The organism is Sedimenticola selenatireducens DSM 17993, from assembly GCF_000428045.1.
Taxonomy (GTDB): domain Bacteria; phylum Pseudomonadota; class Gammaproteobacteria; order Chromatiales; family Chromatiaceae; genus Sedimenticola; species Sedimenticola selenatireducens.
In genome coordinates, this window is sequence record NZ_ATZE01000001.1 from 230033 (window position 1) to 285957 (window position 55925).

The following is a 55925-nucleotide window of genomic DNA, read 5'->3' on the forward strand; positions in this document are numbered from 1 at the left end:
CCAGCATCAGTGTCAGAAAAAGATGTTTCATATTGAACTCCTCAGACAATCAGGGGGATCCAGTAGGGGCTTGCCACCAATACGGTAGCTATGAAAAGCACACCCCAAAATATCTGACGATAGCGCCGCCTGGTGGCGGGTAAAGCGCAGACACTGCCTTCCGGGCATCGCGCTATCGGGCGATAGAGTTGCCAGCCGGCCCAGGCGAGCATGACAGCGACAACACCAATGAAGATAGGACGGTAGGGTTCGAAGGCGGTCAATCCACTGACCCAGGATCCTCCGATGCCCAGCATAAGAAGAACCAACGGGCCGGCACAGCAGATGCTGGCGCCTATCGCTGCTGCAATCCCGCCAATGAGCGGAAGGGTGGGTGTCTCTTTTTGCATACTCGTACTCGTACTCGTACTCGATTCTCATTCGTAGTACGAGTGTAGAGTCCGTACCTTAGTACGGAGTCAAGTTTTTGAGTTATCCCCTAGCAACGTGTGGATTAGCGGGCAGGACTGATTGTCCGGTGTCGACTGGCAGCGCTGCATCCAGGCATCGAGCCCGCTGGCCAGGCGTTCCAGATCCGCCATTTTTTGCCGTATCACAGTCAGCTTGTGAGTTGCGATCTGCTGTACGTCGCGGCACTGGCCTTCATCGATTTCCAGCAGGGTCTCTATCTCATCCAGGCTAAACCCCAGTTCCTGGGCACGTTTGATGAAGCGAATCCTGTCCAGGGATTCTTCGGAGTAGCACCTGTATCCTTCATCCGGTTTTTCAGGCTGCGCCACCAGTCCACGCCGCTCGTAATAGCGGACGGTCTCAACGTTGATGCCGGCTGCTTTGGCAAGTTGTCCGATGGTTCGTTCCATACTGCCCTCATGCTGCTGGCTGTCACCCGGATTGTCTATTATTGAACATCCCGTTTCAGCGCCGTGGCACAAATTGATCAATCGCGTAAACGTGCTTCGCCGCTCACAGCCTTCGTAGATAGAGGATGATTTCCCATATCTGCTCTTCGCTCAGTACGGCCTTGAATACCGGCATGGCGGTTCCCAATGGCGCACCACCTTCCGCAATCGTCCAGTAGAGATACCCGTCGGACGCCATCGGCATTTTGCTGAATGCGGCAATGTTGGCAGGCCGTGGATTCAGGCTTTTCCCGGCTTCTCCGTCGCCGCGGCCGGAGGCGCCATGACAAGCCGCGCAATTGCCTGTGTACAAGGATTCTCCACTAGCAATCTTGCTTGGTGTGGGGGGCAGAGGATTCGTTTTGGACGCATACGCTTTGCCTACGCCATTCATCATCACATAACGATGACGAATCATGGACATGTTCATCATGCCCTGGCCACGCATCATTCCGTCTCCCCGCATCATTCCCCTGTCGCCCATCATACCCATTTGCGCCAGCGTTGCCGCCACGATGAAAAACAGGGCAAGAAAGGCAGCGATGCCGATAACTATGGTTCTCATGGCTATCTCCTATCAGGATCTATCCAGGTCTTCGATGATCGGGCAACCTGCCTCGGTGCTGCGACAGAGGTTGAGCAGCAGTGTCAGCTCTTTGCGCAGGGTTTCGAGTTCTTTCATGTGACCTTCGACTTCATCGAGCTTCCGGTGCGTCAACTCGCGAACCTCGTCGCGGGCGTGTTGAGGATCCTCCCGCATCTCCAGAAGCCGGGCGATCTCCTCCAGGGAGAAATTCATCGCCTTGGCGCGTTGGATGAACCGCAGTCGCGAAAGATCGTGGTCATCGTAGGCACGGATTCCGGACGCCGAGCGGCTGACCGGTCGCAGCAGATGGATCTTCTCGTAATACCGCAGGGTGTCGGCAGTGAGGCCGGTCAGACACGACATCTCACCTATGCGATATTGGGACTGGCCGGCATCCTGCTTGTGGTTCTGCGATTTCGAACTTCGCTCAGTCGTTGATGGTGCCGTGCTCATGCGCTGTTTGTCCCCGGTTCGGCAGTGAGGTATCGTTCGAATTCAGTGCGCAACGCGTTGATCGAAGGCAGGCCGGTAAATCTGAGTCGGCCATCTATGGCAATGGCGGGGGTAGCAAGCACGCCCAGTTCAACCGCGTAATCGAACTCGTCAACCACATTGACCTCCCGCCAATCGATCCGGTCGGCGCTCATCTCCTTGGCCAGTTGGCGCAGCAAGTCGATCACTCTGCCGCATTGGCCACAGCTAGGCGAGGCGAACACTTCAACCTTGATCGTCATATCCGTCATCTCCAACCGGTTGGAGTGGGTTTCAACTCTGGAGTTCACTCCAGGACATTGGTAGGCCGCGTGGGTCGCCATTTCTCAATGCGATTGGCATCGTAGTTGGCCACGTAGACTGTGCTGTCATTGTCCACGTCCACCGCGATGGCGCTGTGGGCCGGACCGGTGGCCGGTGTACCGAAGGCAGTGAGAAAGGTGCCGTCGGGCAGGAACTTCTGCACCCGGTCATAGTAATAATCGGCGGCGAACAGATTGCCATCCGGACCCAGAGCGATAGAGGTGACGGTGGCGAACCAACCGTTGAACGGCCCATGGATATTCATCCCGAACGGGCCGCCCCACTTGCGTAGAAATTCCCCATCCGGCCCAAACACCTGGATGCGGTCGTTGTAACCATCGGCGATGTAGATGGTTCCATCCGAAGCGACGGCGACATCCGTCGGGTAGTTGAACTCCTCCGCCCAGAGGCCAATCTTTCCGGTTTGCCCCCACTGGGAGACTAAACGCCCGTCCGGCTTCAGGTGCTGGACGCGTTGGTTGTAGAAATCCGCCACGTAGAGATCGCCGTTCTGGGCCACGGCCACACCGCCCGGAGAACTGAATTCACCGGGATCGCTGCCCGCGCGTCCGATGCTTCGTCGCGGTGTGCCGTCCAGGGCGAAGACCTCGATGCGGTCGTTCCAGTAGTCCGCCACGTAGAGCTCATCCTGGTGGACAGTGAGGTTCATCGGCCGGCCAAGTTGGTTAGTTTCGTCGTCCTTGCCGCCGAACTGGCGCTTAAAATGCCCCTCAGTATCGAATACCTGAATGCGGGCGTTGCGCGCGTCACTGACAAAGACCTCATCGTCGTGCACTGCTATCCCGGTGGGCTCGTTGAATTGCCCCGGTCCTGATCCCTGCTCGCCCCAAGTTGCGAAGAGCGAATAGGACGGCACTCTCGGCGATGGCGCCCAGATGAACCAGGCGACCGCCAGAACACCCGCAAGACTCCCCGCGACCATAACCGCCACTTTCAGAGCGCTGCTCCATTTCATGGTTACTATGCTCTCCTTGCGGTTCAGAAGTTGAAGCGGATGCTGAAGCGAGCGATGTAGTCATTCTCCAGCGCCGTGCCGTTGAGATCCTGGAGGACGGGGATCTGTACCGTGCCCTCCACAATCCAGCGTTTGCTGACGTATTGAATGCCGGGGGTCAAAAACAGTCGCGTACCGCCGGAGTTGGGATCCGTGCTTCCGTTGATACGGTCTTTCCCCTGATGTACCAGGTTGGCCTCGATTACCCCGTAGAGAAAATCGGGCAGACCAGTGGTCAGCGTTTGCGGCCACAGCCGGTACTGCATTGAGCCGTCGAGGCGTGCCACATCGCCAGCCTCGAAGCTGTTGGCCTTGTTGTTGGCCTGATAACTGAGCTGAGTATCCACCTGGTAGTCCAGCGTCTGGTACGTTGCCACCACGCCGACCAGCGGATCCCAGGAACCCGAGCCCAGCTGTACGCTGGGCGGCAGCGGGCCGAGGGCGTCGCGTTCATCGTCGTCGCCGGTGGGTGCTTTGACGCCGGCGAACGGCGCCACCCGGAAGTTACGCCCCGGCCAGTCCCGCTGAACCAGCGTGTAGCGGCCGAACAGGGTGAGGTCGCCAAAGCCGCTGGCGCTTCGCGTCACACGCCGGCCGCCAACCACGACATCCAGTTCATTATCGAAGTAGGGCAACACGCCGAACAGCGCCAGCCTGCCGGTGGCACCGTAACCCAAGACGGTCACGGCGGCCTGGGAGCGTCGGTCCCGGTCCAAACCGCTCGGGTCGTCGCCGGACTGATTGACGACGACCTGTTCGCGGGCGATGAATTCGCCCTTGGCTACAGGCAGCGCCGTGTTGAAGGTGATAGGAGCGCCCCGGGCCCGGTCGATCCACCCTCCGGTGCCGATCAACAGGACGGCCAGAGTGGCCGACCAGCCCTTGTTCACACGGTCTGCGCGTGCTTCGTTCATGTCACTCCCCCTCTGCTATCCGCGAGAATGAACGTAGCGTGAAGCCGGCGTCTTTCACTTTTTCCCGGGCAGTTTGTTCCGATAGCTGTGCCTCTTTGGTCATCGTGACCAGGATACGTCCTTGTTGGATGTCAACGTGGAGCTTCACCACGCCTTCGATCGCGCCGAGCTTCTTTTCGATTCCGTAGGCACAAAAGGGGCATGCGAGCCCGTCCACCTGCAGGGCGTACTGTTTTCCCGCGGCCAGGGTGGCCAGGTTCCAGAGCAACAACACCGGTACTATCAGATGGCGTTTCATCACATCACCTCGTTAGACCAGCTCCGAATTTGCAGATGTTTCTGCCAGGGATGGGAGATTTCACTGTGGTATGTAGCTTACAAGTTGGAGTGGACTCCAAGTCAAATCTCTCTTCTACAAATTTCTGCCGTACGTGATTGCAGCCGTAGGCGGGATTGATTTGATATTTGTAAAAACAGGAAAAAAAAGAAAAGTGCGATATACGTTGCACGCGCTTACCGGGGCTGGAATAGGAGTTATGTAGTCGATCCTGAATAACTCAGTTTTCAAACCGTCTCTGAATGAAGTTTTGAGGCATTGCCGTTATCAGGCACGGGTTACACCACTCTAACCACTGAATTATTGGGTATCTACGTCGAATTAGTATTCGAGCCACGACGGGGAGTTAATAAAGTCCACGGCACTGAGTTTGCTGTGTGCGTGATTTTTACGGGGAATAGTCCTGCACAGTAATGCTTGGTTATGTGAAGTCTTGCAAAGGACGTCCGGTTCCTATCAGGGCAATCACTTGAGCTGCAAAAAGCTTGCGGAAGCTGGCATTGCGCAGCGGATTCATCTGATTCTTCAAGAAGTCGACAGCCGAAAATCTATCACTACTCATCATCATGAGAATCGGGTTCGGCTACATGTTCCAGCATATCGGCGATCACGCGGCTTACGTGTTGATCCGCCGCAGAGTAATAGATCTGTTTTCCCCGTCGTTGCCCCCGGAGGACACGAGCTGCACGCAGCAGGCGGAGATGATGACTGACGAGAGAGTTGGAGAGGCCGAGGTGTACGGCGATATCGCCCACGCTCGTCGGTGTCTCCAGGCAAGCGAGAATGATGCGGAGCCGGCTTGGGTCTCCCATCAGGCGAAACATCTCAGCGAGTTCGGTTGCGAGGTCCTCGCTGACCTCTGGTATTGGTGATGGGTTTATCGGTTGATCTGGCATATTTAAACAATAACAATTGAACATGTGTTCATGTGTGATTATAATCGGGCTTCCAATGTGTGACTACAGCACGACACAGAAAGATTCGATGCCATTATGAACCCTGTCCGATTCATTTGCCTACCATTTCCTGGGTGCCGAGATGCATTCTCATTCATCCCACCATTCTGAGCACTCTGGCCATTCCCACCATTCCCATGGGGCGGGGGCGGTCTCGTTTGACGACGAACGGCGCGTGGCACGGGCGATGTTCCTGACCATCGGCTTCATGGTCGTCGAGGTTGTTGGTGGCGTTATCGCAGGCTCGTTAGCGCTGCTTGCCGATGCCGGTCACATGCTTACCGATTCTGCTGCTCTGGCTTTGGCATGGCTTGCCTTCCGTATAGCCCGTCGTCCGCCGGACATGCAACGCTCCTACGGATACCACCGTTTTCCGGTGCTAGCCGCGTTCGTGAACGGCGTGACCCTGGTCGGCATTGTTGTCTGGATAGCGGTTGAAGCAGTTCAGCGTCTGAATAACCCGGTTGAAGTGCTTGGTGGCGTCATGATGGGAGTAGCCATTGTTGGACTGCTGGTCAATATTGTCGCTTTTCGAATTCTGCATGGCGGACATAAGGAGAACCTGAATATTCAAGGAGCATTGCTTCACGTAATCGGAGATATGCTCGGCTCCGTCGCGGCTATTGTGGCATCGGTCGTTATTTTCTATACGGGATGGACGCCGATAGACCCTATTCTGTCGTTGTTTGTCGCATTGCTTATCCTGCGCAGTGGATGGATGCTGGTGCGGCGATCGAGCCACGTTCTGATGCAGGGGACGCCGGACAATCTCGAGCCTGATGAAGTGAAGCGGGTTATCCTGCAGACCGTATCCGAGGTGGATGATGTTCACCATATGCATGTCTGGTCTCTCACATCCGGCCACCCTGTCATGACGATGCATGCGCATATAACGAACAGCGCGAATCAGGAGCAGATACTCACCGATATTCTTGCCTGTCTCAAGCAGCACTTTCATATCAGCCATGCGACTGTGCAGCTTGAGTATGGCAAATGCCTTGACGAAGATGGATGTGAAACGGGACTGAAATGTAGCTGATGAATTGCCCCGACCGCTTATGATTCAACTGAATAACCGGATTCCTAACCTAAATATTAATGACATGCCACCCTGGTGGAAGAGAGAAATAGATGTTGAGAGATTTAAGGATAATTCGCACTGTGATTATTGGTGCTGGAATAATACTGATGGGAATGGGTGTGTCTGCTTGGTCATCGGAGACCGACAACAACGCAGAGTTATCTCCAACAATATTCAAATTGGATGGAGTTGAGTACAGGGAATCTGACTTGTCGGACTCGCTGAAGCAGGTGCTCTATGATGCGAAGCTCAAATATTATAAAGAGCGAATCAATGTCATCGACTCGGCAGTGCTGGAACTCGAGATTGAAAGAAGGGCTGTGGAATCCGGCAAAACCAAGGAAGGAATTGAAAAAGAAACCCTCGCAGTTCCGGCACCTGATGATGCGGACATCGAAATGTTTTACGAAAGCAATAAGGCCCGTATCGGCTATCCACTCGATATGGTGCAAGACCAGTTACGTGAGTTGCTGGTCCAACGGGAAAAAGAGGAGAAGAGAGTAGAGATTATCTCTGAAGCAAAGCGTAGCCGCGCCTTTGTCCTGGCGCTCCAAGCTCCTGTCGCACCCGAGGTCAAGATTGCGATAGAAGGGTTCCCCATCAAGGGAGATCCCAATGCGAAAGTTACCATCATTGAGTTCGCAGATTACCAGTGCCCCCATTGTAAGACCGCAGCGAGCGCGATCAGTCAGATTGTCAAGCGCTACGGTAATGATGTGCGGGTGGTTTATATGGATTTTCCGATAAACCGCTCGGGAATTTCCAGAGCCGTTGCCGAAGGAGCAGCATGTGCGGACCGACAGGGAAAATTCTGGCCCTATCATGATCTCGCTTTCGAGCAGCAGAATAAATTGGACCGTGACTCTGGTATTGGGTTTGCAAAAGAGCTGGGGATCGATGTCGATGCGTTTAAGGACTGTTTAAACTCACGGTTTCCACAAGATCGGATCGCAAAAGCCGAAAGTGAGGCACTCCGTCTTGGATTGAAATCTACCCCAACACTCTTCTTGAACGGGCGCCAGCTTCATCTGCATGATTTGGATGCTGAGCTTTCAGAGGCTGTTGAACAGGCTATTGCGGAGGGAGGGACTTGAGAAATTTGCGCCTAAGTCGGGGAACTGTTTCATACCCACTTGTTATAGTCCTTCTTCTTACCGCAGCAGCAGCGGGATTCGTGGTTTCCCAGGCATTCAATGAAAGAAAATCGCCGGGGCCGGAGATTCTGGGTTTTCTATGGCCCGCTCCGAAACCATTGGCGCCATTTGAGCTGGTATCAACAAAGGATGAGACTTTCAGTATCGATTCGCTCAAAGGCCATTGGACCTTCATGTTCTTTGGTTATACGTCGTGCCCGGATGTGTGTCCAACAGCGCTAACGAAACTGACCGGTGTGGTAAAGAATCTGCGTTCTAAAGGGGCGGACGATGATGTACAGGTCGTATTCGTTTCCGTGGATCCGGTACGGGATACGATCGCGCGCATGCAACAATATGTCGGCTATTTCGACAAGTCATTTGTCGGGGCGACTGCTGCGCTCGAACAGCTGGATGTGCTTACCCGTCAACTCGGTATTCTGCATGAACGGACTGCTCCCGACGACAGTGGGAGCTATCTGGTCGACCATACTGCTTCAGTGATGCTGATTGACCCATCGGCTCGCCTGGTGGGCGTTTTTTCCGCGCCGCTGGAGGTGGAAAGTATCACATCGCGCTTTCAATCCATGCGAGCATTTCTGGAAAAGCAGATATGAACTTTAACATAATGGTTTTATTCGCTGGGCTCTGCTTCTCATTCGCCAGTAATGCGATTGCAGCCAGAGAGCCATCCTATCAGATAGAAAACCAATGGGTTCGGGAAGCGCCGCCCATGGCCTCGATGCTGGCCGGTTATCTCCAGATCAGGAATACCACGGATCGTGCGGCTATGCTCATCGATGTTAGCAGTCCGGAGTTCCGGAAAGTGGAGATACACCGGACGGAAGTGGAAAACGGTATTGCCCGCATGGTTCGCCAGGAAAGCGTCCAAGTTCCTGCAAACGGGGTATTGGTGTTTGAGCCCGGTAGCTACCATTTGATGCTGATGATGCCGACGGCCCCACTCAATGCCGGAGATACCGTCAGTTTTCGATTTGAATTCGAAGGAGGTCGGTCGTTTGATGTGATCGCACCCGTAAAGAGGGCGGATAGTCCGAACTGAGTACTATCTGACTATCGACCTCATTCTCATGAACCTGGACAGAGCAAGTAAATCAATGATGAGAGTTTTATTCGGAATTATTTCGGTTGCAGCGTTGTTTTCGCTGCCTGCCGCAGCTGTTACCGAGGCGCAGTTCGACAAGATAAAGAGTCTTGGCCATTTGAACGGAGTAGCCCTCCATTGCCGGTTTCTGGACGAGACCCGGCGTATGAAGGAGGTGTTGATCAAAACGCTTCCCAAGCGGAGAGAGCTGGGGCTTGCATTTGATGAGCAGACCAATTCTTCGTTCATGAAATTTATCAGCGATAATCAGAGTTGTCCCGACAGATTGAAATTTAGCCACAATGTGGATTCCGCGATCAAAGCGTTGGAAGAGGCATTCTGAGGTGGTTTTTTCTGATTCACGTTATTCAGTTTTCTGTTTCAAACAATTCAAACAATTCGGACAATTCATGTTGGTGATTAGACGCTACTCGATATGCCGTCTGATGCTGCTTGTGCTGATGATTCCAATTTCCAGTCAGGCGGAAGAGCGCACATTCAAAGTTGTGGTCAGCATCAAACCTGTGCATTCGATTTTGGCCTCGCTGATGAAAGGAGGAGATGAACCGATATTGTTGGTTTCCGGGAGCGGATCACCTTTCGAGCATCAGCTGACCGATTCGCAGAAAAAGCAGATAGTGGATGCGGATATGCTGGTCTGGACTGGACCAGAACTTGAGGCTTTCATGATTGAGGCGGTTGAAGAACTAAGCGGTAAAACCAAAGTAGTGGAACTGCTCGACCAGACTGCCCTGAAGATTCTTCCGCACTGTTGCAAGGAAAATGCACGTGATCCGTTTTTCTGGATGGACAGCCGTAATATCCTCATACTGACAGACGAGCTTGCCCGGATGCTAATGGATGCAAATCCGGCAAGGGCCCATCTCTATCAACGCAACCGGCGCGAACTGAACGCGAAGCTGGCGGAGATAGACCGCCGCTACGAATACGGCTACCGTGGCTTGAGCCAGGGGGTCGTGCTGCTCTATTACGACAGCCTGCAATATTTCTCCCAGGCTTATGCGATGCGCCTGGGGGATGTGTTGTCCCAGCTGCCGCCCGCACCGGTGCCAGCAGAGAAACTGTTGCAAGCGCGCAGTAACATCAGCAACGGCAGCGTCCAATGCGTACTCACGGAAGCAGGAATGCCGGCAAACCACCTCTCCCTTTTAACGAATGGATTGTCGGTCAATATCGGAGAATTGGACAGCTTTGGAAGGCGCTTCCAGCCGGGACCTGAGCTCTATGCACAGATGATGGATTACAATACCGGGGTGATCAACACATGCCTGGGACGAAAGGGCCAGCCGAAAAACGTCTATCTTGACAGTGGCGGGACGGCACCCGGTGAAACGATAGGTGGGCCCTTCATGCTTACCGATCATTTTGGCAGACTTGTCACCGACAAGGATCTGCTGGGCAACTACCATATTCTCTTTTTTGGCTACACATACTGTCCGGACATCTGTCCCATATCGCTTCAAGTTTTAGCTCGGGCTCTGAAAGTTCTAGGCGATGAGGGAAATCGATTTGTACCTTGGTTCATTTCCGTTGATCCTGAACGTGACAAGGCGGAAAAGCTGCGTGAGTATGTAAACTATTTTGGCCAGAACATGGTTGGTTTAACAGGTAGTATCAGTATGATTGAAAGGGTTGCCAAGCAATATAAGGTCAGGTACGAAAAGGTGATGGAAGAGGGTGGCGATCCGATGCTCTATACAATGGATCACTCCGCCAGCCTGTTTCTGATTGGACCTGACGGCCGATTCATCACCAAGTTTGCAAACGGTATTACACCCCAAGCATTGGCCGACGGTTTGCAGGAATATAGATAGTCTTCGTCCAGAAACTATAATTTCCGTCGTTCCGGAGAATGCCGGAACCCAGCAACTTGTTGAATTCCCTGGATCCCGGCCTCCGCCGGTATGACGAGTTTCAAAAAAACATGTGTTTCCGGACGGACACTACCTTAAGGCGATGAAGCTTGGGGCCATACTGTATGGTGATCGTCGATGACATAGGCATGGGCATGCCTCACCGGCCGGTGACGATGGGGGTGGCTATGGGGTTCGGGTCCTTCCCAATCCTCATGGTCATGCGCGTGATGGGAATCGTGGGTGTGTTTGTGCTGGTGGTTTTTCTCCGCGTGTGTGTGCAACAGGATCACTTCATCATGCTTCGGCCATAACCGGGCGGCCAGGGTCGCAAACACTAGAATACAGGCAGCCAGCACCAGCGCTGTCGTCTCCACACCGAAGCGTGTCCCAAACAGTCCGGCCACCAGGTAGAAGAGGAGCCAGCAGGCATGGGAGAGGGCGAACTGGGCGGAAAAATAGGCGGACCGGTCCGCCGGAGACGAAGAGCGGTTTACCACCCGGCCCGCCGGTGTCTGCACCAATGACCACCCCACTCCGATTAGAAACCAGATGGGCAGTACGCTGGAGAATGACGGTCCGGTGGAGATAAGTCCAACACCCAGCGCCATCAACACGGCTCCAAGTAACATAACGGGTCGGTCCGGAACACGATCAAGTACTTTCGGAAGAGTGATCGCAGCGATCATGGAACCAAGTCCCGATGCACCCAGCGCCATGGCAACATCGCTCTCACTGCCCCCCAGGGTCTCACGGATATAAATAACTGTATTGACGATAATCATGGCACTGGCGCTGGCGACTCCCAGGTAGAGGGCCAGCAGGCCGCGCAGCCGCGGGGTCTTCAGGTAGGAGCGGATGCCGAAACTGATTTCGTCCCACACGGATCCCTGCCTGTAGACCTCTTGGTTTGGTGGCAGCACCGTGAAGATGATCAGCACGGCAGAGATCAGGAAGGCGAACGAGTTGGCAATGAACAGGCCGGTATAGGTAATAAACAGCAACGCAAGCCCGGCCAGCGCGGGGCTCAGAAGGTTTTCCAGGTCGTAAGCCAGGCGGGACATCGAGAGGGCGCGCGTATACTGGCGTTCATCCGGGAGGATGTCGGGAATGGTGGCGGTGAATACGGGCTTGAAACCTGCCGAGAAGAGACTCAGCAGAAAAATAAGCAGATATATCTGCCAGACTTCCGTCACGAATGGGATCGCCAGAATGATGCCCGCACGCACCAGGTCCATGGCAATCAGAAAAGGTTTCCGCAGAAAGCGGTGCGCCAGACCGCCCACGATGGGGGCAAATACCACGTAGGCCACCATCTTGAATGCCAGCGCGGTGCCCAGCACCGAGGCGGCATTCCCACCGGCCATATCATACGCCAGCAGCGTCAATGCAACCGTGCTCAAGCCGGTGCCGACCAGGGCAATCACCTGGGCTGCGAACAGCTTGCGGAAAGCGGCATCGTGCAGTGGATTCATATGGTTCATCATGGCACAGATTCCTGGGAAACCGACAATGACATCTTAATTGCTGGTTACCATCCAGGTAATATTCGAGACAACAGGAGAACGGCTCTTCGATATCTGGCTGTATAAAGCTGGTAGAAAGATTTCTGATCCTATTAATATTTTCACGAAACTTTCCCGTATGCTGATGGTCACTAAAATCTATAGCAGACAAAAAGCTGATCCATTGAAGATTTAATGTCAATCTGGCTGTTTGTTGACAGTGAGACGTAAAAGCATCAACATTTAATTCGAAATGCACAATAACTCGAAAATAATTATGGTTTTGCTGATCGTCCTCGCGATCGCACTGCTACCACTCCGCTTTGGACATGCGGTTGGAGTTGATGCTCATATAACGGCGGGAGAACCAAATTCGAGTCACCACGACATGCATGATTGTAATCTTGATGAGAACAGGCATGCATCTGATAGTTGTGATGGTTATTCACCAGACGGGTCATTAGTTGATGATTGTTGTGGTGATCAATGTTCAGGTGCCCAGCTCATCCTGACAAGCGTCTTCAATCTGCACTTTACCCCTTCACATAGTTACGATATGGCTTGGTCGCAATGGCTGCCAGAACCAATAGTCTCTGCTGAATTCCGGCCACCAATAAATCTCTCCTAACCAACCCTATTCAAATTGCAGGGTCTGTTGCACCTCTGCAAATAGGTATTTTTGGGCCGCTGGCCCCGGGTTAGGAGAACCCATCCTTGAAACTCAAAATTTTTGCTATTGGGCTGTTGCCCGTCGTGCTTGTCGCCTGTTCTTCTGAGCAGTCACCACCAAAAAACACAGCATCCTCTTTGCCCGAAACGGCAGTGTCGGCTGTTGTCTCCACTTCTCCTGTTATTGAAACGCTGGCTGCTGTAGAGCCACTCAAGCGTTGGTACGCTTTCCAGCATGTGAACCAGGGAGGCAAGGTCTACCAGGAAAACTGTGCATCTTGCCATGGCAAGCTGGGGGAGGGTGGCCCCGACTGGAAAAAAGTAGGACCCGATGGGAAATACCCGGCCCCGCCTCTCAACGGCACCGGTCACGCCTGGCACCACCCGCTGAAGATGTTGCTTCACGTTGTAAAAAACGGAAGTCCGGGAGGACAGGGCAATATGCCTCCCTGGGGAGAAAAACTTTCAGACGATGAAATGATCGCCGCTATTGCCTGGTTTCAGTCTAAGTGGCCCGATCAGATCTATGGCGCCTGGATGCAGCGGGAGGCGGCTTCGCTGAGCAATAAGAAGGGATGACGCAGCCCCATCACTAAAGATGGCCATATCAATCTAACAAAGGACAATTGAAAAATGATGTTGAAAAAAAATAGAGCGACCCTTTTCGTGCTGTTTGTACTGCTGCTGTTTGGTCTTTTTCTGCTTGGCGAGGCGAGTGCGCACGGTGGAGCTACAGGCGTAGTCAAAGAGCGCATGGAGTTGATGAAATCCATGGGCGATCAGATGAAAAAGATGGGTGCCATGGTGAAGGGGAAAGAGACCTTTGATGCTGCTTCGATAGCTGTTAGTGCACAGGAAATTAAACAGGCAGCACCAGAAATTACCCATCTGTTTCCGGAGGGGAGTTCCCATAATCCATCTGAAGCGCTTCCCAGAATCTGGGAAGAGCGGGGACGATTCGATGAGCTAACCGAAAAAATGATCTTGGAAGCCGGCAAACTGAGTGACCTGGCCATAGAAGAAGATCGGCGATCGATAGTGGTCCAGTTTACCAAGTTGGGAAAAACATGTTCTGCCTGTCATACAGATTTTCGGAAGAAGCAGGAAGAGTAGCGGACGACAAGTATATGTACAGGATGATGAAAATAAACACTGGGGTAATGCTATTAGTACTGTCGGTCGTTATTGCATTCCCCGCATTGGCGAAAACTGCAGAAGCCCCGTCAGTAAAACGGGGTGAATATATTTACGCAATGGGCGGTTGTGAATCCTGTCATGTGGACAGTACAAACAAGCAATCCGGTCCGTCAGGGGGGGTGGCATTGGAGACCCCTTTCGGTACCTTCTTCACTCCAAATATTACCCCTGATAGTGAGACAGGGATCGGGGGCTGGAGTGATCAACAGTTTCTGGATGCCATGCGGGAGGGTCTGTCACCGGACGGGGAGCACTATTTCCCCAGTTTTCCATACACTTCTTATACAAAGATGACTGACCGGGATCTTCTCGATCTGAAGGCCTATCTCTATTCATTGAAACCGGTGAGTCGCGCTACAAAGACCCATGAGCTGTCGTTTCCGTTCAATCAGCGTTGGTTGATGGGAATCTGGAAGACCCTGTTTTTCGAACAAGAGCCGTTTCAGCCAATTGCAACGAATACCGAATCCTGGAACAGGGGTGCTTATATCGTCAATGGTCCCGGACATTGTGCAGAGTGTCATACGCCCAGAAATATCTTCGGTGGTTTAAAGCGTGATGAATTACTGGCGGGTACGCCGGACGGACCCGACGGAGAATCGGTGCCATCGATCAATCCGCAAAAGGGAGAGTCATTCAAACAGTGGACTGGGGATGAGATCGTCTTTGCGCTGCAGACGGGAATGCTTCCCGATGGAGATTTTATTGGCGGTTCCATGGGCCATGTCGTCGAAAATTCCACATCGAAGCTGAGCGATAAAGATCTTTTGTCCATTTCAGAATACCTGCAATCTCCAGAAACCTCAGAAAGCAGTGGATTCTTTTCCGCAGTCGCTGGATCGGCCGATGATGCCGGCCAGAAGGTGAGTATTACTACAAACTGGCTGAGAGGGATGTTGGGTGATGTGATCAGGTGGGTGATCTGGCTGTTTCTCATTGGTGGGCTTATCTGGTTGGTTTCGGTGATGCTGCGAAGCAAGCGGCCGGATCTGAAGAAAAATAATATAAATGAGTTTGTAAGAAGTGCGAACCGCGTTAGAGAAGAGGTCGAACAGAATGAATCAGTGCAACAGAAAAAAGAGTTGGAATAGCATTAATTTTGAGTTCAGGAGATTGTAAGACAACCAGGTGTTTCTCGATCTATTTACAAATAAAACACCTTTGTTCTATTTGACCGATTGGAAAGTAAAGGAAAAACATCATGCTGGAAAAAACTATTTCACGCGGCTGGGATTCATCATTATGTTGGCTCTCTTTAGTCATATTGATGTCAGTAACATCAGTCGTAAACGCTGATACACAGGAGATAGACAAAGAACTGATTAAACAGGAAGTACGGAAAGAGCTGCAGCGCCTGATAGATAAAGAGGGTGCACTCGACGCAGCTATCGAGCGGAGCATAATTTCTTTCGTGGAGAAGCAACGTGCGCTGGCGCGTTCCAATCAACAGCGCAGCAGCGCGGAACAAGCCAAAAATGTACGCCCCGTATCGAATGAGGATCATATCTACGGGAATCCAAAAGCAGAGATCACATTAGTCGAATACTCGGATTTCGAATGTCCGTTCTGCAAGCGTTTCCATCCGACCGCAAAACAGCTTGTGGACCAGAGTGATGGGGCGGTTAACTGGGTATACCGTCATTTCCCCCTCGCATTCCACAATCCTGGCGCACAAAAGCAGGCGGAGGCTTCGGAGTGTGCAGGCAAGCTGGGAGGAGATGAAGCTTTTTGGCGATATTCGGAACTCATCTATGACCGCACGACATCCAACGGCAATGGTTTTCCGATTTCCAAACTTGTCCCATTAGCCGAGGAGATCGGTTTGGAGAGTGATCCATTTAAACAATGCCTCGACGATGGAGAGATGGCGTCAAAAGTTAAGGCAGACTATGAGAACGGTGTTGCATCGGGAGTAAGCGGCACACCCGGAAATATCTTTTTGCACAACAGCAGCGGTGATGCGGTGGCAATGGCAGGTGCATTACCGCTTGCAAGGCTTCAGGAAGCGGTGAATGCCTTATCCCGCAAACATGCTGACAAGTAGGGAATAGCACATGGCAAATGACTTGGCTGTTGAGAAACCCCGCTGTCTACGGTGGGGGACACTGGTACCATTTCTGGTTTTTGTCTTGATTTCCATTTTTTTGGCGATTGGACTGACTATGGATCCGCGCCTGGTCCCGTCACCACTTATAGGTAAAGCTGTACCCGAGTTCAATCTGCCACCGGTGAAGGGCCGGTCAGCCGGTCTTTCTGCGGAGAGCCTCAAAGGTGAAGTTTCATTGGTAAATGTTTTTGCCTCCTGGTGCACAGCTTGCCGGCAGGAGCATCCAATACTAATGGCTTTGAGCCGGAAAGGAAGCGTTTCCATTCATGGACTGAACTACAAAGACAAACCAGATGATGCCGCCGCCTGGCTGGATGAGTTGGGTGATCCATATACGCGCACAGGCGCGGATATCGATGGAATGGTAGGGCTTGACTGGGGAGTCTATGGGGTACCGGAAACCTTTGTCGTCGATAGCCAAGGTGTTATCCAATACAAACATATCGGTCCCATTAACGAGAAGATATACCTGGATACCCTTCAGCCCATTATCGAAAATCTTCGAAAGCAGGAAACGGCTGCGACCGGAGACTAAAGTTGAGTGAAAAAATTACACAATGAACAGGCGTGACTTTTTATACAGAACAGGTGCAGGACTGGCATGGTTGGTGACTCCGGCACTTGCGGTTGGTACCGAACAGAAAAAGAGATATCTCCTCCAGGCGGGCGAAGGCTTTAGCAATCTGGTTCCGGATGAAGATGTACAAACCGCAGTCTGGCAGTACAACCGGCAAACGCCGGGGCCAGTGATCAGAATCAAACAGGGCGAGACACTGCAGATTCCTTTTAGCAACAAATTGATACAGCCGACATCGATACATTGGCATGGATTGAGAATAGAAAACCGGATGGATGGCGTTCCCGGTATAACCCAATCGGTGATTGAACCGGGTACAGAGTTTCTATACGAGTTTACTCCTCCCGACGCAGGGACTTTCTGGTATCACACTCACAACCGCTCCTGGGAACAGATGGCAAGGGGACTTCACGGCGTCCTGATTGTCGAGGAGAAGGAGCCTATAGTCGTTGACCAGGATCTGGTCTGGGTGATCGACGACTGGTTGATCGATAGAGATGGGAATATTGATGAGTCCAGCCTTGGTGCCCTGCATGACTGGGCCCACGGTGGCCGGGTGGGAAATCTACTTACGGTAAATGGTAAAAGTCAGCCGGAATTTCCTGTATTCAGAGGTGAGCGAATACGCCTGCGCCTGGTCAACGTGGCGAATGCCAGGACGATGAATCTACGCTTTACTCAGGTATCACCCCAAGCCATTGCCATCGACGGTCAGCCCATTGTGCCTGCTCCGTTGGAAAACAGTGCACTCACCCTGGCACCCGGACAGCGAATAGACCTGATACTCGATATGACTATGAGTCCGGGCGAACGCATGGCTATGGAATTCTACCTCGGTGAAGAGGCAATGGTAGCAGCGAGTCTTGTTTGTGATTTGTACAAGGTGGTACGTGAAGTACCGCTCGATACCAATATTCAGCTAACGAAGAATCCACTTTCCACAACGCTCGATATGGCGAATGCCAGAACCGTCGACCTATCAATCGAAGGCGGTGCAATGGGTAGAATGAGAGAGGCGGTATTTAACGGCAGAAAACTGCCAATCCAAGAACTGGTCAAAGAGAAGAAGATCTGGGCAATAAATGGAATAGCCGGTCTTTCGGATGAACCGCTGTTCAGCGTGGAACGGGGAGAGACCGTTGTCATTCAGATGGACAATAAGAACCGCTGGCCACACGCTATGCACATCCATGGACATCATTTTATCAATATCGACGAAGGAGAAGGTTTTGATGTTGTGTGGCGTGATACCTTTCTGCTAAATCCAAATGGTAAAAAACGATTCGGATTTGTTGCAGATAATCCAGGTAAATGGCTGATTCACTGTCATATGATCGAGCATCAGGCTGGTGGAATGGTGACCTGGTTTGAGGTGGTCTGATTGTACTGCAAGTTAAGATGAGCTGTTGCACAGTATGATACTGGCATCAATCCATCAGTAACAGGAGTGCTTGCTACAGTAATCTTAAAGGACGGGTTCTGCATTCAGTCAGAGGCGGTGACCATTAGAATCTGTCGCAAGATATTCGGAGAAAGATGATGAGTAAATCAAAGAGAATCAGGAGATCGAGCCCCACCAATCAGCAAGGCACCAGAAGAAATCTGTTTGGTCAGTCACAAAAGGTGATTATTGGAACAGTATCAATTGTTTTGATCGGCGTGCTTGTTTGGTTGCCAAAGGAAAACCAGGCTGGTTTTCCTGAAGTTACAGTATACAAATCGCCGACCTGTGGCTGTTGTGGGAAATGGATTGACCACATGAAGGAAAAAGGATTCAAAGTGATAACCCACAATCGACAGGACATGAATCAGATCAAACAGGAGTATGGAGTGGACTACAAGCTGAGGTCTTGTCACACCGCGGTAGTCGAAGATTATGTGTTGGAAGGACACATTCCTGCTGAGGATATAAGGCGGCTACTGAAAGAACGTCCAGCAGTAGACGGGCTTGCGGTACCGGGCATGCCAGCCGGGTCTCCGGGGATGGAGAGCAAGAATGAGGACCTGTATGAAGTTATTGCTTTTGCAAAAGGGAAGAAGAACGCCATCTATGAAAGACACTAAGTAAAGATGGGCTCTAATTGAATAGATTCAGGAATGCTCGGATGACCACATGAGTGTGATATGCCATCAATGAACAGAGTGTTACTACCGCTGATTATAGCCGTAGCATCCCTTTTAGCAGGGACAATGATCTGGTATCAGTTTTCGGACGCTCAAGAATCCGGTGAAGTAAAAGAGACGGAAATCGCAATCGAAAATATTGGCCCGTTGCGCAGGATAAGCCCTCCGCGCCCGCTACCTGAATTTCGTTTTATCGACAGTTCGGGAGTGGAACACACATTGAGAGACTTCAGCGGTAAGACGCTTCTGGTCAATATTTGGGCAACCTGGTGCCCCCCTTGCCGGGAGGAGATGCCGTCTCTGGATCGCTTGAGCTCCAGGTTGGGCGGGAAAGATTTCGCTGTTGTTGCAATTTCAACTGACCTGAATGGAATCTCTGTCGTTCAAGACTTCTTTCAACAAATCGGTATCAACTCTCTGGAGACATATATTGATTATAACGGTGAAACTGAGAACGCATTGAAAGTGCCTGGGCTGCCGACGACGATACTTGTTGATACGAAGGGTAATTCAATCGGCGTCAAGGTGGGGCCAATGCAGTGGGATAGCGAGCCTGTTGTCGCAGTGATAAACGCTCAGATTGCATCTGAAGATAGATTGGAAAGCAAGTAGAGATGAATCCCTTCGACAGAAAAAACTTCAATTACTTAACCAGGCGAGCACACAGCTTACAGGATAGAGCGTTAGACAGGTTTAGCGGAAGAAGGAACTTGGTTATTGCCATGACAATTCCGATATTGCTGACTGCCTGTGACGTGCCCGGACCGGAAGCCAGACGACAGGCATTGCATCTCCCTCCGCCAGGTTTTAAGGGTATTGTAGAAAAAGGCATTGAGCCGTTTGAGAAGTATTGCATGGTATGTCACGGCGTAAAGGGAAGGGGAACTGATCAGGGTCCACCGCTGATTGATCGTGTTTATCGTCCGGATCATCATGCCGATCTTAGTTTTCATATCGCGGTGCGCGACGGAGTGAAGTCTCATCATTGGAGGCATGGCGATATGCAGCCTATCCCGCTGATTACACCGGAAGAGACGGAGCATATTGTCGCTTATATACGCGAGGAGCAGAGACGAGTGGGAATAGAGTAGATATATCTTTGATCTGAATTGCTGATATGAGTTAACAGGACGAAAAATATGATACCAGAAATCGGACATGTGGCACTGATCCTGGCGTTGGGTATGGCCATAATACAGGCTGTGTTCCCGGTCATCGGTGCGCATCGTGGGATTCATTCATGGATCGCGCTGGCGCGGCCGGTTGCCCGTGCTCAGCTGCTGTTCATGCTGATCTCCTATGGCTGCCTTACCTACGCCTTCCTCACCAACGACTTTTCGGTGCGCTATGTAGCGACCAATTCCAACACTGCGCTGCCAACCCTCTACCTGGTTTCCGGCGTCTGGGGTGCGCATGAGGGATCGCTGCTGCTTTGGGCTTTAATCCTATCGCTGTGGACCGGTGCGGTTACGCTGTTCAGCCGCAGCGTGCCGGCAGCAATGCTGGCCAGAGTGGTGGGCGTAATGGGCATGGTGAGCATTGGTTTCATACTGTTCATGCTGTTGACTTCTAATCCATTTGATCGGTTGATCAATGTGCCGGCGGAGGGTAGGGATCTCAATCCATTGCTGCAGGACGTGGGGCTGGCGATCCATCCGCCCATGCTGTACATGGGATATGTTGGCTTTTCGGTAGCTTTTGCATTTGCCATTGCTGCCATGCTGGGCGGGCGTCTGGACGCGGCCTGGGCGCGTTGGTCGCGGCCGTGGACCAATATTGCATGGGTGTTTCTGACCTTGGGAATCATGCTCGGCAGCTGGTGGGCTTATTACGAACTGGGCTGGGGCGGCTGGTGGTTTTGGGACCCGGTCGAGAACGCTTCGTTCATGCCCTGGCTGATAGGTACCGCACTGATTCACTCACTTGCGGTAACCGAGAAGCGCGGTGCGTTCAAGGCGTGGACCGTACTACTGGCGATATTCGCGTTTTCACTCAGTCTGCTGGGTACGTTTCTGGTCCGCTCCGGTGTGCTGACATCTGTCCATGCTTTTGCCACCGATCCCGGCCGCGGCATATTCATCCTGTTGTTCCTGGGTGTGGTGATCGGCGGTTCGCTGCTGCTCTACTCCTGGCGCGCCTCGCAGATCCGCAGCAGTGTCAAGTTCAGTATGATCTCGCGTGAGACCGGGCTTTTGATGAACAACGTGTTTCTGGTGGTGGCCTGCGCCAGTGTGCTGCTGGGGACGCTTTACCCCCTGGTGCTGGACGCGCTGGGTGTGGGTAAGATTTCGGTGGGTCCACCCTATTTCAACAGCGTCTTCATTCCATTGACCATACCGCTGGCGATCTTTGTCGGTGTTGGTGCATTGACCCGCTGGAAAGAGGATTCCGCTGCACGGCTGGCTGGAAAACTGACATTTACTTTAATAGCCAGTCTGGCCGTGGGTTTTGGTCTGACGCTGTTGCTGGCACCGTAATTCAACTGGGGTGCCGCGCTTGGCCTGGTGCTGGCTATCTGGGTTGCGCTCACGACGATTCTCTGGCTGGTCGACCGTGCCGGTGGCCGGCGCAGCTTCTGGCAAATGCTGGTTACCCTGCCGCGCGGCGGCTGGGGCATGATGTTCGGCCATATGGGTCTGGCGGTCTTCATCGTCGGTATCACGCTGACCTCGATCTACAGCACCGAGAAGGACGTTCGGCTGGATCCTGGTCAGAGCTACAGCCTGGGGGGTTACGATTTTCTGTTCAAGGGTGCCGAACGGGTTAGGGGACCCAACTATACAGCGCATGAGGCAGTAGTCGAAGTGAGCCGGGACGGCGCTCCGGTAGCGGTGCTGCGTCCGCAAAAGCGCAACTACCAGAGCGGCCAGCCAATGACCGAGGCGGGTATAGATGCCGGACTGACGCGCGATCTGTTCGTTGCGTTGGGAGAACCCTTAGGTAGTCAGGGCGCATGGAGCCTGCGCATCTACCATAAGCCGTTCATCCGCTGGATCTGGCTGGGTTTCATCTTTATGGCGATAGGAGGCACTCTGGCGGCCAGCGACAGACGCTACTTTCAGCTTGTTCGAAAGGCGCGGGCGGTGGCGGCTAAACAAGCAACGGTGGGCGCTGCATGAAAGCTTGTCTTCAAGTTTCGCTCGGCGTCGGACAGACCTTCAGTTATAAACTGTTGATACAGGGGTTGGAGAATAGCTGATGAAGCGGCCGTTCTGGATATTCATATTGCTCTTTCCACTGATCGCAATGGCCAGGGTTGAGGTTTATCAGTTCGACGACCCTGCACAGGAGGCGCGCTACAAGCAGCTGATCGAAGAGCTGCGCTGCCTGGTGTGCCAGAATCAGAACCTGGCGGATTCCAATGCGGAGTTGGCGCAGGATATGCGGCGTATCGCCTATGAGATGATTGGCCGTGGTGAATCCGATGAACAGGTAATTGCATTCATGGTGCAGCGTTACGGTGAGTTCGTGCTCTATCGGCCGCCATTTCAGAGATCGACCGCAATGCTCTGGGTAGGACCTTTCATTATTCTGGGTGCAGCGGTATTGGTACTTCTTCTAATCATCCGGCGCCGTGCTGCAGAGAAGAGCGCTCCTCTGACAGCGGAAGATCACGAACGCGCCCGGCAACTTCTCGACGATTACAAGACATGATGCTTTTCTGGACAATCACGGCGGCCATGATTGTGGCTGCCCTGTTACTGCTTGCGCCGGCGCTGCTGCGCAATAGGCATTCGGATTCACTTGATCGGGACCAGCAGAATGTGGTCATCGCCCGGGAACGGCTGGCGGAGCTGCAGGCCGAGCGGGACCAGGATATTCTCGATCAGGCTCAGTTCGAACAGGCAAAAAGCGAGCTGGAGTTGTCGCTGCTGCAGGATCTCGATCAGAAGGGAGATGAGTCGGTTAGTGCCAAGACTGAAAAAAGCGGACGACTGGCGCTGGGAATAGTAGCGGTATTCGTGCCGGTGCTTACACTGGGGCTCTACTCCTATCTGGGAACACAGGACATGGTGGAGCCGAGAAACCCCGCGCTGGCCGAAGCTCTCGCAAGCGGGGGAGAGCTGCCCTCGGTGGAGCAGATGATCGGCGCGCTGGTGGAACGCCTCAAGCAGAATCCGGACGACGCCCAGGGTTGGTACCTGCTTGGGCGCACCAATATGGCACTGAAGGATTTTGCCACTGCGGCCACGGCATTTGAAAAGGTGCAGCAACTGGTGGGTGATGAGCCTTCGGTGTTGCTCGCCTGGGCCGACGCGCTGGCCATGAGCGAGGAGGGGAATATGCTTGGCAAGCCGGCCGAATTGATCCGCAAGGCGGTCGAACTGGTGCCGGAGGATACCACCGCCCTGTGGCTTGCGGGTATGGTCGAGGAGCAGGCGGAAAACTATGCGCTGGCAATCTCCTACTGGGAACGGCTGGCGCCGCAACTGCAGGACGATCCGCAGGCGAGCATGCGAATTGCAACGCTGATAAACCAGGCCAGGGAGAAGGGCGGGATGAGCGTTCCGCCAGTTACGGCGGTTGCGCCCGTACCCGGCATGGAGAAAGTGGCGGTAGCGGGCAAAAGTGTTACCGTCCGGGTGAGCCTGTCACCCGAACTGAGTAGTCAAGTGAGTCCCGATGAGGCGCTGTTTATCTACGCCCGGGCCATGCAGGGTCCCAAGATGCCGCTGGCTGCGGCACGTCGACAGGTGAAAGAGCTGCCGCTGAAACTGACGCTGGACGATACCGGTGCAATGATGCCGGCGATGAAAATCTCCAATTTCGAGCAGGTGGTGGTGGGTGCCCGGGTTTCCCGCTCCGGCGGTGCAATAGCGCAGAGCGGCGATCTCAGGGGGGAAGTTGTAGCGGTTACTGTGGGAGCGGAGCCGGTTGTCGACATAGTCATCGACAAAGTTGTGCCTTGAATCGTTCGTGCAGACGGCCTCCCCAATGAGAGCCTGGTAACTATTCTGAAACCACTCGAATGATTCCAGCCATGAGAAATGCACGAACCCGCTATCTTCTGTTCTTTTTATTCAGTTCATTGCTGCCTGCATCCGCAAGGTTGGAGATTAGGATCAGCACGGCCGATCGCTGGTATACCAAGGCCCAGGTAGACCAGGGAAAAGCGCTGTTCGCTATACACTGTGCAGAGTGTCATGGAAAAAGCGGAGAATCGATTCCGCTTTGGAATCGACCTGGTCCCGATGGCAACTACCCTCCGCCTCCCCTAAATGGTACGGGACATACTTGGCATCACGAACTTTCGTTGCTTCGCAGAATCATTCACGAAGGTGGTATGAAAACAGGGGGAAGGATGCCGGCCTTTTCTGAAATACTTTTCAGTGAAGAGATTGATTCTCTTATCGCAGGTTTTCAATCACTTTGGTCTGATGATATTTACCGCAAGTGGAATGGATCGGTATATAACAGGATTAGACAACCAGAAAATATCCAGGATCTGCTCAGAGAGTTGGAATAGCCTCTTTGGATTTGTAAGAAAACGCCAGCATTTGTGTCAAAAGCGTCGTTGCGTGCGAACTGTCGTGCCCATCATTGTTTATACCACTTCGAACTATCAAGCCTCTCGTCAGCACCGGAAGTTGGGTTGCTGAATTCAAGAAATTCAAAATCAAGAAAAATGAATCATTATCAATAATAATCATTTTACATGATATGTACGGTTCTCCAGTATAAGAAGAAATTCCGTTGATGTATTCGCGTTAAGCAGTAAGGCATCCCTATTGACAACCCGAAGCTGTCATTCCGGATTGGACCAGAAACCTTGGAGTCAACCATGAACTCACTCATAGACGAAGCGGATTTTGACGACTATGAAAGACACTTACGGGCCTTCAATAGGGGGGAGTTGGATCCACACAGATTTGTCGGAATTCGCCTCAATCTGGGGGTATATGCCCAGCGTCAGGAAGGGATGTGTATGGTCCGGGCAAAGCTTCCGGGAGGCCGACTGAGTCCGCACCAGCTGCGCGGTTTTGCATCAGCGGTGCGGAGATATTCCGGTACCGATAGTGTTCACATCACTACACGCCAAGATATCCAATTCCACTACATTCCACTGGAGAAGACGGCACGGCTGCAGCGGCACCTGGGTGCTTACGGCATCGCCACCCGCGAAGCGGGAGGCAACACGGTTCGCAATATCACCGGCTGTCCACTCTCCGGCGCCTGCCCCGCTGAACGGGTCGATATCAACCCTTACATCGACAGAGTAGCCAGTCACTTCGTGCGCCATCCTTTGACTGCAGCACTGCCGCGCAAGATTAAGTTCAGCTTCTCCGGTTGTGAAAGCGACTGCGCCAATGGTTTGGTGCATGATCTCGGTGTGATTGCGACCCAGAAAAACGGTCATCCGGGATTCCGTCTGCTGGTTGGAGGCGGTCTTGGCGGCCGTCCCAAAGAGGCGATCGTTGCACTGCCGTTCGTACACGAGGCCGAACTGATTCCCGCCATTGAGGCAGTCCTCTCGGTGCACGACAAATACTCAGACCGAAAACGCAAGATGCGTTCACGTATCAAGTTCCTGGTCGACCGCTTCGGTGAAGCGCTGTTTCGGGAAAAGATTGAAAAGGAGTTTGAACGGACACTGGGTGCGTATACACCAGCAAATTCCACATTGACCCGGTGGCGCAATCCTGAAGCAGACTCGATCAGATTCAAGCCACAACTGCGTGCTCCTTCCAGCCAGCATCAGAAGAATCTGAACACGCTGCCGGTGACGGTGCCCAACGGTCAGCTGACTGTTCGCCAATTGCAATGCATTGCGCGGTTGATGCAGGTCGAGGGATTGACAGAAATACGTACGACGCAGGATCAGAACATCACCTTTTTCCATGTACCTAAGGATCGCCTTGGAGCAGTAAGCATTGCTTTGGAAGCGATGGGACTGGCGCTACCACGCAGCGGGGATCGGGTGGTCTCCTGCCCGGGCACCGCCACCTGCCCTCTGGGTATCACCGCGTCGCGTCGTATCGCACCTCGTCTCAACGGCGGAACGGGTGACCTGACAGTGCGTATCAATGGCTGTCAGAACGGTTGCGCCAATGCGGCCATCTCCGACATAGGCCTCTACGGCAAGGGTCGTCGCCATCACGGCAGGCTGGTACCCAGCTATGGCCTGCAGCTGGGCGGCAATGGCAGTGAAGGGGGCGGCATCGGTATCAATGGGCCGGATATTCCTGCCATAAGGGTACCGACAGCCGTTAAGCTGTTGCACGACAGCTATCAGGATAACCGACAGGTGGATGAAACCTTTTCTGACTGGGTGCGGCGTGAAGGGCGGCAATATTTTGATGGATTACTCGCACACCTGACTCAAGTCGGATCGACAGAGCTTGTCTTCCTGACCCGCGATCACGGGGACAGCACGCTTTTCAAGGTGGAGTCTCAAGGTGTGGGCGAGTGCGCCGGCGCTACTGCGCCGCCAGCCGAAAAGCTGCTGCTCGATGCGCGCTACGAAGGGGAGCTGGCAATTGCTTTCGAAGCTAAGAATAAGCAAGCCGATGCGGGTGAATGCCTGTCAAACCAGCTTCTGTTCAGTGGGCGCGCGCTGCTCGAACTGGTCGACAGTAACCGGGATGTCAGTGGATTTCGTGAGTTGATTCCAGCACTGAATGAGCACTATGGTGTGCAACAGGAAGCGATCGCACGGCTGATAAAAATCAGCGCTGAACTGTCTTCATTCGGTGAGAGCCTGGACGAACTGCAGTTGCCCCAACTGATTGAAAAGGTTTCTGACTGGTCGGACTGGGCTGCAGAGCAGATCATGGCAGTGCATGATCAGCCTGCGCCCGCTGCCGTGTCAGCGGCGGCCCAGCATTGATGTGCGACGGGTCAGCTACCAGGGTTAGTGATGGGCAGTTAGCAGAATATTGATAATTTGATAATAAAGTGGCCTCCCTATGCCTTAAACGATCCTGATTGTGGCAATTTGACAGGAGAAGAATCTGCACTTCCATTGACCTCGCCAGATGTTTGAGCTTCTTCATTTTCAGTTGTACAACAAGAGTGGCTTTGGCTATTTTCATGGCCATCTCGATGCATCATGTACATCATGCCCACCATACCAATAGGGCAAACCAGTAAAAGGAAGGTTTCAAGCGAAGGTGCGCTGATACCTATCGTGGCAATTGCGAGAAGACCCACAATTGGTATGCCACAGCAAAGAACCATCATCCACATATGCTTGGTATGAAACTGGTTTTGCTTGTTCTTGTCACCAGGGACGGAATTTTTCGATGTCATCGGATATGTCTCACTATTATCGCCACACAATTAAATTAACTGCGCTACCTACGCCAGTAGTTCTGTATGAATCTCGACATGTTTCAACATGATAAAACCTATGTGCTACACATAGGTCAAGAATCCTTTATATGTAAATGCGCTCAAAATAATCGGGCTGACCGACAGCATCGGAACGACAAACCACCGACTGGTGGTCTATCGTTACCGGCTGTCAGGTCCTGGGTCCTACTTATGATCGGTAGTTTCGTGAATGACATCGGGTGCATTGCCCATGTTGCCAGACTACCGTGACGAACCAAATTACTTCTTGTTTTCAGTCATCTGATGCATCATGTCTTCTTTGTTTTGTTCATTCTGGTGGCCCATTTCGGGCGGGCTGCTGGGTGAAGAGCTGAGTTCCGCCTTGTGGGCAGTAATCTGATGCGTAATGTCTTCCTTGTTTTGTTCGTTCGTGTGCCCCATGTCAGGTGCTTGCGCCTTGCTTGGATTCATTAAAGCAGGATCTTTATGATCCGCACTGTGGCCGGTCATTATGTCTCCGCTTGCGTCATTTGTAACACCATCCGCAACTACAGCTCCAGAGAACAGAAGCGTTGAAAGAACGGCGCCGAAAAGATTTTTAAATTTACTCATAACCAATATCTCCATAATCAGGTTGTTTTGAATTTTCAGCCAAGATGAACTTGGTATCTTCGTATGAGCAAATGCAATGCCAGTTTATAAAAATACAGTAATAACTTATTAAAAACAGCAGGATACAAATATTTTCACAGGAGATATGTATGCAGGAGCAGAGGAAGAGAAACCAACAAAAACACTAAACAGTTACAAAATCGAACGAAGTGTTAATCCGATAACCAAACATTAGATAGGCTGGCTTTTGGGAGTTATCAATCTATGAGTCAAGTCCATATTTTGCGATTTTTCGATCCAACGCAGGCCTGGATGTGCCCAATATTTCACATGCTTTGCCTTTGTGCCAACGGGTGTGCAGCAGTATTTCTTGTATGTGCTCTTTCTCTAATTCGTCAAGTGAGATCAGGCGTGGTTTTGAGGAGGCTTCTTCTTCAATCTCTGGATCCATATTTTCCGGTTTGTCCGGCAAGGCGAGTAGATCCGCGGTAATGGTATTTGTGCGTGCGAGGACAGCGGCACGTGTAAGGGTATTCTCCAACTCGCGAATGTTTCCCGGCCACTGATAGGCTTTCATGAGGTGCCAGGCATTTTCTGCCAAATGTTTCACAGCGGTATGTTGTTTGTTGTTGATTTTTGTAAGTAGATGCTCGGTGAGCATCGGCAAGTCGTCCATGCGTTCGCGCAATGGGGGCAGGTGGATGTGAATTACGTTCAACCGATAAAATAGATCCTCCCGGAATTGGCCGCTGCCCACCATAGCCTTGATATCCCGATTGGTGGCAGCGAGTATTCTCGCGTTCGAATGCTGTGTCTGTGTGCCGCCAACCCGCTCAAAACTGCCTTCCTGCAGTACCCGAAGTAATTTTGCTTGCAGGGCTGCCGGCATTTCGCCTAATTCATCAAGAAACAGGGTGCCGTCGACGGTCTGCTCGAATTTACCTTCCTTATAGGCGACAGCGCCGGTGAAGCTGCCTTTTTCATGTCCGAAAAGTTCGCTCTCCAACAGGTTTTCAGCGAGGGCTGAGCAGTTGATTGCGAGAAATAATCCCTTTCGTCCTGAGTGATGATGAAGGGCCCGTGCTACAACCTCCTTACCCGTTCCGCTCTCCCCTGTGATCAGAACAGGTGCATTGCTCGATGCGACACTGCCAATGGTTTTACAGATACCCAGTATCGATGAACTCCTGCCAATGATTTGGCCTACATCAATTTGGTACTCTTCAGAATTGGTTACTGCAGTTACCTGGCGTGAAAGGCGGTGGGACTTCAGTGCATTTGATAAGGTAGTATCCAGTTCAAATTCATCCATCGGCTTGCGGATGAAATCATGGGCTCCCAGCCCCATCGCCTGAATCGCCAGGGTATTGTCGCTCACGCCGGTGATCATGATTACCGGCGGGTGAGGTGACTGTTCGACGATCTCCTTCAGGATGTCGATGCCAAATCCGTCAGGGAGTTGCTGGTCTAAAAGAATGAGATCGGGAATATTCAGCTTCAGTAACTTTCTTGCCTGATCAAGGGTTCGGGCAGACTGAGGATCATGATTTCGATCCTCCAAGTACATGGCCAGCAACTCGCTGAACACTTCATCATCTTCGATTATTAGAATATTGGCCATGGTTCTACTTATTGAAATTTCCTGAACCTTTATATTAACGCTTTGTCACAATGGATTGACAACCAGAGTGTCGCCGGTGTTCCCCAAGCCTGTTTGTGGTAGCGAAAATCAAACAATGACAAAACTATTCAGAAATCTGAAATGGAAACCCTCGACGGTCTCCTGGTTGAGTTTTGTCCTCATGGGTTTGATTGTGGGAGGGGTAGGCCTTTCCGGAACCACCCATGTTATTAACTATCTTGAGGAGCGACTGACCGCTCACTCCATCGAACACAATAGGGAAATAGCCTCGTCTCTCCTGTCGAAATTCGAATCAACATTCCAAAGTGACGCGGATGACGTTTCCAATGCCTTGTTACACGCCATTGAAGATTACAAGGCTTTCGGCTTTCGGATAGTCGTGCTTGATCGTAAGAATCAGACAGTCATTGTGGATAGTGAAACACTGCTCACCTCTCCTCGTCCAATTAAGGAGAGCTGGCTGGCATCCGCTACCAAGATAGACGGGTCCGAAGTATCTCTGACCCAGGATTTCGGAGCCGCGCATGCACTCGGTGAGGATCTACACCCAATGCTCATCTGGCTGCAAGAGATGGAAATACCCGAATCGGGTAGTTTGGTACTTGGGATCGGTAAAGACCAAAAGAGCTTGATGGATTTCATGGGAGACCTGCACTGGAGTCTCGATTCTGTCCTTTTGCTGACCTACCTTCTGATTGCGCTTCTGGGTTACTACACAATGCGCAGTATCGGCAGAATCTACGAACGTCGTTTGGAGTCGCGGATCCAGGAACGGACTCAAGAGTTGGATGCTGCCCATAAAGAGGTACTGAACAAGACAAAGCTTGCGACAATTGGCCAAACGGCATCGGTTCTCACGCACGAAATGCGCAATCCTCTCGCGTCTATCAAACTTGCGCTGTCAAGCCTAAAAGGTTCAGGTCATTATGAGGACCGGGAAATCCGGCGTATGGACCTCGTATTGGGTGAAGTGGACAGGTTGGATGAGCTTTTGTCCAAGACCCTGGATTACGTAAGACCGATCAATCGCTCTGCCAATCCCGTGGACATGGACAAGTTATTTACCAAGGTGATCAAACAGCAGGAACCCCTCTTGGAAGAGAAGGGCATACGGATAAAACACGAGAGTTGCAGTAGTGGTGCATCGTTGCATGTTGATCAGGCACAGATGCATCAGGCGCTGCTGAATCTATTAAAAAACGCAATAGAGGCCAGTCCCACGGATGGGGAGATCACATCATCATTGCGATGCGAAGATGATAAGTTGATTTTCGAAATATCGAATGCTGGCGAAGCGCCAAGTGCGGAGGTACAGCGGAGGGCCTTTGAGCCTTTCTTCACTACCAAACCAAAAGGTACAGGATTGGGGCTGGGATTGGTCAAGCGTGTCGTGGAAGAGCATGGCGGAACAGTTACTTTTTCCGGGACTACTGAGACCGGAACGCGTTTGACGTTGGCTTTCTCTTTGAGGGAATTGTAAGGAATAACGTGATGTATAAAAGCATGCGGATCGTATGCCCATCAAAAAAAGAGTACTGCCTGAGATCTGATACTACCCAGACTGCTCCAGTAATTCTGCATTGCCAAAGGTTGAGATGGTCGGTACTCGGGATTGGTCAAAAGCAATATTTATATTTAACGATATATTAAGAAAATCATTGTTTTGTTAACCCGCTAAAGTTTTCCTAAGATGAAAATTTGTTCGCTTAACTCATATCTGGCTGTTAAATATAGTAATAATAATTAATCCAACTTTGGTACGGCGATTGCAATCTCCATTCTAGATTCGGTACAGAAGATGGTGGGATTGTGCACGACAGCTTCTTTTCAACTGCTTGTTTACCCTTCCACTTTAGTTACAACTGGGCCGGACTGTTGGTGTGGTTGTTGGTGATGATAGGTCTGATCGGTCTTTTTGTATCGATGTTCAAAAAATAGTGGAGGGTGGTAGGCAGTTTTGGAAGGTGAGCTTCTTCCGCTCGATCAACCAGCTTCAAACACGCCTCTATTTAGAACACCTAATTTATTTTTAGCAGGAGATTGGTAATGAGAGATTGCACTTGTATCAAGGCCATACTTATTGGCATGTTAGCTGTCTTGCCGGTGAGTCTACTGGCAGGTACAGAAGTTTATGTTCCGTTGGGGAGCGCTAACGCGATAGCCGTGGTGGATGCAGAGTCCGACCGTGTCGTAGCAGAAATTCCGGGTATCAATGCCAGCCATGGCTTGGCGGTATCGATGGATGGAGAGTTGTTGCTCGCCGGTAGTTTATTAGAGAGGCCGAAAGGGGCAGCGCCGCCCAAACCGCAGGAAATGTCCGAAGCGGATCATGCCGCCCACCATAGCACTGGAAACCAGCCGGCTCCGGAAAAAACCACAAAAACAGAAACTGTTGGGACAGCCTATTTAATCGATGCAAAGGACCGGCGTCTATTGCGCCAGCTTGATGTACCCGGTGCGGTCCACCATGCACTGGTGACACCTGATGGACGGTTTGGAGTCCTCACACATCCTGGGCGGGGGAGCGTCAGTGTGGTGGATATAAACGAGCAACGGTTGCTAAAAGAGATTCCCACCGGACCCACTCCAAATTATGCAGTATCGAAACGGAATGGAAGCCGTGTCTATGTGAGCAATGCCGGCAATGGGACTGTAAGCGAGATAGATACTGCAAGCTGGAAAGTTCTCCGCAGCTTGCCGGCGGGCAATACGCCTGAACATATCGTCCTGTCTCCCGATGAAATCTATCTTTATGCTGTTAATCCGGCCAGCGGTACTGTTTCCCGCGTAGACTTGGAAAAGAGTGAAGTCACAGCGGTATATACCGTGGGGAAGGATCCGCATGGCGCGGACCTCTCGGATGATGGTCGCTTTCTATATGCTTCCAGTAAGAAGGATGACAAGGTAATCGCATTCAATTTGGCGAATGGTGCAGAGATATCCGTTCCACTGTCTCCGGCTCCCTATCACATTGCAACGATTCATGGCACTGGAAAAATCTATGTATCCAGTCGCAAGGCGCCAACAATCTGGGTGCTCAACCAGCAGACGCTGGCGGTTCAGGGAGAGATCCCAATCCGTGGCGAAGGGCATGAAATGGGCTTGGTGAACCGGTAAAAAATACTGGCTTATTGCTGCACAAACACACATTTTCAGGACATAGCGATGAAACAACAGATCAACGAGAGAAGCTTCAAAGATCCGGTTTGCGGTATGGAGGTGAGCCGCACTACCGCTGTTGATGAATTCGAATATCAAGGCAAGACTTACTATTTCTGTGCCGGGGCTTGCCGGGAGGCGTTTGAGTTGGAACCGGAAAAGTATATACGGCAGCATCGCCAGCATGGGTTTAGAAAGATGTAATCCCACAAGAGCATTTTTCTCCGGAACTGAAATAACACCGATCGAACAGTTGCATGCAGTGAAATGAATCTGTCTCCTCCAAAGCCTGGAGTTTCTCTGGGTTGGCGTCTGGCGCTGTTGATGGTTCTTATAGTCAGTTTTGTCATGGGTGGTATCTCAATCAGTCAGCAACTTTTCGAATTGAAAAAAAATCGGGAGATGCACCAGGAACTGCTGAAGATTTCACTTACTCCGCTTGCTGTACGACTGGAAGAAGCAGTAAACATGGTGGATGTGGAAAGAGAGATAAATAAATTCCATTCTGCATATGCGAGAAAAGGATATCCCGCTCACGAGGTAGTGCTGCGCGATGAGACAGGAGAAAAGATAGTATCCACACTTGGCTCTGAAATTGTGGATGATGATGCTGGATATATTCGAGCCGAGATCCCGATTGCATCGCCACTTTTCGAAGAGGGGCAAGGCACCCTGGTAGTGTTAAAAAGTATCGTGGAGTACAACGACGCACTACGGCGTAGCTGGCTGTTATGGGCCGCCCATTTCGGAGCCACGGTTTCAGTCACTTTTCTGTTTATTATTATAGCTATCTATTTTCAGGTGACTAAGCCCATCAACCGCCTGGTGCGGGGTGTACGAAAAATGGAAAAAGGTTATGGGAAACCAGTTTACCTCGATACAGGCGCCTGGGAGATACGCCTGTTAGCCTGGCGTTTCGGCAGTATGGTGCAGGAGATGCAAATCACGATGACACATCTTTTGGAGGCCGAGCAAAAAGCCCGCACCATGATGATAAAAATGGAGGATAGTTCGTTAGAGATCGATCAGGAGCAAAAATTAGAAACAGCAAAACCTGATTTTGGCCAAACCGAGTCTCCAGAGTACCGTGCACTTCTCACGGTCTGTGAAAGGCTGGAGCACGAGTCTCCGGATTATTTCGGGGCTGCAAAAATCGGACGTGAGATTTGGCAGAAGGAGGCTCTGGAGGCCAATAGACTGGGTTTTCACAATCTTAGAGCCCGGCTCGAGGATACCGCGTTACGTTTGATGGAGCCGGATGCGTACCGAACTTTAGACGATAGTATTCGAAAAATGAAAGCAGCCTGGCAGGAGTGGGCAGAGCAATATCGCGATGTTTTGTATCATCTGCTTGAAGAGAAAGCGATTCCCTGTGCCGATGTACTGTTTCGGGTGAAGCATACGGCTGGAGTTTGGGCGAAAATGCAGAGCAAAGGAATAACTCTGGACGAAATACATGATTTATTTGCCTTCAGAATAGTCGTTCCGACTGAAGCAGATTGCTATGCCGCGCTTGGTGTCATTCATCACTCCTGCAAGCCTATAATCTCCCGATTTAAGGATTATATCGCCAGACCGAAAGCCAATGGTTATCGGAGTCTGCACACCTGCATCATCACAAATGATGGACCAATAATCGAGGTCCAGATCCGATCGGTTACCATGGACTACCAAGCCGAACGTGGCGATGCAGCGCACTGGCTATATAAAAAAGATGTACGTGAGTTGGATCGAACTCCAGTTGCTTTGCTTTGGTGGAAAAGAGTGCGCCAAATGATTGGAATCTCCGTGCTTCACGATTAATTCACTCGGGCGATCTGTTCAGACCCACAAAATGTCCATTCGTTTTATTCAAAATCAGTACTTCAGCTAAATAGAAGTTCAATAAAACGTGGAGTTTTTTAATATTCTGTTGATTGATGACACGGGAGAAAACAGCGTTGGAAAACAGGTGAATTGTTAAGGCGTTGATACACAAGTAAAAGCTATCAGAAAGATATTTTGGCCTAAGAGATGCATGACGAGGAGGAAGACTAGCAGAAACCAAGAGCTTCGATATGAGTGAGACAACTTACGCCTATGGCATGTGGATAGTAGTGGCCTTCAACCTGGGTCTGTTTCTATTTTTTGTATTGAGCTTCCTTGCTCCAAAAGGATGGGCAGAATGGAGAAGTATGAGCGTAATGGTGGCATTTCTTGTGGCCTTGTTCAGTGAGATGTATGGCTTTCCGCTAACGATATATTTATTGACTTCCTGGTTGGGGGATGCCTATCCGGTACTCAATCCTTTCAGCCACAAACTTGGACATCTATGGGTAGTGGTACTTGGGGGTTCGGATCTCGCGTGGGCACTGGTCATGGGAGTGAGTTTAGTTTTGATGCTTGCAGGTTATATATTACTTTCAAGAGGATGGCGGCAAGTACACGGCTCTCATGGGCGAATGACTACCGATGGTCTATATACTGTTGTTCGACATCCACAGTATACCGGCTTGTTCCTGCTCATTGCCGGCTTTCTGGTGCAGTGGCCTACGTTGATCACCGTACTCATGGCCCCGATACTACTTTATGCATATGTAAGGTTGGCCCGACAGGAAGAGACCGTTATGACCGATCGCTTCGGGAACGACTATGTCCGATACGCGGAGCGAACACCACGCTTTTTCCCGCCGGTGTCGCGATGGGGTTTACTTTTTTCCACCCAGGTTCTCAATAGAAGGAGTGATGCAGGCGCATAATGGAGGGACTTCTAAGCATGCTGCTCTTTGGTAGTTTATATTTTTTGATGATGCGCTTTGGTTGTGGTGCCCATGTTATGCATGGTGGCGGTAGTAAGTCTCAATTGTCACTGGCTCCACAAATAGCCAAGAGGCAGCCTTGCAGATTGACGGCTTATGAGCGTTGAGATATTTCAAGGCGAATCGATAGCCCCGGGTTTTGCTGTAGGGCCGCTGTGTGTTTTGAATGGCGATTCATGGACAAAGCCGCCAGCCAGTGAGGCGGATAATCCCTCACTGGAACTCGACCGCTTCCGACAGCAGGTTCATATGCTCGAACAGGAGATAGAGGAAACAGTCGATCAGCTCGAATCAGAAGCCTATCGCGCTGAGGCGGAGATTATGTCTACTCACCTGGCGTTGCTGCGAGATCCGGAATTACATGGTCAGATTTATGATCTTATCCAGAATAATCGTCACCGGGCTGAGACCGCAGTAGAGCAGGTTCTGCAGAGTATGGCCGCTATGTTGGCCTCTGCAGAGGACCCTCTGCTGGCCGAGCGCGCTGCAGATCTGCGGGATCTGGCGATACGCCTGGAGGCTGGATTCTCTGAGCGGCATGCTTTCTTGCCGTTAACCGCCTGGGACAGAGCAGGATGCTTCATCATCGCTTTACCCGAATTGATGCCCAGCCTTGTATTAAAGGCCAGGGAACTTGGCGTGGCTGGTTTTATTGTTGCGTATGGTACTGGCGTTTCCCATGGGGCGATCCTGGCCAAATCATTTGGCATGCCAGTTGTGCGTGTCGCAAGTCTGGAGTACGTCACACGATTTTCCGGGCGGAATATTCTGGTATGGGGTGAAGGCGAAGTCCTGGTGGAACCAAACGAGATAGAGTTATCAGCTCGAAAGCTTCCGGATAATGTTATTCCGATAGAGCGGGTGGCTGGGGCGCCAGAGGCGCGTGTCTGGATCAGCATTGTCGATCCCGGGCAATTGGAAGCAGTTGAGTGGGCAGGTATAGAAGGGGTTGGGTTGTACCGCAGTGAGGCCCTGTTCATGCGCTACCGAGAGGACTTTCCGAGCGAGCAGGAGCAGTTTACGGCATACCGCAGGTTATTTCGGCTGGCAGGGCGAAGGCCGGTGGTATTCCGCACTGTCGATCTGGGAGCGGACAAGCCGGTGGAACACATGCGCTTCGGTCCTCAGGTCAATCCTTCCCTGGGATTAAGAGCCCATCGCTTGTTTCGTTTCCACCCGGAACTCCTGATTACGCAAATTCGCGCACTGTTGCGTGCGGCCTCTGGTGACCACCGATTGTGGCTGATGTTTCCCATGCTGGAGACTATTGACCAGCTGCATTTCGTACAGAGCCTGGTTGATGAGGCGATACAGTCCCTCGTTAATGAGGGCATAACATTCCAAAGCGATTTTCGCCAAGGCGTGCTGGTAGAAACCCCGAGCGCCGCCTGGAGTTTCCGTCGCCTGCTCAAAGAAGTGGACTTCGCCAGTATCGGCACTAACGATTTGGTACAGTACCTGTTTGCCGTTGAGCGCAATACCGCCAACGTGGCCGATCTGTATCAGCCCGAACACCCTGTGGTATTGGAAGTCATACACCATTTGACGCAGATAGCTGCTGATGCCGGTAAACCGATATTTATCTGCGGGGAGATGGCTGCAGATATGTCTCTGCTCCCCGTGCTCGTCGGACTGGGTCTTCGTGATTTCAGTTTGTCAATGGGTGCCGCGGCCATCGCAGTGCGTGATCTTTCAGGGTTGGATGAAACTGCCTGCCGACGGCTTGCGCAACAGTGTCTGGCAGCCGACACAGTGAACAATGTCCATACATTGCTGAACAGGCCGGATAAGCAACCTGTCCCATCTCAGGTAGTCGCTGAAGGTGACGTGCTGGATCCTGTCTGCGGGATGGTTGTGCATGCCAACGATACACCCTATGCGATCGATGTGGGGGAGTTGTCCCACTATTTTTGCTCCCGCTCCTGCCTTAACTATTTTATGGATCACTTAAAGCAAGTGAATGGAACTACATCAGAATAGGATAACAAACAGGTAACCATGTCAACTGATTGTCCTGCTGGCTACGAACAGGGTGTTAGCGGTAAATGAAATGACAAATGAACAGGGAACGAATAGTTATATACGATCGGAACAGCGGGGCTTGCTACTAGTCGATATGTCTGGAGCGGGTACCATTTTTACCGCATTTCCATTCAGTACCCCACTGACGCGATAACCAGAGTACCCAATCTGCCGGTGCACCGGTAAAGGTGGATGTAATCTGGAACAGACATGAGTTGCGCCCCATAGTTGCTCAAGATTATCTTGGCAGGATCAGCCTGGCGCACAGACCGCTTTCTGTTCGATTGTGCAGTGTCAAGTCACCTCCATGAGAACGCGCGATGTTTCGGGCTATGCCCAATCCTAATCCAGTCCCACCGGTATGCTGTGCACGGGAACTCTCCAGGCGAAAGAACGGATCGAATACTTTTTCAAGACTCTCTTCCGGTATGCCGGGACCATTGTCGCAGATGGATATCCTGATCTCCTCTTTTGTATCCTCGATACTGATGTCGGCCCGGCCACCATAGCGCACTGCATTCCCGACCAGATTGACGATGCAGCGTTTCAGGGCAAGCGGTTTTCCGGGATAAGGTTCGATAATTTGACCGTGGAGTTCTATCTCCTCATACGCTTCGCTTCCGTCCGCCTGAATGCTTTCAAGCAGTGCCATCAGGTCTATTTGCTGGCTCGGCTCGCTGGTTTCTGTGCCCCGCATGAAATCCAGTGTAGCGGTCACCATTGACTCCATCTCATCAAGATCCTTTTGAATTTTCTCCCGTTGCTCATCGTCGTCCATCAGGTCCGCACGCAAGCGGATTCTGGTCAGGGGAGTCTTGAGATCATGCGAAACCGCAGCCAGTATACCGGCGCGATCTTGAATGAAATTATTCAGACGTTTCTGCATCCTGTTGAACGCCTTTGCAGTAGCCCTGACTTCATCGGGTCCGGTCTCTTTGAGCGGTGACTGCTGAATATTCTTTCCAAGCCCGTCGGCGGCCCGCCGCAATTCGGCCAAAGGACGGATAATCGAGCGCACGCCGATGAGCGACAGTAATACAACGCTCATCAACAAAATACCCAACACCACGAGCAGGCGTGCTGGCCAATTGAACAACTGCTCCGGGACACCGTGTTCGAAGCGCACCCAGGAGCCATCCTGCAGCCTGACCTGAATCTGAAAAAAACGAGCCATGGCATGCACTCCATGCATGTAGGCCCAGGGCCCAGACATTGAAGCGTTTCCGGACATGTGCTGGCGGTGCATCGGAGGCATCCGTGGCTGCATGACCGAATCACCCATAGATATCCTGACTTCGTTATTCAGGGGCAGAAAATTGGCCAACTGATTTTTAATCATTTCAGAAGCAAGGGTGGGATTCTGATTCGACTCCTGATTCTGGATTGGCCGGTCCGACAGAGTGATCTGCATCTCCCGGCTGGCCAGCATTGGCAATAACGATGGGCGCTCCTGGAGAGGAAAAGATTCCAGCAGACGGACGATGCCCGCGGTACGGGTGATCAGGTCATCCCGTATGGATTGGTAGAGTACCTGCCCGCGGTCTCGTAATAGTATGAAAGCCGATATGAGTTGAGTCAGAATCAGGCCGGTGAGCAAGACCAATACCAGCCGGCCAAACAGTGAACGTGGGAGTATGCGCATGTCCCGATTACTCTCTTCAGTGAGTTGACAATACTTTACTGGCGAGCAGATAGCCGCGACCGCGTACGGTCTTGATCAGTTCGGGCTGTTTGGCGTCGTCGCCCAGGCGCCTGCGCAGCCGTCCGATCAGCACGTCGATACTGCGGTCAAAGGGACCGCTATCCTTTCCCTGAGTCAGATCGAGTAGCTGATCCCGGGTAAGTGCTCTGTTCGGGTGGGTCAACAGGACGTGCAACAGTTGGTACTCCAGGTTGCTCAACGGCACGACGACTCCAACCGGCGAGGTGAGGTGCTGGGTGCGGGTATTCAGTGTCCAACCGGAAAAGGCCAATTTTTCCGGCGCATCAGCCAGTGGGTCGCCGGGCATTTCCCTTGTTCGGCGAAGTACCACCTTAATTCTGGCCAGTAATTCTCTGGCGCTGAATGGTTTGGCGAGATAATCGTCTGCTCCCATTTCCAGACCCAGTATCCGGTCCATCTCATCTCCCCGGGCGGTCAGCATGATTACCGGGATTCTGGAATGTACGCGCAACGTTCGGCAAAGCTCCATACCATCGGCACCGGGCAGCATCAGGTCCAGTACGATGAGGTCGATGCGGGCCTGATCCAACGCTTTCCACATACCGCTTCCTTCTGCCGCTGTGGTTACCCGCAAACCGTTTTTCTCAAGATAGGTCTTGAGCAGGTGGCGGATCTCGGGGTCATCGTCGACAACCAGAATGTGATCTTCCTGTATGTTCATGGGGATGATTCTAACGCGCTGGCCAGTCTGCGTTGAATTTTAAATGTAACGCCAGGTAAGTTTCGGTGCGTTTGTTACATCATGTTACAAAAAGCCGATTTGCTGACATCGGAATCTTACAGAGTCGCGCTTGAATAACAATCAAGCCTAGCGAATCGATGCCGGGCAATTGAAGAAGGAGAGAGCCATGAAACAGAAGACAAAACGTGATTTGAGTATTGTTGCCGTATCCATGCTTGCTATTGGCGTGACAGGCGTTGTACTGGCCCAGGGTGGATTTGGCCCCGGATCAGGACCGGGTTGGGGCGGACATCAAGCGATGATGGGCTCGCCCGGTGGGATGCATAATCCGGGCGGAATGATGGGCGGCCCCCGCGGAATGCACAACCCAGGTGGGATGATGGGTGGCCCTGGCGGCATGTACAATCCCGGTGCCGGCCGAGGAGGTATGATGGGTGGTGATCCGGTTGCCTTTACGGATCAGCGGTTGACCGAGTTGAAATCCGCATTAGGCGTTACCGGTGAACAGGAGAAAGCTTGGAACACTTACGCCGATGCGCTGAAAGGCCAGGCCGATATGATGATGTCTCATCGGCAACTGATGTTCGGGGGGGAGCAGATTACCGCTGAACAGCGCTTTGCTTTCCATCAGCAGGGTCTGGATCAGATGCAGAAGATCGCTACCGCCAGTCGTGATCTGTACAGCACGTTGACCCCGGAGCAGCAGGCTAAAGCTGGTAATTTGATTGGCATGCATCACGCTATGCGGTGAGCGCGTTCGCAATATGCTCCAATTGCCCGGTCAGGGAGGGCCGGGCCCAATTTTTGAATCTGGTAGAAGGAGAAGCGACATGATGGGTAGCGAATTTGGATTGGGATATGGATTTGGAATTCATGGGTTGGGTATGGTCGCTTTTTGGGTTCTTATCGTGCTCCTGATAGTTTTTTTAGTCCGAGGGATTTTTGGAGGAAATAGCAGCCCGGATGGCAAGAGTGCTATCGAAATTCTTGATGAGCGCTACGCAAGTGGTGAGATCGAACAAAGTGAGTACGAAGAGAGAAAGAGGGCGTTGACCTGAGGCCGGAAACGGCACTTTGGGTAATCCGCGTTTTCACACGGTGATCGCTGATGAGAGTGATTCGATTAGCAGGAAGACATAACAAAACGTGGAAGTTTTTATCGTTTCGTCGAATTGGCAATATCAGGGGTAACTATGTTGCCTAGATCATGTGAACTCTAATCAATTGAAAAATAAGGAGAAGATATACGCTCTGTCAAATGGCATGAATACTGTATTAAGTAAGTGTGTATCACAGAGAGTGAGCGACACATTGGGCATTGTTGCACGCTACCTTTCAACAGCCGGAACACAATCCAGGTGGCGATAAAATCACAAGTGAAGTAGGCAATTAATTGAGTTTTCCAATATCAAAGAACCAAAGAACAAATAAGCACGATCTGCGGAATCACCGACTCTTAATGTTCCAAATATTCAATAAACCAACGATATTTCTACTTGCCATTTTACTGGGAATGTCATTCCAGTATGGTGCGGTGGCTGGTTCTGTCAGTACAGGGAAACAGTCGGCAGATCTGAATCACGCGATAAATTTGTCCGATACCAACTTATTTTCAGCAATCAAAAATATATCAATTCAGGAGCGTAGCGGAAATGATGATAGCAGTCATAATGATCAATCCTGCTCGTCGGGACACTGTACTCTCTGCGCACTGGCGATCTCTCCAGATGCTGTAAGTTCCGAGAAATACACCTCCATTTCCATTATTCCACTGAATACCAGCGGTTTTGTAAGCCACATCTCTTTCTCTCTTTTCCGCCCACCCAAGATGTAACTTCCTTGCTACAGGTCTCTACTTTTCAGAGATCAAATTTCAGAAAGATTAATATTTCATCTGTCCATGGCGAGTCGTATTTGCTGTGGGACTGCGTAGGAAGAACTGTTTATGAGTAGTATAAAAAACCCAATATTCGAAAAGGGTATTAACCTGACGCGCCGCCGTTTTGTACAAGGCATTGCGATGGGTGGCGTCTTCGCTGGTATGGGCCTGGGATCCCGATCACTGTTGGCGGCAGCGCTTAAACATCAGGAGTTACAAACCCTTCGAGGTACCGATTTCAACCTGACCATCTCTGAGCAGGCGGTCAATTTCACCGGTGTTCCCCGTATCGCCACCACCGTCAACGGTTCACTGCCGGCACCGATTCTGCGTTGGCGCGAGGGGGATACGGTGACGCTGCGGGTTACCAATCTGTTGCGCGAGACCAGTTCCATTCACTGGCACGGCCTCATCCTGCCAAGTGCTATGGACGGCGTGCCCGACATTGCAAATGACTTTCCCGGTATTCGGCCGGGCGAGACCTTTACCTATCGGTTTCCAGTGCGCCAGAGCGGTACCTACTGGTACCACAGTCACTCCGGATTTCAGGAACAGACCGGTCTATATGGCTCGATCGTGATTGATCCGAGAGAACCGGATCCCGTTACTTACGACCGCGACTACGTGGTGATGCTGTCGGATTGGACCGATGAAGATCCCATGGATGTATATCGGAAATTGAAAAAACTCAGCCACTACTACAACTTCAATGAACGCACCCAGGCAGACTTGATGAAGGACATCAATGTGAGGGGGCTGGCCGGCACCTGGAATGACCGCAAAATGTGGAACCGGATGCGCATGAGCCAGCGTGATCTGTCGGATGTGACCGGCTATACCTACACGTTTCTGATGAATGGCCAGACACCGGCGAACGGCTGGCAGGGACTGTTTAGGAAAGGTGAGAAGATCCGGCTGCGCTTTATCAATGGTTCGGCCATGACCTTCTTCGACGTGCGTATTCCCGGCCTGAAAATGCGTGTTGTGGCAGCAGACGGACAGAATGTTCAGCCGGTTTCGGTAGATGAATTTCGACTCGGTGTGGCAGAGACCTATGACGTTATTGTTGAACCCGAAGATGACAGGGCCTACACCATTTTTGCCCAGGATATCGCCCGTTCCGGTTATACCAGAGGAACCCTGACACCAAATCCAGGCCTGACCGCTGCGATTCCCGAGCTCGATCCGGTACCGAATCTGGAGCATGGGGACATGGGCATGAATGTGATGGATCACGGTCAGCATCAGATGGCAGATGGAATGACGATGCCGGGAATGGATCACGGCCAGCATCAGATGTCGGACGGAACGGCCATGCCGGGGATGGCTCACGATCAACACCAGATGTCGGACGGAAAGACAATGGCGGGTATGGATCACGGCCAGCATCAGATGTCGGATGGAATGGCCATGCCGGGAATGGCTCACGATCAGCACCAGATGGCGGATGGTATGAATATGCAGGAGATGCGGCTTGAAAAAGCGGGCAGCGGCGGCATGAAACCGGTGTCACTCAAGCCCAATCCATCAGATTTCAGCGCGCGACCGGTGCAGCATGCCAGTACCGAGTACGGCCCCCATGTGGACATGCGGGCCGATGCGCCCCAGTACCGGCTGGATGATCCCGGGGTCGGTCTGCGCGGCAATGGTCGTCGGGTTCTGACCTACGCCGATCTGCGCAACCTGCGTACCACCCACGATCAGCCTGACCCGGACCGGGAGCTGGAACTTCACCTGACCGGCAACATGGGTCGCTATATGTGGTCAATCGACGGGGTAAAACACAGCGACGCCGAACCCCTTCGCTGGAAGCTGGGCGAACGCCTGCGTATCACCTTTGTCAACGACACCATGATGAACCACCCGATGCACTTGCATGGTATGTGGAGTGACCTGGAGACCGGCGACAACAATTTTCTTCCACGCAAACATACCGTGGTGGTGCAACCGGGTTCCCGGATCAGTTACCGGGTCACCGTGGATGCGGCGGGAGGCTGGGCCTATCACTGCCATCTGCTCTACCACATGCTTGGCATGTTCCGCACCGTCATCGTGGCTTGAAGGAGAATTGAAATGATAAAAAAGACAGCAATTGCGGTGACGGCATTGGCCTTGTCAACGGCGGTTATGGCAAGTGGAGAAGACGATCCGCTGCTCTACAAAGTGATGATCGACAAATTGGAGGTAAGAAGTACCGATGGACCCGATCCACTGGTTCTGGATGCGGATGCCTGGATCGGCTACGACCTCAACAAGTTCTGGTTCAAAACCGAGGTAGAAGTCACAGATGGCAGGATAGAAGAAGCGGAGGTCCAGTTTCTCTACAGCCGGGCCATTGCCCCATTCTGGGATTTCCAGGCCGGCTGGCGCCACGACATCAGGCCGAAGCCGGAGCGGGATTATCTGGCACTCGGATTCAAAGGCCTGGCACCCTACCTGTTCGAAGTGGACGCGGGTCTATTCATTGGTGAATCCGGACAAGTGGGTGCCCGACTGGATGCTGAGTATGAGTATCTGTTCACGCAGAAGCTGATTCTCTCGCCGGAGATCGAGATGAACTTCTACAGCAAGGATGATGAGGAGGTAGGGGTTGGCTCCGGCCTCTCGGATATGGAACTGGGACTTCGGCTACGTTACGAAATACAGCGAGAATTTGCACCCTATATCGGCGTCAACTGGACCAAGAAATTTGGCCAGACTGCAGATTTTGCCAGAGACGAGGGTGAGGATACCAGCGATGTTCAATTTGTGATTGGTATCCGCGCCTGGTTTTGAAATTACTTGGAAGTGTGGGTTTCAAAGCCAGGCTGTTAACAGCCATTTATAACAAGAGGAGAGAAAGATGTTCAAGAAGATTCGTGCACATAAGCCGGCATCGATTCTGGCAATCCCACTGTTACTGGTGGCAACTTTTGTGAATGCACATTCACCACCGAAAGAGGCCAAGGTTTACTTTATTGGCCTTACAGATGGAGCAGTCGTGGAGAGCCCGCTTAAGGTGAAATTCGGCATCGAGGGTTTCGGAATTACACCAGCTGGAACGACCGGTACCCGCCGACACACTGCAGGGCATCACCATGTATTGATGGATGTAGTACAGATGCCGGATATGGATGCACCGATTCCCCGGGATGCAAAACACATCCACTTCGATGATGGAGAGACAGAGGCTCTGTTGCAGCTTACGCCGGGTAAACACACGCTGCAGCTGTTATTGGGAGATGAGCAGCACGAGCCTCAGGATCCTCCACTGTTCTCGAAAAAAATCGAAATTACTGTGCGTTGATCAGAGTTGAGATGCATTGGGTGTTCAAAATTGTACTTGACCTATGTGCTACGCATAGGTTGTACGCTTCTGGTAACGGTAAGTAACCGGAGCCAATTTTAATTACGAGGTATAGACGATGAGTATTACGAAGAGTTTAACCATGGTCATTTTAACAACAGCCGTCTCATTTTCAGCGATTGCAGACTCCGGACATCATGACGATGAAAAGGCGGTAAAAGTTGCTGCGGACACACCGATGGCTGGTGGGCAAATGCCGATGATGCAGGGCCAACAGGGTGGAATGCCGATGATGCAAGGCCAACCGGGCGGGATGCCGATGATGCAGGGTCAACCGGGTGGAATGCCGATGATGCAAGGCCAACCGGGTGGAATGCCCATGATGCAAGGCCAACCGGGTGGAATGCCCATGATGCAAGGTCAGCCGGGTGGAATGCCCATGATGCAAGGTCAGCCAGGCGGGATGCCGATGATGCAGATGATGCAGGAGCGGCACGCCATGATGCAGGCGCATATGACGAAAATGGAGACGCATATGGCCAATATTGAGGCATTGTTGAGGCAGTTGGTTGAGTTGCAGAAGAAGTAATTGTCGGGCCATAGAGGAGGGTTAGATCGATGTTGACGGTAAATGAGCTTGCGACAAAAAGCGATACAGCTGCGCACGTGGTGCGCTACTACGTACGCATCGGTCTGATCCAACCCGCATCACAGCAGGAGAACGGCTATCGCCTGTTCAGGTTGCAGGATGCGAATCGAATCCGTTTTATACGTATGGCCAAGCATCTGGGATTTACTTTGAACGAGATAAAGCAGATTACACAGCATGCGGATATCGGCGAGTCCCCCTGTGATGATGTACGCAAGATCATCCAGCATCGTATTCAGGAAAACCGGGTCAAGATTGAGGAGATGATGAAGATGCAGGTCCGTATGGAACAGGCTCTCGAGTTGTGGAAGCAGATGCCTGATGGTGTTCCCGATGGCAACAGCGTATGCCATCTCATCGAATCAGTTGAACAGAGTGAAGAGAAAGCAGACGTTGAGACAAAATCCTGAGGCCGAAAAGATGAAACATACAGCAAAGAAAGTTGAGACCTGGTCCGGTGCCGATCCTGTGTGTGGTATGACAGTCTCGGAAGAGAGTGAACATCGATTTACTTTTGACGGTGTCGAATATCACTTCTGCGGCGAATTCTGTGAGAAAAAATTTGCTGCCAATCCATCCAGCTACCTAAGCGAAAAAGACGAGACGCAGGAGGCTGTGCAGGATCATGAGCATGCCGGGTGCTGTCACTCCCATTCCCCCGGTCATGCGCGGAAAGCGACAGCAGAGAGCGTTGCAACCGGGCCTGGCACCGATCCGGTGTGCGGTATGACCGTCACGGAGGAGAGTGACCATCGATTTACATTCGACGGAGTCGAATATCGCTTCTGCAGTGAGCACTGTGAGAAGAAATTTGCCGCCGAGCCATCGAGCTATCTAAGCGACACAGACCAGCATCAAGAGGCTTCGCATGATCATGAACATGCTGCATGCGACCACACCCATTCCCCCGGTCATGCGCGGAAAGCGACAGTAGAGAGAGCCGTTGCCGGCGCGGTTTACACCTGCCCGATGCACCCGGAAATTGAGCAGAACCACCCCGGACCCTGCCCCAAGTGCGGCATGGCACTGGAAGCTATCGGTGACCCGCTGGCGGCGGCGACCCGCACAGAGTATACCTGCCCGATGCACCCTGAGATCGTGCAGGATCACCCGGGCAACTGTCCCAAATGCGGCATGTCCCTGGAATCGCGCAGCGTCGATGTGGAAGAGACAAACGATGAGCTGACCGATATGTTCCGGCGTTTCCGGGTAAGCGCGGTGCTCGCTCTACCGGTTTTTATCCTGGCCATGGTTGCGGATCTCGCACCCGGCTGGTTGCCGGAGAGTCTAACCATGCATACCGTGCAATGGATGGAGTTCGGCCTGGCCACACCGGTGGTGCTCTGGGGTGGCTGGCCCTTCTTCGTGCGCGGCTGGCAGTCGGTGGTAAGTTGGAATCTCAACATGTTTACGCTGATCGGACTCGGCGTGGCAGTGGCCTGGATTTACAGCGTCATTGCACTGCTGTTCCCCGGCATCTTTCCCCCCAACATGCTGCACGACGGGACGATTCCGGTCTACTTTGAGGCAGCGGCCGTTATTACAGCCCTGGTGCTGTTGGGTCAGGTGCTGGAACTGCGTGCGCGCAGCCGTACCAATGCAGCGATCAAACTGCTGTTGGGGCTGGCCCCGAATACGGCGCGCATGGTGCGAGCGGATGGCACGGAAGAGGATATTTCGTTGGACCGGGTCATGCCCGGCGACATACTGCGGGTTCGCCCGGGTGAAAAGGTGCCCGTGGACGGCGTGGTAACGGAGGGTTCCAGCGCCATTGATGAGTCGATGGTCACCGGTGAGCCGATACCGGTGGAAAAAAGTGTGGGCGAACCGCTTATCGGCGCGACTCTGAACGGTACGGGCAGTCTGCTGATGCGGGCGGAGAAGGTGGGCAGCGATACGCTGCTGGCGCAGATCGTGCGCATGGTCAGCGAGGCGCAGCGCTCGCGTGCGCCCATCCAGAAGCTGGCGGATATTGTTGCCGGTTATTTCGTTCCGGCAGTGGTGCTGATTGCGGTGCTTACACTGATCGTCTGGGGATTCTATGGACCGGAACCCCGCCTGGCCCACGCTATTATTAATGCGGTCGCCGTGCTCATCATCGCCTGTCCCTGCGCGCTGGGCCTGGCAACACCTATGTCGATCATGGTCGGCACCGGCAAGGGAGCGATGCTGGGCGTGTTGATCAAGAATGCCGAGGCGCTTGAGATTATGGAGAAGATCGACACTCTGGTAGTGGACAAGACCGGCACCCTGACCGAGGGAAAACCGAAGCTGGTTTCCGTTGAAGTTGCTCAGGGTTTTGAAGAAGAGGAGCTCTTGTCTCTTGCCGCCAGTCTGGAGCGGGCCAGTGAGCATCCGCTGGCCGAGGCGATTGTCCGTGGTGCCGGTGAGCGGGGTGCAGAATTAGTTCCAACGGATCAATTCGAATCCATAACCGGCCAGGGCGTGACCGGTATCATCGGTGGCCGCAAAGTGGCGCTTGGCAACATCAAGCTGTTTGAGCATCTGTCTATCGATCCGGGTAGTTTAGCGGCAGTTGCGGAATCAGGCCGCGCACAAGGACAGACCGTTATGTTCGTTGCCATCGACGGCAGGGCTGCCGGGCTGATCGGCGTGGCCGATCCGATCAAGGCCTCCACGCTGCAGGCCATCCGTGACCTGCATGATGAGGATGTAATGGTAGTCATGCTGACGGGCGATAACCGTACCACGGCCAGGGTCGTTGCCGATCAACTCGGCATAGACCGGGTCGAGGCAGAGGTGCTGCCGGAGCAGAAGGCGGAGATCGTCAAAAAACTGCAGGCGGAAGGCCGTACGGTCGCGATGGCGGGCGATGGTATCAATGATGCGCCTGCGCTGGCACAGGCGCATGTCGGCATCGCCATGGGCACCGGCACCGATGTGGCTATGGAGAGTGCCGGTGTGACGCTGGTTAAGGGCGACCTGCGCGGTATCGTACGCGCCAGGCGCCTGAGCCGTGCGACCATGCGCAATATCCGACAGAACCTCTTTTTTGCATTCATCTACAACACGCTCGGCGTGCCGGTGGCGGCAGGAATATTGTATCCCCCGTTTGGACTGCTGCTGTCGCCCATCATCGCGGCGGCGGCGATGAGCTTCAGCTCCGTCTCGGTGATCGCCAATGCCTTGCGGCTCAAACGGGCAGAGGTTTAGCGAGGAGACCCATCATGATGGAAGGTGGCATTGGAATGGGATTTGGCGGCGGTTTGATGTGGCTGTTTTGGATCGTTTCGATTGTCTTGGTCGTATGGGCCATAAAGTTGGCTATAGGTGTCGCAAACCGTCCAGGGGACAAGGCAAGGTCCGCACTGGATATTCTAGAAGAGCGTTACGCTAAGGGTGAGATTGACCAGGAGGAGTTCGAGCAAAAGCGAAAAGCTCTAAGCGAATGAAAAAGAGATAGGAGTAAATGATGAAAACATCCAATACAATGAAATTTGAAGGTGCCTGGGATGTCAATCGCAGGATAAATATACCGGCATTGGTGCATGCTGCAGATGGTATGGCGATAGAACGAGTGGTCAATGCGCTATCGGGTGTTCACGAGGTAACTATAAACGTTGAGAAACATCTGGTTGTTGTGCACTACGATGCCAGCAAATCAGACTACCAGGAGATTTTGGAACTCCTGGAAAACACAGGTTTTCCACCATCAGACAATTGGTGGAGTCGAGTGAAGTGCAACTGGTATCAGTTTTCCGACACGAATGCCAAAGATAACGCAAAAGCGCCGCCTCCGGCCTGTTGTAATAAGCCACCCAAGTAGAGGGGTTGGCAGTGATCCTCATTATATCGCTGCCGCGGAGATAACAGGTTAAGCTCCATGATTCGCCGAATACTATGGCTTGGACTATTTATACTTGTACTCGTATCGGTTTACTACTTACTGAGAGAGTTTGGGATACTCGCTATCGTAACGGATGCCGATCGATTGAAGAACTGGATTTCTGGACTGGGGTACGCGGGGCCAATATCGATCATCGCTCTGATGGCGATTGCCATTGTTGTCAATCCCATTCCCAGTGCACCCATTGCGCTTACGGCTGGAGCGATTTACGGGCATACCTGGGGCACTGTTTACGTAGTGATCGGCGCTGCCAGTGGTGCACTGGGGGCCTTCTGGATTTCCCGTTATCTCGGCTATGAGCTATTACAGCGATATGTCGGAAAACGAGTTCAGTTGGGATGGCTGGGATCGCAAAATGCTTTAATGGGTATGGTCTTTGTGTCCCGGCTCATACCTTTTCTCTCGTTCGATCTGGTGAGCTACGGAGCCGGGCTGACGCCTCTCAAGACCTGGCGGTTTGGAATAGCCACATTGGCAGGCCTTGTTCCTGCCAGCTTTTTACTGGCCCATTTCGGTGGCGAGTTGACTTCATCCAGTTTGAATCAGGTGATGGCAATATTACTGATTTTTGGTGTCCTGTTTTTGATTCCCATTGTTTTCCGTGGCTTTGCAAAAAACCGCAGTATTTCTGATGCATCCCCCAGGGAATAACGCAGGAGAGCAGTTTTTTCTCGCTTGATCAGCACGATCAATCGCTGTCTGGAAGAGACTTGAGATGTGTTGATAATTTGAACTCTTGTCCATATGGCGTAAAACAACTATCTATAACTGGTAGTACTTTTTAATAACAAATTAAAAATGGGATGATGGTTTATCAAGACTGGAAGAGTATGGTTCTGAAGTTTGGAAAAAGATAAACCGGAGGAATATTGGAATGATGAAAAATATCACCGCTGCCATCACATTACTAATTAGCCAAAGCCTGCTGGCCGATACCGGCCAGCGCCCAGATGTCCAGTCTGTTGCAGCGGGAAAGCCGCTCTATGAGCAATACTGTCTGTCCTGTCATAAAGAGAATGGCGTGGGTGAAAAACCGATTCCTCCGCTTATTAAAGAACCGGGATACCTCACCGCCATGCCACTCAATGAGACATCTCACGCGTGGCATCACGGCGACGAGCAGCTTGTTGCCACTATACTCAGTGGTCTCCAGCGTACTCAGCGAATGCCAGCATTCAAGGGTACTCTTACAGAGCAACAGGCAAGTCAAATTGTGGCCTATATCAAGAGTCTGTGGAGCGACAGAATTATTGCTTGTCAGGGGCCAAAACATATGAGCTGCATGTGATCAGAGTCTGAAGCGCTTTAACTTCAAGAGGTATCTGCTGCTCGATTGAAAGTTACTTTTTGTACATTAAATTCCAACGTCAATCCTGGTTTATGTTTTTTCATAATAGACGGGGCATCTGTTGCGATAGATGTATGACTTGGACAAATGGACTAACTACTGAAAATGTTAGAACTCTCTGGTATTGGCATTATTTCGGCTTTTGGTGCAGGGCTGATTTCGTTTCTTTCTCCCTGTGTATTGCCACTGGTACCAGGGTATCTCTCCTATATCGGCGGACAGTCGCTGGACGAGATCCGTGCTCATGGAGCTACCTCCAGGGAAACGTTTGTTATTCTTGGGCTAAGTCTCTCCTTCGTGCTGGGTTTTTCGACGGTATTTATCGCCTTTGGCGCCAGCGCGACCGCCCTTGGCTATCTGTTAATGAGTTACCGATATGAGGTTAATATCGCCGGCGGTATCATTGTAATTATTTTCGGCTTGTTTATGACCGGTGCAATAAATCCCGGATTCCTGCAACGGGATTTTCGCATCCACAGTAGTATACCGGGAGGTAAAGCGCTCTCGTCCTACCTGCTGGGACTGGCATTTGCCTTCGGCTGGACGCCTTGCATCGGTCCTATTCTGGGGGCAATTCTCACCGTCAGTGCCACATCGACTATTGTCAGCAATGGAACTGCATTACTGGCAGTTTACTCGCTTGGGCTGGGCGTTCCGTTCGTGGTTGCCGCGCTATTTACCAACCAGTTTCTGCATCACGCAAAAAGGTTCAGAAAGCAGGGTCCGCTCATCCACCGGATCGCCGGCATTATCCTGATCATCATGGGTGTTGCCATGGTTACTGGTTATCTTAGTACCTTCTCCTTATGGTTGATTAAGACCTTCCCCTGGTTAAGTGGATTGGGATAAAGGAATTATCAAAGAGTTACGTCGAGTTGTTCTGTCATATCCTTTCACCTTAATTTACAAACAGTAGAGTAGAAATATGAGAACTGGAGAAATAGTTCAAATCACTGTCATTGGCCTGGCTCTACTCGGCGGGATCGCTGCGGTGATATCTAATGCAACAGGACCATCTCCTGAAGCGGTTACTGTCGATGTGATTGTTCCCGATCTATCATTGGCAGCCGCTAAGGGCAGTCAACTTTATAATGACAACTGTGCTGCATGCCATGGACAAAATAGCGCCGGTTCTGATAAAGGCCCACCACTGATTCATGACATATACAATCCAGGTCATCATAGCGACGACGCTTTTTTTCGTGCAGTTCAAAAAGGGGTGAAGCAGCATCATTGGCCATATGGCGATATGCCCCCGCAAGCACAGGCATCGCGGAGTGACGTAGCTGCCGTCATTGCCTATATTCGTGAAGTACAGCAGGCCAACGGCATTTACTATCAGAAACATCGCATGTAATGGCGCGTGGATAACTTACTGCCGCACAGAAAGCGTGTAATGAATCGTTGAGAAAATCCCCACTTCGTTAATTCGCTTACCTGAACACAGGGATGCATCTTCCTGGAGTGAATTATCTATCATGCTGTTATTACGTTGGAAAATTGTTTGGTTGTTGGATTGGCATGAGCCCTGCAAAGAAAAAAGTATATTTCTCGGTAAAGAATTAATATTCACGGAGTACATTTAGGAGATGAAAAACATGTATGGATTTTCAACCGGATTTACCGCGTCATTCGATGCCGCCGTGGGTAGAGTGATCAATGCACTTAAAGTGGAAGGCTTTGGTGTATTGAGCGATATCGACGTCCAGGCGACTTTGAAAAACAAGCTGGGAGTGGAGGGCCGTCCATATCGCATCCTCGGCGCCTGCAATCCACCCTTTGCACACCGAGCGTTGACGGCTGACCCTGAGATAGGTCTGTTACTGCCCTGCAATGTAGTGGTTCGAGAGCTGGACGACGGACAGGTCAGTGTCTCTTTTATGGATCCGGAATCGGTGCTGCAACTGGTCGACAATTCAGAAATAACCGAGATCGCAACGGAAGTGCGCGAACGACTAAAGCGTGTGTGTGATTCACTGGCTTGATATAGCGCTGAGGTATTGGCTGCACAGCCACTCCCTGGAACGAAAGATATGAATTCACCACATCTAAATCTTTGCTGACGTTGTCAGCCAACGGACGCTAAAAGAACTATTTTGAGTAGTGAAGAATATAGTGCCAGAGTTGTTGAGTACAAAAGTCAAGTCTGAAACCATGGATGTCCCACAAGTGGTAATGTGACGAAGCACTCTCTGAGTCCACTGCTACTGAAGTTACTCATTCAACGTGAACGTGAAATCTTTTTTCTCCTCTCCGGAATCACCGTTGTGATCCAGGAATCCTAATAACCAATCAGGAGCTGTTAGAGTCCTTGCTGGGCAAAGTGTCCGATAAATCCTCTTTTTATCAACTAATCAGGAGTTTCAGCAAAAATGAGTCTTGACCTATTAGCAGCACACAGGTTGTAGAGTTATCAGTATACAAGAATGCAGAGGAGGGCAATTCAATGGTGAATGAGACAAGATGTTCAGTCGATCCGAGTGTGCTTTCAGCTGTTGTCCAGAATAATACACTTGAGTCAGCACGTGAGATCGTTCAAATTCTATTGCGAGGTTATAGTGGCTGCCTCGCGGTTCGCCTGTGGGACAAGTCATTTGCTGCGGGCTCGGAGCAGGCACGCTGCACACTGCACATCCGATCCGCATCCGTTTTAAAAACGCTGATAAGCGGGCGCGACATCATCGCCCTGGTGGAGGACTACCTTGCCGGAAGGATCGAGTTGGAAGGTGATCTCGAGTCCCTGTTTGATGCCTCACTGCATTTCGAAAAACTGAGTTTGAGGCCAGCAGAAAAACTGCACTTATTGCAATTGGCGCTGCAGCTGCCCGGATCGTTGCTCCATCTTTCATTAAGTGGTTCCAGATCGGCAAACAACCGATCTGCCATCAGTCGCCATTACGATGTCGGGAATGCATTTTACCATCTCTGGCTTGATCCAGAGATGGTCTATTCGTGTGCGTACTTTGCTGATGATGATCAATCACTGGCGTGCGCACAACAGGACAAACTGGACTATCTCTGCAGAAAATTGCAGTTGGAACCGGGGCAGCTGTTGCTGGATATCGGTTGTGGTTGGGGAGGCCTCGCCTGCTGGGCTGCCAGACACTATGGTGTTTCGGTTCACGGTATCACCCTGAGTATGCAGCAGTGGCACTTTGCCAACGAAAAGATCAGATGGGAGGGATTGTCGGATCGGGTAAAGATAGAACTGCGCGACTATCGGGAATTGGAAGGAGAAGCCTGCTATGACCGTGTTGTCAGTGTCGGCATGTTCGAGCATATCGGGGTAGCCAACTTCCCCACATATTTCAGTCGCATAAGGCAGCTGTTGCGTCCAGGCGGGGTTTTTGTAAATCACGGAATCACAAACGACAAGCGCTGGGAGAAAAGTCCAACGACCCGCTTCATAAACCATTACATCTTCCCCGATGGTGAGTTGACCCGGATCAGCGACGTGCTCGATGCGATGGAACAGGCCCGCTTTGAGGTTGTGGATGTTGAAGGGCTGCGGCGGCACTACGCCATGACACTGCGACACTGGGTAAAAGCCCTTGAACTTCGGGCAGCCAAAGCGAAGGACTCTGTAGGAGAGGCTACTTACAGATTGTGGAGGCTCTATATGAGCGGATGTGCCCACTATTTCGACGAGGGCAGTCTCGGCATCTACCAGGTGGTGGGCGTGCGCCAGCAGGATCGACACTACCATCAACCACTGCGCCGGGATTATCTCTATCATCCACAGAAGGCGTTGGACGCCCGGGAGTAACTCATAAATTCTCCGCTTCGACTTTCTGTTATTGGAAATGCAACCAGTCTCTTTCTGGCCTTTACCTATCTGCTTTGTGTGATCTGGGGACTGCTGTTTGGGTCCGCTCAGATGTATCCGGTGTGGGCACCGCTCTTACCGGGATTTGACTGGTTGAGTTGGGGGGATTTTTTCCTTGGTCTGATCGAGTCCTATAGCTATGGGTGGTATTTCGCTGTTGTCTGGACACCAATATATAACTGTTCTCAGGTACACCTCGGGCGCACCAAAAACCGAGTGAATGCAAGTGAGGAGGGAACGTGATGAATCCGGAAGACCTGGAGTTGGGTGATCGGACTCTGGCGGTAGACCTTAAACGCCGGCGTTTGCTGACCAATGCTACAACGGTGGTAGGTGCGGTTGGAGTTGCTGTTCTTACTGTTCCGTTTATCGGTTCTCTCAAGCCCAGCCAGAGGGCGTTGGTTGCCGGGGCTCCGGTGGTTGTAGATTTTGGGAAACTGGAACCGGGTCAGCAAATCACAGTCGTATGGCGTGGTAAACCAGTATGGGTGTTGCGGCGTACACAGCAGATGCTGGCTGATATGGAGTCGGCAAGGCATCTGGAACGTCTGCGGGATCCAGCTTCGGACGAGCAGTCACAACAGCCCGAATATGCACGCAATCCGGCACGTGCTATTAATCCCGATTATTTGGTGACAATAGCGATATGCACCCATCTGGGATGCGTTCCTTCTTTTCGTCCTGAGCTGGCACCGGCCGATCTGGGTAGTGACTGGATCGGTGGTTATTTCTGTCCCTGTCATGGTTCACGATACGACTTGGCGGGAAGGGTGTTCAAGAGCATGCCGGCCCCCTTGAATCTTGAGATACCCCCATACCGATATCTCGAAGACAGCCGTATCGAAATTGGTTCGGACAATGCATGAAGCGACTGGGTTAGCGGAGGTTGTTATGGGTTGTGCATTTGCACGGGTATGAGCCTGTCTGCAAATCAATCACTCTGCTGGATGCTGACCTCCATTGAATTGTATCGACGACGAGGTGTCACCGGCAAATGGTTGACTAAATGTGGAAACGCGGTGGACGTAATCATCTGCCGGTACGTTCGTGAATTACGCCGGCGATATGTGGCGGCGTCCTAAGTAGTCTTTTATCAAATGTGAGGACCCGTAATGGAATGGTTAAGTGAAAACTGGTTGTTGGTACTGTTTGGTGGCGGAATGATTGCCATGCACCTGGGTGGCCATCGCCATGGCGGCTCCGGGGAAGGTGGCGGTTGTTGCGGTGGCGGAGCAAAGAAGACCGAGGCGAGCGAGGCCAAGAAGGAGCTGCCTGCGAAATTG

General features: G+C 51.9%; 61 protein-coding genes and 1 pseudogene (2 of these 62 running past the window's edge). 46 read left to right on the plus strand and 16 right to left on the minus strand.

What is annotated here, in order from left to right; genetic code table 11:
• The 10 genes from merP to A3GO_RS25605 form a co-directional block, all read right to left on the minus strand.
• Positions 1 to 31, minus strand: the 5' end (the start) of a protein-coding gene (gene merP, locus A3GO_RS0101125; RefSeq protein WP_029131834.1) for a mercury resistance system periplasmic binding protein MerP. Its footprint begins 248 nt before the window's first position; 31 of the gene's 279 nt are visible here — the first part of the coding sequence; its start codon is at positions 29 to 31; its stop codon lies beyond the left edge, outside the window.
• A 10-nt stretch (positions 32 to 41) separates the two neighbouring features.
• Positions 42 to 389: a mercuric transporter MerT family protein gene (locus A3GO_RS0101130; RefSeq protein ID WP_029131835.1), complete on the minus strand. Its 348-nt coding sequence runs from the start codon at positions 387 to 389 to the stop codon at positions 42 to 44.
• Positions 390 to 458: 69 nt separating this feature from the next.
• On the minus strand, positions 459 to 860 hold the full coding sequence (gene merR, locus A3GO_RS0101135; RefSeq protein ID WP_029131836.1) for an Hg(II)-responsive transcriptional regulator: 402 nt from the start codon (positions 858 to 860) through the stop codon (positions 459 to 461).
• A 103-nt stretch (positions 861 to 963) separates the two neighbouring features.
• Positions 964 to 1464 (minus strand): c-type cytochrome, encoded by a 501-nt coding sequence (locus A3GO_RS25090; protein WP_051301706.1) that lies wholly within the window; start codon positions 1462 to 1464, stop codon positions 964 to 966.
• Positions 1465 to 1476: 12 nt separating this feature from the next.
• The gene (locus A3GO_RS0101145) at positions 1477 to 1938 is read right to left on the minus strand and encodes a heavy metal-responsive transcriptional regulator (protein ID WP_084609631.1); all 462 of its coding nucleotides are present in this window, start codon (positions 1936 to 1938) and stop codon (positions 1477 to 1479) included.
• Positions 1935 to 2219, minus strand: coding sequence for a thioredoxin family protein (locus A3GO_RS0101150; RefSeq protein WP_037374484.1), 285 nt, complete (start codon positions 2217 to 2219; stop codon positions 1935 to 1937). Before A3GO_RS0101150 ends, A3GO_RS0101145 begins: the two co-directional genes overlap by 4 nt.
• A 44-nt stretch (positions 2220 to 2263) precedes the next feature.
• Entirely contained in the window at positions 2264 to 3256 is a 993-nt protein-coding gene (locus A3GO_RS0101155) for an NHL repeat-containing protein (RefSeq protein WP_029131839.1), read from the minus strand.
• 23 nt (positions 3257 to 3279) lie between these two features.
• Entirely contained in the window at positions 3280 to 4209 is a 930-nt protein-coding gene (locus A3GO_RS0101160) for a transporter (protein WP_037374378.1), read from the minus strand.
• A gap of 1 nt (position 4210) precedes the next feature.
• Entirely contained in the window at positions 4211 to 4507 is a 297-nt protein-coding gene (locus A3GO_RS0101165; RefSeq protein WP_037374379.1) for a heavy-metal-associated domain-containing protein, read from the minus strand.
• Between the two features lie 593 nt (positions 4508 to 5100).
• Entirely contained in the window at positions 5101 to 5466 is a 366-nt protein-coding gene (locus A3GO_RS25605) for an ArsR/SmtB family transcription factor (RefSeq protein WP_084609633.1), read from the minus strand.
• A 211-nt stretch (positions 5467 to 5677) separates the two neighbouring features.
• On the opposite strand from A3GO_RS25605, the gene A3GO_RS22005 reads away from it, so the two are divergent.
• The 6 genes from A3GO_RS22005 (at position 5678) to A3GO_RS25105 (ending at position 10656) form a co-directional block, all read left to right on the plus strand.
• Positions 5678 to 6541: a cation diffusion facilitator family transporter gene (locus A3GO_RS22005; protein ID WP_051301740.1), complete on the plus strand. Its 864-nt coding sequence runs from the start codon at positions 5678 to 5680 to the stop codon at positions 6539 to 6541.
• Positions 6542 to 6633: 92 nt separating this feature from the next.
• Positions 6634 to 7677 (plus strand): DsbA family protein, encoded by a 1044-nt coding sequence (locus A3GO_RS25095; RefSeq protein WP_084609634.1) that lies wholly within the window; start codon positions 6634 to 6636, stop codon positions 7675 to 7677.
• Between the two features lie 80 nt (positions 7678 to 7757).
• Positions 7758 to 8333, plus strand: coding sequence for an SCO family protein (locus A3GO_RS22015; protein WP_051301707.1), 576 nt, complete (start codon positions 7758 to 7760; stop codon positions 8331 to 8333).
• 11 nt (positions 8334 to 8344) lie between these two features.
• On the plus strand, positions 8345 to 8779 hold the full coding sequence (locus A3GO_RS25100) for a copper chaperone PCu(A)C (RefSeq protein WP_281179355.1): 435 nt from the start codon (positions 8345 to 8347) through the stop codon (positions 8777 to 8779).
• A gap of 28 nt (positions 8780 to 8807) precedes the next feature.
• Positions 8808 to 9164 (plus strand): hypothetical protein, encoded by a 357-nt coding sequence (locus tag A3GO_RS0101200; protein WP_157606660.1) that lies wholly within the window; start codon positions 8808 to 8810, stop codon positions 9162 to 9164.
• A 67-nt stretch (positions 9165 to 9231) separates the two neighbouring features.
• Positions 9232 to 10656, plus strand: a complete 1425-nt coding sequence (locus A3GO_RS25105; protein ID WP_169720345.1) for a metal ABC transporter solute-binding protein, Zn/Mn family — start codon at positions 9232 to 9234, stop codon at positions 10654 to 10656.
• A 134-nt stretch (positions 10657 to 10790) separates the two neighbouring features.
• On the opposite strand, the gene A3GO_RS0101210 is transcribed toward A3GO_RS25105, so the two are convergent.
• Positions 10791 to 12182, minus strand: coding sequence for an MFS transporter (locus tag A3GO_RS0101210; protein WP_335339994.1), 1392 nt, complete (start codon positions 12180 to 12182; stop codon positions 10791 to 10793).
• Positions 12183 to 12914: 732 nt separating this feature from the next.
• Between A3GO_RS0101210 and A3GO_RS22025 the strand changes: the two genes are divergently transcribed.
• The 14 genes and pseudogenes from A3GO_RS22025 (at position 12915) to A3GO_RS22065 (ending at position 26702) form a co-directional block, all read left to right on the plus strand.
• Positions 12915 to 13448 carry a c-type cytochrome gene (locus tag A3GO_RS22025; protein ID WP_084609638.1) on the plus strand — a complete coding sequence of 178 codons (534 nt, stop codon included), beginning with the start codon at positions 12915 to 12917 and terminating at the stop codon, positions 13446 to 13448.
• 54 nt (positions 13449 to 13502) lie between these two features.
• Positions 13503 to 13982 (plus strand): c-type cytochrome, encoded by a 480-nt coding sequence (locus A3GO_RS25110; protein ID WP_051301711.1) that lies wholly within the window; start codon positions 13503 to 13505, stop codon positions 13980 to 13982.
• The gene (locus A3GO_RS22035; RefSeq protein ID WP_157606661.1) at positions 13937 to 15157 is read left to right on the plus strand and encodes a c-type cytochrome; all 1221 of its coding nucleotides are present in this window, start codon (positions 13937 to 13939) and stop codon (positions 15155 to 15157) included. Before A3GO_RS25110 ends, A3GO_RS22035 begins: the two co-directional genes overlap by 46 nt.
• Before the next feature lie 110 nt (positions 15158 to 15267).
• A complete protein-coding gene (locus A3GO_RS22040) occupies positions 15268 to 16110 on the plus strand; it encodes a DsbA family protein (protein WP_245621636.1) in 843 nt (280 codons plus the stop codon).
• Between the two features lie 10 nt (positions 16111 to 16120).
• Entirely contained in the window at positions 16121 to 16708 is a 588-nt protein-coding gene (locus A3GO_RS0101235; protein WP_037374384.1) for a DsbE family thiol:disulfide interchange protein, read from the plus strand.
• A gap of 22 nt (positions 16709 to 16730) precedes the next feature.
• Entirely contained in the window at positions 16731 to 18131 is a 1401-nt protein-coding gene (locus A3GO_RS0101240) for a multicopper oxidase family protein (protein WP_029131848.1), read from the plus strand.
• 158 nt (positions 18132 to 18289) lie between these two features.
• Positions 18290 to 18814 carry a DUF411 domain-containing protein gene (locus A3GO_RS0101245; RefSeq protein ID WP_084609640.1) on the plus strand — a complete coding sequence of 175 codons (525 nt, stop codon included), beginning with the start codon at positions 18290 to 18292 and terminating at the stop codon, positions 18812 to 18814.
• A 126-nt stretch (positions 18815 to 18940) separates the two neighbouring features.
• Entirely contained in the window at positions 18941 to 19486 is a 546-nt protein-coding gene (locus A3GO_RS22045; RefSeq protein WP_084609662.1) for a TlpA family protein disulfide reductase, read from the plus strand.
• A gap of 110 nt (positions 19487 to 19596) precedes the next feature.
• Positions 19597 to 19965 (plus strand): c-type cytochrome, encoded by a 369-nt coding sequence (locus A3GO_RS22050; RefSeq protein ID WP_037374497.1) that lies wholly within the window; start codon positions 19597 to 19599, stop codon positions 19963 to 19965.
• A 48-nt stretch (positions 19966 to 20013) separates the two neighbouring features.
• Positions 20014 to 21993: pseudogene (locus A3GO_RS22055) on the plus strand (heme lyase CcmF/NrfE family subunit).
• A gap of 79 nt (positions 21994 to 22072) precedes the next feature.
• Positions 22073 to 22528 carry a cytochrome c-type biogenesis protein gene (locus tag A3GO_RS0101265; protein ID WP_029131852.1) on the plus strand — a complete coding sequence of 152 codons (456 nt, stop codon included), beginning with the start codon at positions 22073 to 22075 and terminating at the stop codon, positions 22526 to 22528.
• Positions 22525 to 23784 (plus strand): c-type cytochrome biogenesis protein CcmI, encoded by a 1260-nt coding sequence (gene ccmI, locus A3GO_RS22060; RefSeq protein WP_051301715.1) that lies wholly within the window; start codon positions 22525 to 22527, stop codon positions 23782 to 23784. The genes A3GO_RS0101265 and ccmI overlap by 4 nt, the downstream gene beginning before the upstream one ends.
• Before the next feature lie 71 nt (positions 23785 to 23855).
• A complete protein-coding gene (locus tag A3GO_RS25610) occupies positions 23856 to 24341 on the plus strand; it encodes a c-type cytochrome (protein WP_169720346.1) in 486 nt (161 codons plus the stop codon).
• 315 nt (positions 24342 to 24656) lie between these two features.
• On the plus strand, positions 24657 to 26702 hold the full coding sequence (locus tag A3GO_RS22065; RefSeq protein WP_051301716.1) for a nitrite/sulfite reductase: 2046 nt from the start codon (positions 24657 to 24659) through the stop codon (positions 26700 to 26702).
• A gap of 77 nt (positions 26703 to 26779) precedes the next feature.
• On the opposite strand, the gene A3GO_RS26425 is transcribed toward A3GO_RS22065, so the two are convergent.
• The 3 genes from A3GO_RS26425 to A3GO_RS0101285 all read right to left on the minus strand — a co-directional run bounded on the left by A3GO_RS26425 (position 26780) and on the right by A3GO_RS0101285 (position 29381).
• Positions 26780 to 27124 (minus strand): hypothetical protein, encoded by a 345-nt coding sequence (locus A3GO_RS26425; RefSeq protein WP_211245077.1) that lies wholly within the window; start codon positions 27122 to 27124, stop codon positions 26780 to 26782.
• Positions 27125 to 27427: 303 nt separating this feature from the next.
• Positions 27428 to 27760 (minus strand): hypothetical protein, encoded by a 333-nt coding sequence (locus tag A3GO_RS0101280; RefSeq protein WP_157606662.1) that lies wholly within the window; start codon positions 27758 to 27760, stop codon positions 27428 to 27430.
• 262 nt (positions 27761 to 28022) lie between these two features.
• Positions 28023 to 29381 carry a sigma-54-dependent transcriptional regulator gene (locus tag A3GO_RS0101285; RefSeq protein WP_029131854.1) on the minus strand — a complete coding sequence of 453 codons (1359 nt, stop codon included), beginning with the start codon at positions 29379 to 29381 and terminating at the stop codon, positions 28023 to 28025.
• 115 nt (positions 29382 to 29496) lie between these two features.
• Here A3GO_RS0101285 and A3GO_RS0101290 point away from each other — a divergent pair, with 115 nt between their 5' ends.
• The 6 genes from A3GO_RS0101290 (at position 29497) to ptsP (ending at position 37339) form a co-directional block, all read left to right on the plus strand.
• Positions 29497 to 30882 (plus strand): sensor histidine kinase, encoded by a 1386-nt coding sequence (locus A3GO_RS0101290; protein WP_084609644.1) that lies wholly within the window; start codon positions 29497 to 29499, stop codon positions 30880 to 30882.
• A gap of 566 nt (positions 30883 to 31448) precedes the next feature.
• Complete coding sequence (locus A3GO_RS0101295) at positions 31449 to 32519, plus strand: YncE family protein (protein WP_029131856.1); 1071 nt, start codon at positions 31449 to 31451, stop codon at positions 32517 to 32519.
• A gap of 48 nt (positions 32520 to 32567) precedes the next feature.
• Positions 32568 to 32765, plus strand: coding sequence for a YHS domain-containing protein (locus tag A3GO_RS0101300; protein ID WP_029131857.1), 198 nt, complete (start codon positions 32568 to 32570; stop codon positions 32763 to 32765).
• Positions 32766 to 32828: 63 nt separating this feature from the next.
• Entirely contained in the window at positions 32829 to 34364 is a 1536-nt protein-coding gene (locus A3GO_RS0101305) for a hypothetical protein (protein ID WP_084609646.1), read from the plus strand.
• 254 nt (positions 34365 to 34618) lie between these two features.
• The gene (locus tag A3GO_RS0101310; RefSeq protein WP_029131859.1) at positions 34619 to 35299 is read left to right on the plus strand and encodes a methyltransferase family protein; all 681 of its coding nucleotides are present in this window, start codon (positions 34619 to 34621) and stop codon (positions 35297 to 35299) included.
• 156 nt (positions 35300 to 35455) lie between these two features.
• Positions 35456 to 37339, plus strand: a complete 1884-nt coding sequence (ptsP, locus tag A3GO_RS0101315; protein WP_029131860.1) for a phosphoenolpyruvate--protein phosphotransferase — start codon at positions 35456 to 35458, stop codon at positions 37337 to 37339.
• Between the two features lie 280 nt (positions 37340 to 37619).
• On the opposite strand, the gene A3GO_RS0101320 is transcribed toward ptsP, so the two are convergent.
• Both A3GO_RS0101320 and A3GO_RS0101325 read right to left on the minus strand, forming a co-directional pair.
• On the minus strand, positions 37620 to 39023 hold the full coding sequence (locus tag A3GO_RS0101320) for an ATP-binding protein (protein WP_029131861.1): 1404 nt from the start codon (positions 39021 to 39023) through the stop codon (positions 37620 to 37622).
• A gap of 16 nt (positions 39024 to 39039) precedes the next feature.
• On the minus strand, positions 39040 to 39765 hold the full coding sequence (locus tag A3GO_RS0101325) for a response regulator (RefSeq protein WP_029131862.1): 726 nt from the start codon (positions 39763 to 39765) through the stop codon (positions 39040 to 39042).
• 187 nt (positions 39766 to 39952) lie between these two features.
• Here A3GO_RS0101325 and A3GO_RS25115 point away from each other — a divergent pair, with 187 nt between their 5' ends.
• From A3GO_RS25115 to A3GO_RS0101415, 20 genes are all read left to right on the plus strand, one after another.
• The gene (locus A3GO_RS25115) at positions 39953 to 40537 is read left to right on the plus strand and encodes a Spy/CpxP family protein refolding chaperone (protein ID WP_051301717.1); all 585 of its coding nucleotides are present in this window, start codon (positions 39953 to 39955) and stop codon (positions 40535 to 40537) included.
• A 79-nt stretch (positions 40538 to 40616) separates the two neighbouring features.
• Entirely contained in the window at positions 40617 to 40844 is a 228-nt protein-coding gene (locus A3GO_RS0101335) for an SHOCT domain-containing protein (RefSeq protein WP_029131863.1), read from the plus strand.
• Between the two features lie 401 nt (positions 40845 to 41245).
• Complete coding sequence (locus A3GO_RS25955; protein WP_157606663.1) at positions 41246 to 41620, plus strand: hypothetical protein; 375 nt, start codon at positions 41246 to 41248, stop codon at positions 41618 to 41620.
• 111 nt (positions 41621 to 41731) lie between these two features.
• Positions 41732 to 43726 (plus strand): copper resistance system multicopper oxidase, encoded by a 1995-nt coding sequence (locus A3GO_RS0101340; protein WP_051301718.1) that lies wholly within the window; start codon positions 41732 to 41734, stop codon positions 43724 to 43726.
• Between the two features lie 12 nt (positions 43727 to 43738).
• Positions 43739 to 44440, plus strand: coding sequence for a copper resistance protein B (locus tag A3GO_RS0101345; RefSeq protein WP_029131865.1), 702 nt, complete (start codon positions 43739 to 43741; stop codon positions 44438 to 44440).
• Between the two features lie 67 nt (positions 44441 to 44507).
• On the plus strand, positions 44508 to 44951 hold the full coding sequence (locus A3GO_RS0101350) for a DUF4399 domain-containing protein (RefSeq protein ID WP_037374386.1): 444 nt from the start codon (positions 44508 to 44510) through the stop codon (positions 44949 to 44951).
• A gap of 118 nt (positions 44952 to 45069) precedes the next feature.
• On the plus strand, positions 45070 to 45540 hold the full coding sequence (locus tag A3GO_RS0101355; RefSeq protein ID WP_029131867.1) for a hypothetical protein: 471 nt from the start codon (positions 45070 to 45072) through the stop codon (positions 45538 to 45540).
• Positions 45541 to 45569: 29 nt separating this feature from the next.
• Complete coding sequence (locus tag A3GO_RS0101360; protein ID WP_029131868.1) at positions 45570 to 46010, plus strand: MerR family transcriptional regulator; 441 nt, start codon at positions 45570 to 45572, stop codon at positions 46008 to 46010.
• 10 nt (positions 46011 to 46020) lie between these two features.
• On the plus strand, positions 46021 to 48774 hold the full coding sequence (locus A3GO_RS0101365) for a heavy metal translocating P-type ATPase (RefSeq protein ID WP_029131869.1): 2754 nt from the start codon (positions 46021 to 46023) through the stop codon (positions 48772 to 48774).
• 14 nt (positions 48775 to 48788) lie between these two features.
• Positions 48789 to 49013 carry an SHOCT domain-containing protein gene (locus A3GO_RS0101370; protein WP_037374387.1) on the plus strand — a complete coding sequence of 75 codons (225 nt, stop codon included), beginning with the start codon at positions 48789 to 48791 and terminating at the stop codon, positions 49011 to 49013.
• Between the two features lie 20 nt (positions 49014 to 49033).
• Positions 49034 to 49387 carry a heavy-metal-associated domain-containing protein gene (locus A3GO_RS22080; protein ID WP_051301719.1) on the plus strand — a complete coding sequence of 118 codons (354 nt, stop codon included), beginning with the start codon at positions 49034 to 49036 and terminating at the stop codon, positions 49385 to 49387.
• Positions 49388 to 49444: 57 nt separating this feature from the next.
• On the plus strand, positions 49445 to 50119 hold the full coding sequence (locus A3GO_RS0101380) for a TVP38/TMEM64 family protein (protein WP_029131871.1): 675 nt from the start codon (positions 49445 to 49447) through the stop codon (positions 50117 to 50119).
• Between the two features lie 223 nt (positions 50120 to 50342).
• Positions 50343 to 50756, plus strand: coding sequence for a c-type cytochrome (locus A3GO_RS22085; protein ID WP_051301720.1), 414 nt, complete (start codon positions 50343 to 50345; stop codon positions 50754 to 50756).
• Between the two features lie 165 nt (positions 50757 to 50921).
• The gene (locus A3GO_RS0101390) at positions 50922 to 51665 is read left to right on the plus strand and encodes a cytochrome c biogenesis CcdA family protein (RefSeq protein WP_029131872.1); all 744 of its coding nucleotides are present in this window, start codon (positions 50922 to 50924) and stop codon (positions 51663 to 51665) included.
• 76 nt (positions 51666 to 51741) lie between these two features.
• Positions 51742 to 52173: a c-type cytochrome gene (locus A3GO_RS25615; RefSeq protein ID WP_084609649.1), complete on the plus strand. Its 432-nt coding sequence runs from the start codon at positions 51742 to 51744 to the stop codon at positions 52171 to 52173.
• A gap of 241 nt (positions 52174 to 52414) precedes the next feature.
• Positions 52415 to 52801 carry a DUF302 domain-containing protein gene (locus tag A3GO_RS0101400; RefSeq protein ID WP_029131874.1) on the plus strand — a complete coding sequence of 129 codons (387 nt, stop codon included), beginning with the start codon at positions 52415 to 52417 and terminating at the stop codon, positions 52799 to 52801.
• Between the two features lie 560 nt (positions 52802 to 53361).
• Positions 53362 to 54582 carry an SAM-dependent methyltransferase gene (locus tag A3GO_RS22090; protein ID WP_169720347.1) on the plus strand — a complete coding sequence of 407 codons (1221 nt, stop codon included), beginning with the start codon at positions 53362 to 53364 and terminating at the stop codon, positions 54580 to 54582.
• Positions 54583 to 54612: 30 nt separating this feature from the next.
• Positions 54613 to 54885 (plus strand): DUF5676 family membrane protein, encoded by a 273-nt coding sequence (locus A3GO_RS26795; RefSeq protein WP_281179356.1) that lies wholly within the window; start codon positions 54613 to 54615, stop codon positions 54883 to 54885.
• On the plus strand, positions 54885 to 55508 hold the full coding sequence (gene petA, locus A3GO_RS0101410) for a ubiquinol-cytochrome c reductase iron-sulfur subunit (protein ID WP_051301722.1): 624 nt from the start codon (positions 54885 to 54887) through the stop codon (positions 55506 to 55508). The genes A3GO_RS26795 and petA overlap by 1 nt, the downstream gene beginning before the upstream one ends.
• Before the next feature lie 246 nt (positions 55509 to 55754).
• A protein-coding gene (locus A3GO_RS0101415; RefSeq protein ID WP_029131876.1) for a hypothetical protein crosses the window boundary here: on the plus strand, positions 55755 to 55925 show its 5' portion. Its footprint extends 15 nt past the window's final position; 171 of the gene's 186 nt are visible here — the first part of the coding sequence; it begins with the start codon at positions 55755 to 55757; its stop codon lies beyond the right edge, outside the window.

What these genes read in the sequence shown, in the direction of transcription:
- A3GO_RS0101130 (WP_029131835.1), bottom strand. Translation starts at nt 389, where the DNA reads ATGCAAAAAGAGACACCCACCCTTCCGCTCATTGGCGGGATTGCAGCA.
- merR (WP_029131836.1), bottom strand. Translation starts at nt 860, where the DNA reads ATGGAACGAACCATCGGACAACTTGCCAAAGCAGCCGGCATCAACGTT.
- A3GO_RS25090 (WP_051301706.1), bottom strand. Translation starts at nt 1,464, where the DNA reads ATGAGAACCATAGTTATCGGCATCGCTGCCTTTCTTGCCCTGTTTTTC.
- A3GO_RS0101145 (WP_084609631.1), bottom strand. Translation starts at nt 1,938, where the DNA reads ATGAGCACGGCACCATCAACGACTGAGCGAAGTTCGAAATCGCAGAAC.
- A3GO_RS0101150 (WP_037374484.1), bottom strand. Translation starts at nt 2,219, where the DNA reads ATGACGATCAAGGTTGAAGTGTTCGCCTCGCCTAGCTGTGGCCAATGC.
- A3GO_RS0101155 (WP_029131839.1), bottom strand. Translation starts at nt 3,256, where the DNA reads ATGAAATGGAGCAGCGCTCTGAAAGTGGCGGTTATGGTCGCGGGGAGT.
- A3GO_RS0101160 (WP_037374378.1), bottom strand. Translation starts at nt 4,209, where the DNA reads ATGAACGAAGCACGCGCAGACCGTGTGAACAAGGGCTGGTCGGCCACT.
- A3GO_RS0101165 (WP_037374379.1), bottom strand. Translation starts at nt 4,507, where the DNA reads ATGAAACGCCATCTGATAGTACCGGTGTTGTTGCTCTGGAACCTGGCC.
- A3GO_RS25605 (WP_084609633.1), bottom strand. Translation starts at nt 5,466, where the DNA reads ATGTTCAATTGTTATTGTTTAAATATGCCAGATCAACCGATAAACCCA.
- A3GO_RS25095 (WP_084609634.1), top strand. Translation starts at nt 6,634, where the DNA reads ATGTTGAGAGATTTAAGGATAATTCGCACTGTGATTATTGGTGCTGGA.
- A3GO_RS25100 (WP_281179355.1), top strand. Translation starts at nt 8,345, where the DNA reads ATGGTTTTATTCGCTGGGCTCTGCTTCTCATTCGCCAGTAATGCGATT.
- A3GO_RS0101200 (WP_157606660.1), top strand. Translation starts at nt 8,808, where the DNA reads ATGAACCTGGACAGAGCAAGTAAATCAATGATGAGAGTTTTATTCGGA.
- A3GO_RS25105 (WP_169720345.1), top strand. Translation starts at nt 9,232, where the DNA reads ATGTTGGTGATTAGACGCTACTCGATATGCCGTCTGATGCTGCTTGTG.
- A3GO_RS0101210 (WP_335339994.1), bottom strand. Translation starts at nt 12,182, where the DNA reads ATGATGAACCATATGAATCCACTGCACGATGCCGCTTTCCGCAAGCTG.
- A3GO_RS25110 (WP_051301711.1), top strand. Translation starts at nt 13,503, where the DNA reads ATGATGTTGAAAAAAAATAGAGCGACCCTTTTCGTGCTGTTTGTACTG.
- A3GO_RS22035 (WP_157606661.1), top strand. Translation starts at nt 13,937, where the DNA reads ATGTTCTGCCTGTCATACAGATTTTCGGAAGAAGCAGGAAGAGTAGCG.
- A3GO_RS22040 (WP_245621636.1), top strand. Translation starts at nt 15,268, where the DNA reads ATGCTGGAAAAAACTATTTCACGCGGCTGGGATTCATCATTATGTTGG.
- A3GO_RS0101235 (WP_037374384.1), top strand. Translation starts at nt 16,121, where the DNA reads ATGGCAAATGACTTGGCTGTTGAGAAACCCCGCTGTCTACGGTGGGGG.
- A3GO_RS0101240 (WP_029131848.1), top strand. Translation starts at nt 16,731, where the DNA reads ATGAACAGGCGTGACTTTTTATACAGAACAGGTGCAGGACTGGCATGG.
- A3GO_RS0101245 (WP_084609640.1), top strand. Translation starts at nt 18,290, where the DNA reads ATGAGTAAATCAAAGAGAATCAGGAGATCGAGCCCCACCAATCAGCAA.
- A3GO_RS22045 (WP_084609662.1), top strand. Translation starts at nt 18,941, where the DNA reads ATGATCTGGTATCAGTTTTCGGACGCTCAAGAATCCGGTGAAGTAAAA.
- A3GO_RS22050 (WP_037374497.1), top strand. Translation starts at nt 19,597, where the DNA reads ATGACAATTCCGATATTGCTGACTGCCTGTGACGTGCCCGGACCGGAA.
- A3GO_RS0101265 (WP_029131852.1), top strand. Translation starts at nt 22,073, where the DNA reads ATGAAGCGGCCGTTCTGGATATTCATATTGCTCTTTCCACTGATCGCA.
- ccmI (WP_051301715.1), top strand. Translation starts at nt 22,525, where the DNA reads ATGATGCTTTTCTGGACAATCACGGCGGCCATGATTGTGGCTGCCCTG.
- A3GO_RS25610 (WP_169720346.1), top strand. Translation starts at nt 23,856, where the DNA reads ATGAGAAATGCACGAACCCGCTATCTTCTGTTCTTTTTATTCAGTTCA.
- A3GO_RS22065 (WP_051301716.1), top strand. Translation starts at nt 24,657, where the DNA reads ATGAACTCACTCATAGACGAAGCGGATTTTGACGACTATGAAAGACAC.
- A3GO_RS26425 (WP_211245077.1), bottom strand. Translation starts at nt 27,124, where the DNA reads ATGACATCGAAAAATTCCGTCCCTGGTGACAAGAACAAGCAAAACCAG.
- A3GO_RS0101280 (WP_157606662.1), bottom strand. Translation starts at nt 27,760, where the DNA reads ATGAGTAAATTTAAAAATCTTTTCGGCGCCGTTCTTTCAACGCTTCTG.
- A3GO_RS0101285 (WP_029131854.1), bottom strand. Translation starts at nt 29,381, where the DNA reads ATGGCCAATATTCTAATAATCGAAGATGATGAAGTGTTCAGCGAGTTG.
- A3GO_RS0101290 (WP_084609644.1), top strand. Translation starts at nt 29,497, where the DNA reads ATGACAAAACTATTCAGAAATCTGAAATGGAAACCCTCGACGGTCTCC.
- A3GO_RS0101295 (WP_029131856.1), top strand. Translation starts at nt 31,449, where the DNA reads ATGAGAGATTGCACTTGTATCAAGGCCATACTTATTGGCATGTTAGCT.
- A3GO_RS0101300 (WP_029131857.1), top strand. Translation starts at nt 32,568, where the DNA reads ATGAAACAACAGATCAACGAGAGAAGCTTCAAAGATCCGGTTTGCGGT.
- A3GO_RS0101305 (WP_084609646.1), top strand. Translation starts at nt 32,829, where the DNA reads ATGAATCTGTCTCCTCCAAAGCCTGGAGTTTCTCTGGGTTGGCGTCTG.
- A3GO_RS0101310 (WP_029131859.1), top strand. Translation starts at nt 34,619, where the DNA reads ATGAGTGAGACAACTTACGCCTATGGCATGTGGATAGTAGTGGCCTTC.
- ptsP (WP_029131860.1), top strand. Translation starts at nt 35,456, where the DNA reads ATGAGCGTTGAGATATTTCAAGGCGAATCGATAGCCCCGGGTTTTGCT.
- A3GO_RS0101320 (WP_029131861.1), bottom strand. Translation starts at nt 39,023, where the DNA reads ATGCGCATACTCCCACGTTCACTGTTTGGCCGGCTGGTATTGGTCTTG.
- A3GO_RS0101325 (WP_029131862.1), bottom strand. Translation starts at nt 39,765, where the DNA reads ATGAACATACAGGAAGATCACATTCTGGTTGTCGACGATGACCCCGAG.
- A3GO_RS25115 (WP_051301717.1), top strand. Translation starts at nt 39,953, where the DNA reads ATGAAACAGAAGACAAAACGTGATTTGAGTATTGTTGCCGTATCCATG.
- A3GO_RS0101335 (WP_029131863.1), top strand. Translation starts at nt 40,617, where the DNA reads ATGATGGGTAGCGAATTTGGATTGGGATATGGATTTGGAATTCATGGG.
- A3GO_RS25955 (WP_157606663.1), top strand. Translation starts at nt 41,246, where the DNA reads ATGTTCCAAATATTCAATAAACCAACGATATTTCTACTTGCCATTTTA.
- A3GO_RS0101340 (WP_051301718.1), top strand. Translation starts at nt 41,732, where the DNA reads ATGAGTAGTATAAAAAACCCAATATTCGAAAAGGGTATTAACCTGACG.
- A3GO_RS0101345 (WP_029131865.1), top strand. Translation starts at nt 43,739, where the DNA reads ATGATAAAAAAGACAGCAATTGCGGTGACGGCATTGGCCTTGTCAACG.
- A3GO_RS0101350 (WP_037374386.1), top strand. Translation starts at nt 44,508, where the DNA reads ATGTTCAAGAAGATTCGTGCACATAAGCCGGCATCGATTCTGGCAATC.
- A3GO_RS0101355 (WP_029131867.1), top strand. Translation starts at nt 45,070, where the DNA reads ATGAGTATTACGAAGAGTTTAACCATGGTCATTTTAACAACAGCCGTC.
- A3GO_RS0101360 (WP_029131868.1), top strand. Translation starts at nt 45,570, where the DNA reads ATGTTGACGGTAAATGAGCTTGCGACAAAAAGCGATACAGCTGCGCAC.
- A3GO_RS0101365 (WP_029131869.1), top strand. Translation starts at nt 46,021, where the DNA reads ATGAAACATACAGCAAAGAAAGTTGAGACCTGGTCCGGTGCCGATCCT.
- A3GO_RS0101370 (WP_037374387.1), top strand. Translation starts at nt 48,789, where the DNA reads ATGATGGAAGGTGGCATTGGAATGGGATTTGGCGGCGGTTTGATGTGG.
- A3GO_RS22080 (WP_051301719.1), top strand. Translation starts at nt 49,034, where the DNA reads ATGAAAACATCCAATACAATGAAATTTGAAGGTGCCTGGGATGTCAAT.
- A3GO_RS0101380 (WP_029131871.1), top strand. Translation starts at nt 49,445, where the DNA reads ATGATTCGCCGAATACTATGGCTTGGACTATTTATACTTGTACTCGTA.
- A3GO_RS22085 (WP_051301720.1), top strand. Translation starts at nt 50,343, where the DNA reads ATGATGAAAAATATCACCGCTGCCATCACATTACTAATTAGCCAAAGC.
- A3GO_RS0101390 (WP_029131872.1), top strand. Translation starts at nt 50,922, where the DNA reads ATGTTAGAACTCTCTGGTATTGGCATTATTTCGGCTTTTGGTGCAGGG.
- A3GO_RS25615 (WP_084609649.1), top strand. Translation starts at nt 51,742, where the DNA reads ATGAGAACTGGAGAAATAGTTCAAATCACTGTCATTGGCCTGGCTCTA.
- A3GO_RS0101400 (WP_029131874.1), top strand. Translation starts at nt 52,415, where the DNA reads ATGTATGGATTTTCAACCGGATTTACCGCGTCATTCGATGCCGCCGTG.
- petA (WP_051301722.1), top strand. Translation starts at nt 54,885, where the DNA reads ATGAATCCGGAAGACCTGGAGTTGGGTGATCGGACTCTGGCGGTAGAC.